Below are 56,833 nucleotides of genomic sequence, written 5' to 3' on the forward strand. Positions count from 1 at the left end.
CGATGTCATCCGTGACGTTCTGAATCTGAACGCCCAACCAGCCGCGAACGACGGTACCGTCGTCCTTCAGCTCCATGATGACATCCTGCGCGGTCGAAGCCGGAATTGCGAAGGCGATACCGACGTTGCCACCGGACGGCGAGAAGATCGCCGCATTCACACCGATGACTTCGCCATGCATGTTGAAGGCCGGACCACCGGAGTTGCCGCGGTTGACCGGGGCATCGATCTGGATGAAGTCGTCATAGGGGCCGGCGCCGATGTCGCGACCACGTGCCGAGACGATACCAGCCGTGACGGAGCCGCCGAGACCGAACGGGTTACCGATAGCGACAGTCCATTCGCCGACCTGCGGTGCTTCCTTGGCGAAATCGACATAGGTGAACGTTTCGTCGCTTTCGACTTTCAGAAGGGCCAGATCCGTCCGTTTGTCGGCGCCGATGAGCTTGGCATCATATTCCTTGCCGTCACGGTCGATCACGGTGAACTCGGTCCCGTTTTCGATCACGTGATGGTTGGTGACGAGGTAACCGTCATCAGAGATGAAGAAGCCGGAGCCCTGGGAAATGCCGTACTGGCGCGGGGCACGGCGCTGATTTTGTTGCTGGTCACCGCCACCCTTGCCACCGAACTCGCGGAAGAAGCGCTGGAACGGATGGCCATCAGGCAGGCCCTTGAAGAAGTCTTCGAAATTGTCGTTGCCACCACCGAAGTTCATCATGCGCGGTTCTGCGGCCTGCTTGACCTGAACGCTGACAACCGCCGGGCTGACGGCAGTGACGACGTGGGAGAAGTCCAGCGGAGCCGCGGTATCGACACGGACAGCATCAGCCAGAGCCAACTGGCTCGGAACAATGGTCTGTGCCGTCAGAAGTCCGGCTGCGCCGAGCGCGACGACGCCTGCCAGCAGTTTGGCGCGACGGGAGCGCAGGGGAGAAACTGAGCGACTGTTTTGCATGTTGTCTTCCTCTTTCGAGATAAGGTTTGAAAACCATTTCCTGGACTGCTTGCGGGGAAAGCGCTCCAGGTTCGAAAGTGAAAGTAGGTGAACCAGTCTTACAGGCGCCTGTCGGCGGCATTACGGTTTTGTAAGGTTGGAAGAAATGGCAGAAAACGTGAGGAAAACCGCCACGACCGGAGCACAAGTGGCAACGGTTTTTTCCGTCCCGAACATGCACAGAAGTGAAAACCGAGTGCAGGAAGCAGGAAACAGCCGGCCAGCGACCCAGGCAGAGTGTTCTCTGCTTCGCGTTACGAGGGGTTCGATTCGCCTGTCAGGGGAAGACGACCGGTGTATCGCCCGGCTGCCATCGGTTCCATTTCGGCATCACGGATTGGAACCGGGGCGACACTTCGAAGGCTTCCAGCCAGGCTTTCAGCGACGTCCACTCCTGGCTGTCGAACCAGCTGCGATCCGAGTTGGCGAACTGACGAACGAACGGCAGGATCGCAAAGTCGGCCAGCGAGGCCTTGCCGCCGAAAAGCCAGGGCGTAGCGGCGAGACGGCTGTCCAGATGCCATAGGAACTCCGCAGCACCGGCTTGCTCTGTTTCCCTGTCAGTGTCCGGATATCTCGTATCGTACTTGTAGCGATCCAGATGGCTTTTGAACGGGCCGTCGCAAACGCCGATCAATTCCAGCATGGCATCGAGATCGCCTTTTTCCGGCTCCAGCCAGTTTTCCGGGTCGGACCGGTCAAGCGCCCAGAGCATGATGTCGAGGCTTTCATCGATCACCGTTTCGCCGGTTTTCAGGCAGGGTACCGTTGCCGAGGGAGACGTTTCCAGAAATTCGGGTGCCTTGTCCCTCAGGACGATTTCCCGCAATTCGACCTGCTCGCCACTTGCGGCAATCGAGAGCCTTGCCCTGATGGCATAGGGGCAGCGGCGGAAAGAATAGAAGATCGGCATCAAGGTTGCGTTCATGCGCGTGGAATGACCCATCGGTGCCGGCAGGTCAACAGTGCCGAAATCACCTTATTGCAACAAAGCACTTGGTGGTTTTCACAGGTTATAAAGGAAATTTGGCGAAACTTATGCCGATAGGGTACGGACATGAGCGACTCGCTTCTTAAGCTTGCCAGGGACAGTTCTTCAGAGAAAAAACACGAGCTTGCCGAGCACGTGACAGGCCTGCTTGTTGCCCGCGCAGACGACCCCGGCTCCGAAGAGACGCATCTTCTGAACAACATGCTCGAGGGCGTCTACGATTCCCTTGCTCACGACGCTAAGCGCAAGATGTCCGAACGTCTTGCAGATGTGCCGTCAATGTCCTCCAAGCTTGCCGCGGCAATGGCCAGCGACGACCTGCCTGTGGCCCAGGCAGTGCTGGAACGCTCCAAGTCGCTTCGCGAAGAAGATCTGCGCAAGATCGCGGAAACCAAGGACCAGGGTTACCTTCTGGCTCTCGCCAAGCGCGACCACGTCAGCAACGATATCAGCAATATCCTGATCAAGCGCGGCAGCAGGGATGTCAAACACACGCTGGCCGCCAACCTCGGCGCCGAGATCACCATGCCGGTGTTCGAAAGCCTGGTGAAGGACATGCCCAAGCAGCTTGGTGATCGCATCCGGCACTTGCGCAAGTCGAACGAGGAGCTGCTGGAAGATCTGTTCCGCGACGACGGTGAAGTCGCTGCCGGTGCGGAACTGGTGAAAAAGCAATCCAAGATCAGCCCGAAGGCGTGGCTGATGGGCATCCGGCTCGGCAAGACGACCCTGAACAAGGCGGTCTACCAGCTGGCCCAGGAACACAATCTTCTCGATGCAGTCGCCTTGCTCTCGTTCTTCTCCGGCCTCGACATGAAATATGTCCACAATCTCATGGTCCGGTTCGATTCCACCGGCATCGCCACCGTCTGCCGGGCCACCGGCATCGGCGCGATGGAATTCCAGGCAGTGTGCAAGGAACGATGCAAGCATCTGAAGTTTCCCGAAAGCACCGGCAGCAAGTGGCTGACGAACTACCACATGCTCGATGACACCGATGCCCGCCGACTTCTGGCGCTCATGAAAATCAGGCTGAAAGCAGCCAAACACGAGAAGGCGGCCTGATCGCCACCGGCCCAAGTGCGAAAATCCGTTTCGCGACAGGCCGAAAATTGAGTTTCAAAATCCAAGTCAATTCCGGATTTTTCGCCTAGAACTTGTGCAATTGCATATTTTTCAGGCGACTTCATGCACATCGATCCCAAACCGACCTTCAGAACCGCGTTCGCCCCGGCGTTGCCTTGGCCGCAGCCAACCGAAGCGTTTCTGGCCATGGCGGGCGGCGCTGTCGGTATCGGCGCATGCGCCCTGATGGTGTGGTTGATGCATGCATATGGCGGCCTCCCACTGTTTCTGATGGCGCCTCTTGGTGCCTCTGCCGTACTGGTGTTTGCCGTACCAAACAGCCCGCTTGCACAGCCTTGGTCCGCAATTCTGGGAAACACCTTGTCGGCGGTGTGCGGCGTGGTGGCGCTTGCCTTGCTGCCGTTGGAAACCGCGCCGGTTCTGGCTGTCGCGCTTGCGTTTGCCGCGATGATGCTCGGCCGGGCTCTGCATCCGCCTGGCGGAGCTGTCGCCTTGCTGATTGGCTTGTCGCCTGAACTTCTGACAGAAACAGGCGCGCTGATGATCGTCTTCAATACAGCCGTGATGACTTGTGTACTGGTGGCGTCCGGCCTGGTGTTTCATCGTTTCTCCGGTCGGAAATATCCATTCCGGACAAGCCTTTCGCAAAGCGGGCCACCACCAATGCGGCGGCTTGGCCTGACCGAGGAAAATCTGTCGGACCTGCTGTCGAAATTTCACCAGTCGACCAACCTCGGCGCTGTTGATCTTGCCCGGCTTGTGGCCGCTGTCGAGGCAGAGTTGATACAGCCTCCCTTCGAAGGGGTAGCCTGTGCAGATGCGATCGCCCTGGAACACCTTCATGTAGCTCCAGACGCGTCTCTACAGGAAATCCTCAGTAAACTGCAGCAGTCCGAAACATCCAAAGTCGCAGTCGTGAATGCTGACGGCCATCTTGCCGGTCTCATCAACCAGCGCGACCTTCTGCGCGTCCTGAGCAAAGGCTTCGGTGACGGATCAAACTTCGCCCCTCCCCTCGCTCGCGACCTCCTGCATGCTCCGGTGACGTCTTTCGACGGCACCCTGCCGCTTGGTGATGCCCTGCATGTGATGGTTCGCGATAATCTGGATCATGTTCCGGTATGCCAGGAGGGAGTGTTCGAAGGTTTTCTGACCCGCTCACTCCTGCTTGAGGCCCTGGTCTGGCCCGCAACGGACAGAAAGGCCGCCTGACGCGGTAAAAGCACAGGGACGCGAAGGGAATTTTCCTGAATGAGCCAAGATGACGACCTGCCGGGAGACCCTGTCTGCTACGCCGACATGCTGGTGGGCGGATTTGTCGTTGATCAGGAGACCTTTCGCGATGTCAGCCGGTTCCGCAAATCTGAGCGCAGCCGCCTCTATGAAAAGCGGAAGGGACTGACAAGCACGGAGCGGGCGGTAAAGACCGCTGCGCTGATCGATCAGCTTCGCCCCGTCCTTGAAACAGTCGACTATCAGAGAATCTCGCTCTATTGGCCAATCCGCGGTGAACCCGACCTTCGCCCCCTGATGACGGAGCTTTGCAGCTCGGGCAGGACAGTTCTTCTACCCGTCGTTCTCGAAAAGCAGACACCGCTGGTCTTTTGCCCGTGGCAGCCAGGCTGCAAGATGGTGCGAGGCCTCTGGAACATTCCTGTTCCCGAAGAAGGCTCATCGCAGGTGCCCGAGGTCGTGATCGCCCCCCTGGTTGGTGTCGACGCCCACTTATACCGCCTCGGCAATGGTGGCGGCTACTACGACCGCACGCTGGCATCGCTGCCGGCCAAACCGCTGACCATCGGGATCGGGTTTGCGTTCTGCAGTCTCAACTCCATCTTTCCAATGCCCTGGGATGTGCCAATGGACAAGGTCGTTCTGGACACCGGACCTTTGGAAGTTGAACCGGGAAAATGACACTTGCTTCAACCAGTAGTTACCTAATGCAAATCCGCGCGGGGTCTCCGAGAGACTTTATCAAATAAAGTAAACACGCTTGAGGCACGCATAAGCGCGCAAAATGTCAGCCTTATCCTGTAATTAATACGGATGGCGCGATAGATTTATCCTTTTTTTATCCTGCGCTTTAGACAGTTGTAAACTGTCTCTGCGGTAGTCCTGTTGCAAGAAAAACGGACAGCTAAAAGATGCTCAACGACCTTCTCAATCTCGCTCAGGAAAGCACCCCGGAAAAACGCCACCAACTGGTGGAACACGTTACCGAGCTTTTTGTGCGTGGCGCGAACAGCTACCAGACAGAAGAAATCGCCCTGTTCAACACGGTGCTGGAAAGCATGCTTCCCACCATGGAGCCTGAACAGAAGAAAGCGATATCCGAACAGCTGGCGCCGATAGACGACACTTCCAACAAGGTCGCCTATGAGCTTGCCCGAGAAGAGATCGACATCGCCAGGCCGATGCTGACGTCCTCCAATGCGCTCAAGACCGAGGATATCCTGCGGCTGGCCAAGACCATGGGCCAGGGGCACCTGCTGGCGATCTCGAAACGCCAGCATCTTGAGGCCAATGTCACCGATGTCCTGCTGGAACGCGGCGAGAACCCGGTCAAGCAATCTGTTGCCGCCAACTCCGGAGCGGAGTTTTCCGAATGGGGCTCTCGCCTGCTGATCAAGCTGGCGGAAAAGGACGAGAAAATCCGCGACGCCATGATGGAGCGCGCGGACATTACCGAGTCCGACTATGACAAACTGATCAACCAGATGCCTGAGGCTCAGCAGGCGAAGATCCGCCAGCTGCGCAAGGAAAACGAAACCCTGATCCAGGATCTCTTCCACAAGGCCAGCAAGGTTGTTGCCAGCTCGAAGCTGGAACGCAAGGCGACCCGTATCAATGCGAAGGTAACCTTGAAGGAAATTCGGGCCGGGCAACGTTCGCTCAGCAAGGCGATCACGCAGCTGTCGCTGTCCAACAACCTGTTCGACATCTGCTTCCTGCTGGCGGAAATGGCCGGGCTGGAGCAGAAATACGTCACCAATGTCATGGTGCGTTACGATTCCACCGGTGTGGCGGTTCTTTGCCGTGCCATGGGAGTGGAAAACGCGGACTACAATGCGCTGTGCAAGGCTCGGGCGATGCACAACAAGCAGCCGCAGTCGACGGCGGAAAACTGGGCGAACGACTACCAGTCGCTGTCAGACCGTGACGCGCGCCGTCTGCTGTCCTTCATGAAGATCCGTCTGCAGACCCTGGAAGGCCAGGCGGCCTGAGGCCGCCTCCCCGCTTCCCGTCAGATCACGCCTCTGCTTTGCCGGGCGACACTTCCCGAGTCACCACCGCAGCGCCCGCTTCCAGCGTGCGATGAACAGGACATTTGTCGGCGATCTCCAGAAGCCGGGTTCGCGTTGCTTCGTCAAGGTTGCCTTCCAGCGTGATCAATCGCTCGAACCGGTCGATCTTGCCGTTCCGCGACTTCACGCTTTCCGAACACTCTTCACAATCGGCCGCGTGCACCTTGCCGTGCAGAACACGAGTGCCGATCCGTTCGATATCCAGCCCCTTGCGTTCAGCATACATGCGCAACGTCATGACCGTGCAGGCCCCGAGTGCGGCGGACAGATATCCATAGGGCGACGGGCCGCTGTCGAACCCACCGACATCCTTGGGTTCGTCGGCAATCATCCGGTGTACGCCGCTCGTGACCAGGACCTGAAACTTGCCCTGGCCGGTCTCCACCACCTCAACACCATCCTTTGCTTCGTCGCCGGCCTGTTCCGCTACCGGATCGAGATAACGCCCGACCCAACCGGCAATCACACGTGCCGCATAAGCCGCGTCCTGGCTCTTTGAAAGAAGATGGTCGGCCGTATCAAGCGACACGAAGCTCTTGGGATGCTTTGCGGCAACGAAAATGCTGGTGGCGTTGTCGATACCGACAACCTCGTCGAGCGGGGCATGCATCACGAGAAGCGCCTTGCCGAGACCCGCGACCTTGTCACGAACCGACTGGGCTTCCAGATCGTCCAGGAACTCCTTGCGAATGGTAAAGTTGCGCCCTTCGAGAGAAACCTCTCCTTCGCCCTGCTTGCGGATCGTCTCTTCCACTCCCTTGAAGCTTCGGATCACGTGATCCGCGTCGGAGGGAGCGCCGATCGTCACGACGGCCCGCACTTCGGGAATGTCGGCAGCAACGGACAGAACCGCGGCGCCGCCGAGCGAATGGCCGATCAGGAGCTGTGGAGCCTGATAGTTGCGGCGCAGATAATCTGCAGCCCGCTTCAGGTCTTCGACGTTGGAGGAAAATCCGGTTGAGGCGAAATCGCCGCCGCTGCCGCCGAGGCCGGTGAAATCGAACCGGAGCACGGCAATCCCCTCTTGTGAGAGCGCACTGGCAACGTGGCGGGCGGCAGCGATATCCTTGGAGCAGGTAAAGCAGTGCGCGAACAGGGCGAAAGCCCTGATCTTGCCAGACGGCAGATCCAGCCGGGCCGCCAGACTTGCGTCGTGCGCGCCGTCAAACTCCAGTTTCAGCGGGTGCTGTCCCATTCTTCTGCCTCCATGCGTTCACTCGGCCACAGGTAAGCACACCTGCCCGTCATGCAAGTCACGCATTGGTGTGAACACAGTGACCGCAGATCTTGAACGGTATGCAGCTGGTGAGACCGAAAACGAACGGCCGGAAGTGTCAGTCGGCCTTGTCCAGCAGCGCCTGCAGCCTACGCTCCTCTTCCGCGGTCAGCTTGGGAGCGGAGACATCATTGGCAGCAGCACGATTGCGAGCACGCTTGCGCAGGGCTGCAACAATCGCAATCAGACCCGCAATGAGGGCAACGGGGCCCGCGGCCCACAGAACGATGGTATGCCAGGCGAAGCGAGGCTTCAGCAGTACGAATTCGCCATAGCGGGACACAAGGTAATCGATCACCTGCTCGTCACTGTCGCCGGCGACCAGTCGCTCGCGTACCAGGACGCGCAGATCCTTGGCCAGCGGCGCGTCGCTGTCATCGATGGACTGGTTCTGACAGACCATGCAGCGCAGTCCAGCTGACAGTGCGCGCGCACGGCCTTCCAGTACCGGATCGTCCAGAACTTCGTCGGGCGCAACGGCAAGAGCCGGTGCGGCAAGCAGGCTCACACAGAGCAGCAGGGCAAGGAATAGACGCTGTATCATCCGGTCACTCCGCCGCTGCCACACTTTGCTGACGTTTGCGGGCCGGTTTCGGAGCCCCCACGCGCAGCCGCCTGTCAGCAATGGAAAACACCGCACCGAGGGACATGATCACACAGCCAATCCAGATCAGGGTGATCAGCGGCTTGAAATAGACGCGCACGTCGACAGCGCCATCGCCGCGCCCTTCACCGAGCGAGAGATAGACCTGCGAAAACCCTGTCGTATAGATACCGGCTTCCGTTGTTGGCATCTGGCGCGCCGTGTAAATGCGCTTGGAGGGGTCAAGCTCGGCCACCAGGGTTCCGCCCTGACGGATGGAGAAGTGACCGACTTCTTCAGTGTAGTTCGGACCGCGGCGTGGTGCGGCGCCTTCGAAGGTCATCTGGTACCCGGCGAGTTCGACAACATCGCCCGGACGCATTGTGAGGACACGTTCTTCCTGAAACGCGGAAGCCGTGACAATACCGAGGACAGTAAGGCCGATGCCGAAATGGGCAGTGGCCGTTCCCCAGGCAGATCCCGGCAGGCCAACAAGACGGGCAAACCCGCGCTTGAAGCCTATTTCGAAGAATTTGACACGGGTCACGATTTCGGAAATTGCACCCGCCATGACCCAGACCGCCAGCCCAACACCAAGCGGCGCCAGCACCTTGTCCATGCCCCAGGCCCAGTAAGTGATCAGCGTCAGCAACAGGGCGAGACCGAAAGCCGCATAAAGACGCTGGCAGGCCGCCCCAAGATCAGCCCGTTTCCAGGACAGGATCGGACCGAAAGGCACTGCGAGGAGCAGCGGCACCATCAGGGGACCGAACGTCAGGTTGAAAAACGGTGCACCGACTGAAATCTTCTCGCCAGTGACGGCATCAAGCACCAGCGGGTAGAGCGTGCCGACAAAGACGGCTGCACAGGCAGCGGTCAGGAACAGGTTGTTCAGCACCAGACCGCCTTCCCTGCTGATGGGTGCGAACAGCCCCCCCTGCTTCAACATCGGTGCACGCCAGGCGTAAAGGCTGAGCGATCCGCCGATGAAGATGCACAGAAGGCCGAGAATGAAGACGCCGCGGGCCGGGTCGGTGGCAAAGGCATGAACCGAAGTCAGGACGCCTGAACGCACCAGGAAGGTGCCGAGAAGCGACAGGGAAAAGGTGAAGATCGCCAGCAGTACCGTCCAGACCTTCAGCGCCTCGCGCTTTTCCATGACGATTGCCGAGTGCAGCAGAGCCGTGCCTGCAAGCCAGGGCATGAAGCTGGCATTTTCGACCGGATCCCAGAACCACCAGCCCCCCCAGCCAAGTTCGTAATAGGCCCAGTAGGAGCCCATCGCGATGCCGAGCGTGAGAAAGCACCAGGCAAGCAGTGTCCAGGGCCGCACCCATCGTGCCCAGGCCGCATCGATACGGCCGAGGATAAGCGCTGCCACCGCAAAGGAGAATGTGATGGAGAAGCCGACATACCCGACGTAAAGCAGAGGCGGGTGAATGGCGAGGCCGATGTCCTGCAGGATCGGGTTCAGGTCAGACCCTTCCAGCGGAGGATTTGCAATCCGGGTAAAAGGGTTGGACGTTGCCAGCAGGAACAAGACAAAACCTGCAGTAACCCAGCCCTGGACGGACAATGTCACCGCTCTCAGGTCGGCCGGCAGATTGCCCCCGAAGACGCCAACAAGAGCACCGAAGAAAACCAGAATCAGCACCCACAGAAGCATCGAGCCTTCGTGGTTTCCCCAAACGCCGGTGAACTTGTAGAGCAGGGGTTTTGCCGAATGGCTGTTCTCGACAACGTTCAGCACCGAGAAATCGGAATTGAGATAAGCACCCGTCAGCACCACAAAGGACAGAAGGACCAGGAGAAAGAGCATCACCGAAACCGGCGGTGCCACTGCCATCAGGCGTTCATCCTTCTGGAGCGCCCCCCAGATCGGCAGAACGGATTGGACAAGTGTCAGCGCGAAGGCCAGCACAAGTGCGTAGTGTCCGAATTCGACAATCATGTCCGTTCCTCTTCCTCACCGGCACTGCGAACAATCAGTTCGCGTTGCCCTCTTCACCTTGCCAGTGTCCCTGCGCCTTCAGCGCTTCGGCCACTTCCTTGGGAATGTAGTTCTCATCGTGCTTGGCCAGCACACTGTCCGCAACGAAAACTCCGTCCGAACCGACGACCCCCTCGGTCACCACGCCCTGCCCTTCCCGGAACAGATCCGGCAGGATGCCCTTGTAGGTGACGGCAACCGTATTGGCCGTGTCGGTTACACGGAAGCTGACTTCGGCATTGTCGGAGCGCACGACCGAGCCTTCCTCGACCAGGCCACCGAGCCGGATCCGCTGACCGGGCGCAACGCCGTTCTGGGTGATTTCGGTCGGGCTCTGGAAAAACACGATCTCGCTTCTCAGCGCGATCAGAATCAGCGTCAGGGCAATGGCCAGAACCGCGCCAGCCGAACCGATAAGGGTCAATCGTCTTTGTTTGCGTGTCATCAGCGAAGCGTCCGATTTTCAATTCCCCGGCGCAACTGCGCCGCCTGCGGCAGGTCTGCCGCTCAACCGTCAGTTAGACCAAGCTGGCTGGCAGCGTCCTTGATCATGGACAAGTCCTCCGGCTTGTCCGCATATGCCGACAGCGCCTCCTCAAGAGCCTTTTCCGCATCCTGTTTCTTACCCAGAACCATATAGGCACGGATCAGCCGGTTCCACTCATCCACCGACCCGCCTTCCGTGGACAGCCGCTCGGCAAGGCCGGCAACCATGCCGGCGATCATGGCCTGACGGTCATCCGCGGCCATTTCGCTGGCGGCAGCAACCTCCTCCTGGGACGGTCCCGGCAAACTGTTGCCGACCAGTGCGCCGCCTGTCAGCCGGGCCATTTCCTGACGCGCGGCCCCAACCCAGGCTTGGGTCTCATCAGCGCCCTGAAGGAGAGCCTTCCAAGCGGCAATCGCGTCTTCCTTGCGGCCTTCCTGGCCAAGCGCCAGTGCGAGAAAGAATCGTGGCTTTACGGCTGCGGGTTCCAGCGACACGGCCTGCTCGAAAGCGGCGCGGGCATCGGCTGTAACCAGACCCTGGTTTGCAATCGTCAGGGCTTCGCCCATATCGGTGAGCCAGGCCTGGTTCGGCCCAAGAATGCGGATTGCATTGGAATAGGCTTTCGCAGAAGCCTGAGGCTGACCGAGCGACAGGTAGACCGGAGCAATGACTGCCCAGCCTTGTCCATCTTCCGGATTTTCCGCCAGATGCCGTTCAACACGGGCAACCAGCAGATCGACGGATTGTTCTTCCGCCGGTGCGCTCAGACGGCTGAGCAACGGCTGGTCGGGAAGATCGGGAGAGCCAAGGAAAAGATAAAGTCCGAAAGCTGAGGCTGGCACCGCCAGCAGGGCCAGCCCCTGCGCAAGCTTGAAGCTTCCCCCCTTGGAGCCGTCCTGTTTTTTGCTGTCGCCCCTGTCGTGGGCTGCAAGCAGACGGCGCGCGATTTCCGTTCGCGCTGCCTCGGCTGCTTCGGCGTCTATCAGGCCACGTTCGAGTTCCGTCTCGATCGCCGCAAGCTGCTCGCGATAAACCGCTTCGTCCGCACGCGCCGGTGCATCCTCCTGATGGCGCCGTGTGCGCGATAGGGGAATAAGTACCGACAATGTCGCAACCCCGGTCAACAGGGCAATCAGGATCCAGAACACCATGGCCGCACTATAGACAATTCAATGCGGACAAAAGCAAGGTGGCTGGGATGTGACCGGCGGTCGCGGCGCAAACAAATCGGAGAATGAGGCCAGACCTTCAAGACCATTGCGGCAACCGGCTTTGCAATACGCCAACATTGAGGGCCTAGCGGGAACCGTCAGCGCCGGCCAAGAGCATTGGCGACCAGTTTGCGTTCCGGACTGGGGCCGGAACTGGCATCGGCCGCGTTCTTGCTCGCTTTTGCAAAGGCGGATTGCCGACTGCGGCGCAGCTGCGCGGCGTAATCCGTGCCGAAATAGATCTCCGACAGCATGATGGCGACGTCGGCTGCGGCAATCTGCGCCTCCAGCGCAGGTCCCTTGGATTTGCCAAGATCGGTGATCAGAGAACGAGTCAGGATTTCGAGCGTCTGTTCGACTGCCTGGCGTGTACTTTTGCCGATCTCGTTGACGGCGAAAGTCTCGGAGGCGTTCCGAACCATAGCGACCACGCGCAACGTACGCACAGCGTCATCAATCGCGATCTGGTCGATCTGCAGCTTGCCATCCTTGTCGAACTTCGGCACCTGCAGGGCACGCCGCACACTGCTGTGGGCGCTGTTCAATTCCCGGGTGACGACACTGGAGATGCTGCGTTTGGTTTCGGCCAGACGTTTGTGCCACCTGCCAGTGACCGAGAGATCCATGTCACGTTCAACACCGCGGACCAGCATGTGGTACTCCGACAGCGCCTGAGAAAAGGCCACCGGGTCCGGATTGTTGTTGCGATGTTCAAGTGCCAGGATCTGCAGGCGTTCGGCCTCGCTCATGACCACATCAACAAATGGTGCGAACTGGGAATGGGCAATCGCCTTGGGGTCAGGGTCACCCGCCAGACGTCCGGCGAAGGCACACAAGGCCGAAGGCATGTCCGAGCGGTCTACCAGCGCGGCGGCGATCACCGGAACATGGTCGGGAAACCGCGCGGTGCATTTGTCGACGAGGCGCAGTACATCCGTGTCCTGCTTCAGCCGGTGCTCGTTGATGCGATCCGGTATGTTCTGCAGGAACGGCACCAACCAGCGCTCTGCCGCGAAGATCTTCTGAATGTCCCTGACTTCGGAGATACCGCGTTCGCCGCCAAGTTCGATTGCCATTCGGCGCTTGTCTTTGTCGGACGTTTCCGCGCGGCGCAGCATGTCACCGATGGCGTCTACGGCACGCGAGCGCAGCGCCTGCACCAGGGCATCCACGCGCTCACCACTAACGGCAGAATTTCCGGCCTGTTCCAGCACAAGGCGAATGTCGGCAGCCATGACGTCACGACCGAGCCAGTTCCAGACACGGTCGAGAATGCCCCGCTGGATTCGGCCCTCCTGCCGCTGTGGCAGCATTTCGTTGATCAGAAAATCATCCAGCGGTGTGAAGAACATCCGCTGGATCTGATTGCGTCGCTGAGCGCCACCCGGCATGCTCGGTGCAACCGGCTGCGGTTTGCGAATGAGTGCCACGGCTGCGGCAAGAACGAGCTGGATGTGCGGATCAGCGTGTTTTTGAACCTTGGCGCGTTCCAAATTGCGGACCAGAGCCTCAACCGCCTTGGGGCTCAGACTACGCAAGTAGGTTTTGATTTTGGTTTCAAGCTGGTCCGAATATGTCATTCACAGCGTCAACATCGCGATCCTAGTTACCGCGAGTTTAACGTTAGAAGACTTAAGCAAGTGTTGAGAATAAATACCGGGAACTTAAAGGGCTTCGGACAGCATCACCAGGATACTGTCTCCCTTTGAACTCTTCCGCGCCGGCTGGTTCAGCCGATCACCTGCCAGGCACCCTGGTCGGTTTCACACGCCGTGCCGCGCGCCTGCAAGGTGCGGCCCTGGAGGACCATCTCGTGCGTAAACTCGCGGCAGCTGGTCTCGTTGACGAAATAGACCGGTCCGGGACGGACTTGACCACTGCGGCCGGTACGCTCGTTCTGCCAGGCAACCGAAACCCCAAGGCCACGCGCGCGCAGGGCCCTGGTCTGGGCATCTTCGGCTGCCTTGCGGTCAGACGGTTCAAGCGCGTCCCCGAACTCGTTGTTCACCAGCACCGAAATGGCCGTATTCGCTTCCGAGCCCGAAACATTCGCATTCGGGTCACCGAAAAAGGACCCCCAAGTGTTGCTGTCTCTCGACCCGGACGTCATGGAGCAACCTGCCAAAGCAAAGGCAAGAGCAAGACACGAGGCACCGCGAAGACGCATTCTTGAAAGCTCCAAGTTCTTCGAATTTCAACCAGAAGCAGCTGAAATCCGATTGCTGACCATTTTTCAAAGGCTAGCGCAAAATCACTGCACTAGAAGGCGTGAAACCGGCGCAAACCGGTCGATGAATCAGTGTTATTTTCAATTTGTGGCCGAACTTGGCCACAACCGTGTCTTTGTTTCCGCTATTTGCATCACATCCTATCACAGTCCCGCAAGGGCGGCCCAAGCGAACGTTTGGTAAATCCCCTATTCCTTGCTGAGCGCAGGCAGTACCAGACGTGCCTTCAGGCCTCCGAGCGAGGAACTTTCAAGATCGAAGGCACCGCCGTAAAGGGCAGCGAGATCTGCCACGATCGACAGGCCAAGACCTGTTCCCGGCACGGTTTCATCCAGACGCCGACCACGCTTGATGGCTTCGGCGCGCTGTTCAGGCGTCAGTCCGGGCCCATCATCCTCGACCGTGATCGTGAACATGTCCCGGTTCGTGGCCGGATCGTTCAAAGGGGCCACCTGCACCCGCACCTTCGAACCTGCCCATTTGCAGGCATTGTCGATCAGGTTGCCGCTCATTTCTTCCAGGTCCTGGCTTTCGCCTCGAAAGCGGATCTGACCGGACTGCGCGAAACCGACATCAACTCCTTTGTCCTGATAGATCTTGCCCATGGCCCGGATCAGACGGGCAAGAACCGGCTCGGTCTCGCATGAAACACCAATGACGCGCCGCTGCGCCGCCATGCGGGCCCGCTCCAGATGATGCTGGATCTGGGTCGACATGATCGTTGCCTGTTCGGACACCTTGTCCGCCAAGGGGCCGCCGGACGCCCTTGCCTCGTTTGAAATGACCGACAGTGGGGTTTTCAGACCGTGTGCAAGGTTGCCGACGTGGGTGCGTGCCCGCTCGACGATTTCCTTGTTCGACACGATGAGCGCGTTGAGTTCCACTGCCAGCGGCGCGATCTCACGCGGCAAGGCCTCGTCAATGCGTTCGGCTTCACCCTGTCGAACGGCCGAAAGCGACGCACGCAAGCGCGCAAGCGGCCTTAGGCCGAATTTCACCTGCAGGAAGATCGCCAGAATGAGCCCGAGCCCGACAATGCAAAGCGTGATGGCCACAAGCCGCGCGAACTCGAAGATATCCGCCCAGAACCCTGCTGTTGCAGCGCCGACGGCAATTACATAGGCCGCGTCTTCAACGGTAATTCTCTGCTGGAGTACGCGGATTTCATCACCGGTCGGCCCGACGATAAACCCGGCATTGGCGTCGTCCTGCCCGATCGGCGGCGTGTTCAGCGGATCCCCCACCAGCGACTCCGATGCATAGAGGATCGACGGGCTGTCCGCGCGTCGAACCGTCCAGTACCAGCCGGACAGTGGCAGGGAGAACCGGGGATCGCCGCGGTAGGTCGGCGCAGTCAGGGTTGCGGTTGCCTGGTCAGCACTGGCATCTGCATTGGTTGCCAGCATTTCGGCAATCAGTGCCTTGATATGAACCTCGAGCTGGGCGTCAAACGCCCGTTCGCTGGCTCTTTCATAAAGGCTCACCAGGAACACCCCGGCGATGGCAAGCGCGATGGTGGACCATACAGCCGCCACGAACACCAGACGTGCGGAAAGTGACCGCTGAGGCCGGTTCACGGGCCGGCCGTCCCCGTTGGCAGAGGTCTCAGGTGTCACTCGCCGCTCCCAGGCGGTATCCGAGCCCTCGGATGGTTTCGATCATGTCCGAGCCGATTTTCTTGCGCAGACGGCCGACGAAGACTTCCACCGTGTTGGAATCACGATCGAAATCCTGATCGTAGAGATGTTCGGTCAATTCGGTGCGGGAGATCACCTTGCCCTGGTGATGCAGCAGATAGGACAGCAGCCTGTATTCATGCGAAGTCAGCTTGACCGCGCTGCCGTCCACGGTTACCCGGCCGGATCTCAGATCCAGCCGCACCGCACCGCAAGTGAGTTCGTTGGAGGCATGCCCGGCGGCCCGGCGCACAAGCGCACGCACACGGGCAAGCACTTCCTCCATGTGGAAAGGCTTTGCGACATAATCATCGGCACCGGCGTCGATCCCCGCAACCTTGTCCGACCAGCGGTCGCGCGCAGTCAGGATGAGGACCGGCATGGTGCGCCCGTCGCGGCGCCAGTTTTCCAGAACGGACAGTCCGTCGAGCGACGGCAGGCCGAGGTCAAGCACCACGGCGTCATATGGCTCGGTGTCGCCAAGAAAATGCCCGTCCTCGCCGTCCGTCGCACTGTCGACCACATAGCCGGCCTCTTCCAGGGCGGCCACTAGCTGGCGGTTCAGATCGGTATCGTCTTCGACAACAAGAATGCGCATGAAATTCAACTTTATGACTGATGGAGTCGGAACCAGATCAACCAACCGAAAGCCGGCAGGAAGATGTCGCTTCTAGCAATTACCTGTTGGCGTTGACTGTGACAGTTGTCACCTTGCCACCCTTTAGGACCGACAACAGATAGACGTATCCTCCACCCTGCTGGCAAAGCTGGGCCTTGACGATTTCACCGCCTGCCTGCCCTGCAACCGCCCCAAGCGGGGCGGCCTTGCCACTGGCCACGGCTTCACGGGCCTGCGACTGGGACAAACAAGCGGCTTGCGCCGGCGCAATGACGGCGAATGTCAGGATCAAAAGGGCAAATATCTGTTTCACGTGTCCGATTCCGGTCTGCTCACGAGGTCATGTGCAAGGTGTAATCAATTTCACCTGAACGCAAGCTGAACCGGTTGTTTGGATTTCTTGAGCAGCCCTTCTTGCGGCGGCCTCCTTCCGCCGCCTTGTCAGCCCAGCGCCACTTCGTCCGTCTGCAGGTCGTCGTAACGGCCCTTGAACTGCTCGAACACCTGCAGCGTCCGCCGGGCGATCCCTGTCCAGCCGAACACGCGGCGTGCGAAGCGAGCGCCCTCCACCGAGAGGGTTTCGCGCATCCAGGAGTATTGCATCGGCATGTTCAGCATGGCCGCAAACTCTTCTGGTCGCTTGGGATCGGCCACCAGCGCATGTCGGCCAAATTCGATCTGGTCGAAAAGGCCGCCGTGAATCGTCACCACAGTCGGCGTTCCGCAGGCCATCGCTTCCACGGCGGTCATGCCGAAAGGCTCATAGCGGGAGGGAAGTGCGAAGATACCCGGACCACGATAGAAATCTGCCAGATCTTCATCCGCGACATACCCACGCCAGCTGATGGCATCGGACACGCCCAGGGAAGAAGCGACTTCCTTCCATTGCGCGAGCAGTGCTTTGTCGCTGTCCGAATTGGCACCGGCGGCAAGCACAAGGCGTGCGTCGGGCTGCAGTTTCAGGAGGCTCGGCAAGGCTTCGATGATCAGGTCATAGCCCTTGTTTTCCGCTGCCCTGCCAACGACGTAGATATCCGTTTCCTTGAAGTCGTGCTTCCGGCGCGCTTCCGCGACCACATCCGGTGTTGCGGGCGTAAACCGGCCTTCGTCGATGCCCGGCGGGATCATGGTGATATGCTCACGCGGTAGCTGGTATTGCTCGACGATCAGGTCCGTTTGCTGCTCGGTCGTCGCAATGATGTGGTCGCAGTTGCGGTAAAGAACGAATTCCTTCTGGATACGCTCCTTGAAGCGGTATCCGGCCATCTCTTCTTCACCTGCTCCCACCATGTCGTGTTCTTTCCACCAGCCAAGGGAGTGCGGCGTGTGGATGTGCGGAACCTGCAGCTCCTCGGCGATTTTCTGGCCGGCGACGCCTGCATCCCAGTAATGAGAGTTGATCACGTCATAATGCAACTTGCGATGACGGATCATCGCCAGCGCATTGGTGACGAAATCACCGTACCAGTCGTGCATGTCCTCCTTCCGGATGAAATCGGATCCTCCGAAAGGAACGCGCACGACGCGCAGGTTTTCATTGATGATATCCTCGGCCGGCTGGTCTTCGAACTGGCGCGTCATGACATCGACCCTGTAGCCGAGCCGCGCGAACCGTTTTGCCAGCTCCAGTACGAAGACCACCTGGCCGCCCGTATCCGGTTTACCCAGTTCCGGCGATCCGGCCACATAACCGTGCAGCGAGATCATCAGAAGGGAACCGATATTGTGCTTGTTCATGTGTCGTTACCTTGTTCGAGTGTCTTGATCTCCATCTACCCAGGCGTTCTTTTGCTCTTTTTGCTCATCGGCCCGCCGACGTTGCAGCAGGCAGCAGCCTCTCGAAAGGCCGGATCAGACTGCCGATTGCGGCAGCATGCCCATTACCGTCAGCCCTTCCAGCACGCCGGCCGCATGGTGGGCGGATGCCAGATAGGTCTTGTGCCGCGGCAGGGTTGATAGAAGTTCCTGGCGGGCATTGCCGACCGCGATTGCCTTGCCCGCTGCTTCGAACAGCGCAAGGTCATTACCGGAATCACCGGCAGCGATCGATCGCTCCATCGGAATGCCAAGATGGCTTGCCAGATGGCGCATGGCAGTGTCCTTGCCTGCGCCGGGGGCGAGAATGTCCAGGTCACTGGTCCCTGAATAGATGTACCTGAACGGGATGCCCTCGTCCCGGAGTGCGGCAAGAATCGCGTCCACGCCGTCTTTTCCCGGAACGGCGAAGCTCGCCTTTCCGTCCGTCTGGAACTTGTCGTCGTGCGCATCATACCCCAGTTTCCGGACGATTTTGCGAACTTCCTCGTCAGGCCAGTCGATAAACCGGCTTTGCCAGCTTTCCAGAAAGAAACGGTCCAGACGGATTTCGGTTCCCAAACCGGTGATAATCGCGTCCGGTTCGAAGCCTTCGGGGAAGTAATCGGCAAGGGTCTGGTCGACACTGGCGGCCGGTCGGCTGGAGTTTAGAGCCAGTTTCAGGTGCGACTTGGCGTTCTTCAGCTGATGCCAAAGTCGCTCCAGATCGGCCCGGTTACCGGTCAGGGTGTCATCGATGTCGCTGACCAGAAGCCAGGTATCACTCTTGCCCGTCTCGCCGGTCACCGGCCCTCCCCTTCCTGATCGGGCGCCCTGTGCGTGACGGAATATGCCGGTTCGACCGTGTGCTCCGTTACCGGACGGCTCAATGTTTCAACCACAAGGTCCTTCAGGCAGACGGCCGCGCTTTCGGTGTAGAAGCCGATACCGCCTTCGATGAAACTGTCGTCAACCAGCGACAGCACCACATAGCCGTCGATGGAAAACTCGAAGTAAAGGCCGTGCGCCACAACCTCGATCTGCCAGGGGCCATGATCGCTGCCCCTGAAATGTGCTTCCTGAAGCGGCTCGTAACGGAAGGCATGTTCGAATTCAGGTGTCGGGTTTGCCCCCCAAGCTCGCATCTGGGCAATGCCGTTGACGAGATCCAGAGAGAGGTAATAACCGTCACCCTCGTCGTTCATCCTCAGCACAAGACCGGTTTTGCCCAGTCCCTCCAGCATCAGCTGTGCCTTGAGGCGGAAATCCTCATGCTTGCCCGGCAGCATGAAAGCTTCGTACCCGCTCTTGCAGCTCAGATGCAGCCCGTCCGGCCGATCGATCGCCGACGCATGTGTGTTGGAATACAGTGCCTTGCACTGGTAGGACGCAGTCACGACCTGACGATGCGTCACCAGATCGTTGAAGTCCGAATTCGATTTCAGCTTGAGCCTGCCGGCACTGTCCGTCACCAGTTCCTTCGGCGGCGGCAACAGCTTCTTCACGACCTCGCGCCCGTAGACGTACTCCGTCTTGGAAAAGAAATTGAACAGAAGCAAACGGTCGTTGGTCCGGCAAATACGGCCTGCATAATTGCCCGTCGGCAGGATCACATTGTCGAAGAAGTTCTGGTATGGGCCCTCAATCGTCTCCGCATACCAGTAGTGGATCTTGGTGTCTTCGCGGATCGATCCCATCAGGTAATAGCGGCCGTCGAGACGAAACAGGTTCGGCACCTCGACGTCGTCATAAAGACCGGGCCGATAAAGAGGTGGCTCGAACGTGAATTTGTCTGGTTTGGTCTCGCGGGCGAGCCCGACGCAGCCGCGCCGTATGACCGGCCCTTCCTTGACACGGGCAGAGGCCAGCAGCAGGCGTTCGCCTGTGTCTTCATCAACATAGAAGAACGGATCGCGGAAACTGACCCACTTCCGGCCTTCGTCTACAGTGCTCTCGTAAAGCGGGCCCGGCACCTGCAGGGGATAATTGCCGTGATTGCAGCGTTCCCAGGTGTAGAGATCCTTGGACCGTGCCAGCCCGACCCGCTGCACCCTGCCATATTCCGCCCGCGCAAGTCCGGTGTAGAACATGCGCCACTCGCCCTGCCGATCCGGATCGGGCGTCACATGCATCGTCCAGAGCATGTCATCATCCCATTCGCCCGGTTCACCGACGAAAAGTGCATTCTTGACCCGGCGCCATGTCATGCCGTCCGTGCTGACGGCGTGCGCGATGAAATCGTGATTGGGCAGCACCAGATGGAACAGATGATAGATGCCATCGTGATAAACGACATCGACGTCGCCAATGTCCGACCGCAGAAATCCATGGGATGCATACATGCCCTAACCCTGCCCAGATGTTTCAGCAGGATCAAGAGCCTAAGCCAAAAAATTTGCAGTGCAACATGGCTCGGACGAACAATATCACCCCTTTGCGCATCCTGCCTGATGACTGGCGGCATTTCCGGAGCGATTTGCGGTATGGAACAGAAACAGCCGGATCCCGCCCTTTCAGTTGGCCCGCTGCGCTCGGCTCTATGCCTAGAATATGATCGTTTCTGAGCCAAAAGCGCGTCGTAAAAGCATTCCCTTGTCGCCCCTATCCTCTAGAATGGGTTCATGACGGACTGCTGTTGGATCTCACATACCGACTGCCACCGCGGACAAAGCGCGGCGCGCAAGACGTTGCGTCAGGTCATCGGTCTCTTCTCTTTTCTTTCCTTGCTGCTCCTGCCAGGTCCTGCAGCCGCGTGTTCCCTGTCGCTGGTTCTGGCGATGGACGGTTCGGCCAGCGTCGATGCGCGCGAACACACCTTGCAGCTCAACGGACTGGCGGATGCCCTGAGAGACCCGGACGTCGTTCAGGCAATCGAGGCCGTTGGCGGGATCTGGGTTACAAGTTTCGAATGGAGCGGCCGGTACCAGCAATTGCTCCAGCTTGGGTGGAGCCATCTTTCCGATGCGCAAAGCGCTGCGAATGCGGCCGAAACCCTGCGACGCTCACCACGAGGCTACACCGAATTTCCAACCGCCCTCGGTTATGCACTCGGCCATGCGGCAACGCTGATGCGCAAGGCACCCGCGCCTTGTGTTCGTAAGGTCATAGATGTTGCCGGTGATGGCATCAACAACGACGGTTTCGGCCCGGAAAGCGCCTACAGGGCCTTCGATTTCCAGGACGTTACGGTCAACGGTCTGGTGATTTCAGGCGCCGATGAAGCTCCGGTGCGCTACTACCGGACCCATGTGATCAGGGGTCCGGGTGCCTTTGTCGAGGTTGCAGCCAGTTATGACGACTACGCAGAGGCAATGAAGCGCAAACTGCTGCGGGAAATCTTCGGCAGCGGCTACGCTTCCCTGCGCTGAAATCAGCTTCAGGCTTGCCGGCGCTCCGCCCGGGCCAAAAGAGCCGCTTCGAAATCCGCTGCCGGCATTCTGTCCTGCAGGGCCCTTAGGAAAAGCTGCTTCTGTGTCTCGGGCGCCAGCCCGCCTACAGGCGGATCCCGGTCCAGATTGGTCGGGAAGGAATATCCTTCCGCACACGCGGAAACAGCCGCCTCCAGTCTGGCACCTGACATTGTTGCCTGTCCGGTTTTCGCCAGGAGCACGGGATAGAGCGCCCGGCACATGGCATCCCTGTCCACACTTTCCATGGCGCGTCCGAAGGCCGAGGACACCTGAAGCAGGTTTGCCATGCGCTGGATATCTGCACTGGAGTTGTCACCGGCGGCGTGGAACAGTGCCGGGTTGAAGAACACCGCATCGCCCTTGCGCAATGGCATCTGCACGTAATTCTGTTCAAAAAACTCCTTGAATGCCTCCAGCCGGTAGGCAGCGTAGCCCGGACGATAAAGCTGTGAAAACGGCAAGAGCTTCGTGGGACCGCTTTCAATCGGCATGTCTGTATGCGCGACCGCCCCTTGCAGGGTCATGACCTGCGACAGGTCGTGCACATGGGCCGGATAACGTGCGCAGTCTTCTGCTGACTGGAAACCAAGGTGGTAATCCCGATGTGCCTGCTGCGCCTTGCCGCCCGGACGTACAAGATTGACCTGGGCCGTCATCTGGTAGTTCGGCCCGAGCCAGGCTTCACAGACGGCATCGATGGCAGGATTGGCAAAATAGTCCGCGAAGACATCGGGGGCTTCCAGGCAGAGTTTCTGCAGTGAGTTCCAGATCCGGTCGTTTGCGCCGGCAGCTGCAAAATGATCCGCACCGCCGCCTGAAGCAGCTTTCTCCTCGGCGATGATCCGGTTGTAGACCTGCGTTGCCCGGTCTATCGGAGTGACATCCTTATATGCCTCTTCCAGCACCAGCACACCGGAGTGCAGCCGCATAACCTGCGCCCACTCTGCCATCAACCGGCTACGGCTTTCGCTACCTGCGAGTACGGTCTCCAGATCGGCAACCCGGTAGACGGGAATACCGGCAACCACCTTGTAGGCGTGCGGCACGATGCCGGCGTCCAGTTTTTGCGACACAAGTTGCCTGAAGTCCTCGACATCGCAGCTGGAGGCGTTGAAATACGCCAGATGATCGACCCGTTTGTCCATGATCCCCTCCCAGGTTTTGTTGGCTGCAATGCTAGCAGGATCGGTCTTGATCGGATCGGCATTTTCCATCAAGAATCCATCAAATGACCCATCGCTTCCCGATCAAGGAAATCGCCCTTCAGGCAGGCCTCAGCACTGCCACGGTTGACCGCGTGATGAACGGGCGAGCACATGTCAGCCCGCAAACCCGTCGCAGGGTTGAGGATGCGATTGCAGAACTGGAACAACAGGAAGGTCAGCTGGCTGCCAGGGGGCGGCGGCTTTTCTTCGATGTGGTTATGGAAGCGCCGAACAGGTTCAGCAGAGAAGTGCGTCTCGCCTGTGAAAGCGTGCTGACAGATCTGCATCCGATCGCGATCCGCCCCAGGTTCACTTTCACCGAAACCATGTCGGCAGCCGAATGCAGCGCGATTCTGCAGCGGATCGCAAAGCGAGGCAGCCAGGGCGTCTGCCTCAAGGTGCGCGATACAGAGGAAGTCCGGCATATGATCGCAGGACTGGCAGACCGCAGAATCCCTGTCGTCACCGTCTTTACCGACCTTCCCGCTTCCCGGCGGCTTGCCTATGTTGGCCTGGATAATCGCAGCGCCGGCAAAACCGCAGCCTATCTCATGCACAAGCTCCTGCCGGCAAACGGAACGGTGCTGACGACGCTCAGCCAGCACACCTTTCAGGGCGAGGAGGAACGCTACGAGGGGTTCAGGCAGGAGCTGGATCGTCTACGCCCGGAATGCAGATTGGTGGATGCCAGTGGCGGCGGCGGTCTCAATCCCGAAACACGGCGGGAGGTCGCCGAGAAGCTGGCCTCCTCTCCGCCGATTTCCGGCGTCTATTCCATGGGAGGCGGCAACAGGGCCATTTTGCAGGCCTTGTCCGAAGCGGGCCAGATGCCAGGGGTCTATGTCGCGCACGATCTGGACAAGGACAATCTCGAGCTTCTCCGGCAGGAGCAGCTGACGCTGGTGCTTCATCACGACCTGCAGTCAGACATGAACTCGGCGTTTCGTCATCTCCTGGCATACCACGGCATCGGCACGTCTCCCTCTGGCGAAACGAGCGATATCCAGGTGGTCACCCCCTTGAACATTCCTTCCAGGTTCAATGAACCAGCCTGACCTGGCGGCGCCGACCTCCACAGACGAAGCCTGCTGTTCAGCAGAAAATGCGTCAACGGCTCACTGCCGGCAGTTGATCAACCGTGTTTCAGCTCTGTGCCAACTGCGCGTTCGACAAAAGCCAACATGGATTGCCTGAGCTGTTTTCTGGTCGAAACATCTCTGGAAACGGCATTCTGGCCACTGCGTTCGATCAAACCAAGAACCAGTTCGGCCGACGTGGCAGGGTTTTCCTCAAACGTTGGCAGGCAGTTGGCAACCGCTTGAACGAGCCGGGCCCGGGTTTGCTCGAACAGGCCGCCGATCTCGGGATTTCTGAAGGCCTCGGCAACGATTTCCGCGCTCAAAGCGGCATGTGCCGGCGACGAACAGAGATCGAAATACGCCGCTGCAAACTGCAGCAGTCTTTCCATCCGATTTCGTGACGTGTCTTCAAGCCGCCTCAGCAAGGGATCAAGTTCCACAGTTTCCAGTTCCGAAATAGCTGCGATGATCTCGTTCTTGCCCTTGAAGTGATTATAGAGATTGCTGAGGCTGATCCCCGCCTTTCCGGCGATGTCGCGCATGCCGGTCTGGTGAAACCCCTTTTCGATGAAAAGACCCGCAGCCGTTTCGACGATCATCTGTCGACGCTTGGCGGATTTTTCCAGACGGCTGGTGGATTGAGGCCTGGTTTCGGCCATCGGGAATCTCCTGTGGGACGCTACGAAGAAAGACCGTAGCCCGACTTCTTCTTCTGCGCTGTTCATTTCAGGTTCGTTGCCGTCTTGCAATCCTGGGCCGTGCACCCAATTAAAGAACGAACGTTCGTTCTTTGTGAGGTGTCATGTATTCTGATCTGGAACTTCGCCTTCAGGAGGCGGCTGGACTCTTCAACGGTATTGAAATTCTGGCGCTGGTCTTTCTTCTTGTTTTGGCTTCCGAAACCGTGTGGGACCGGTTTGCCGGCTACCGTCAATCGCTATCGGAAACCGGCGCAAATCTGATTATCGGTCTTGTCTACGGTCTGTTGGAACGAACCGCATACGGACTGATCGTCGTGATTGCCGTTTTCCTTGCAGAACCGTTCGCGCTTTGGGACCTGCCCATGAACGGCTTGACATGGGTGCTTGCGATCGTGGTCGCTGATCTGACGTACTACTGGATGCATCGCTGCGAGCACCGGGTACGGCTATTCTGGACCTATCACAGCGTTCATCATTCCTCGCCTGAGTTCAACTTCACGACGGCTCTGCGTCTGGCCTGGACTGAAGCGCTGTTCGAATGGATGTTTTTCATTCCCATGGTGATTGTCGGCTTCGACCCTGTGCAGGTGATCGCAGGCCTTGCCGTCGTGGTGGCCTATCAATCGTGGATCCATACCGAAAAGGTCAGACGGCTCGGGTGGCTTGAAGGCATTCTGAACACACCGTCGCATCATCGTGTGCATCACGGCAGCAATCCGGAGTATCTCGACAAGAACTATGGCGGCATCCTGATCGTCTGGGACCGGCTCTTTGGAACCTACACTCCCGAGCGTGCCAAGGTTGTCTATGGGATCACCGATCCGCTCAACACATCCAATCCGATCACAATCAACTTTCGAGACTTCGTTCGTCTTGGCTCAGATGCGCTGAATGCCCCTTCCTTTGCCCAGGCTCTGAAGATGCTCATGAAACCTCCCGGCTGGACACCGACGCGCGATACAGCTCTTCCCGTGGACCAATCCGACACTCCAATGCAGTCGCCTGCAGGTTCCAGCCAAGGGGAACACCACGATGAACATTGATCTGCTTCTGGCGACTTTTGCCGGCTATCTGGCGGTCTTCGGACTGAGCGACCGTCCACAGGACCCGAAGGTCCGCGACTACCCCATTGAAACCGTCCGCATCAGAACTGCGTCCGGCACCGCCGTACTGGATGCCGAGCTGACCTTACCCAAAGGGAGGGGGCGCGTTCCCGCGGTGGTGCTCATCACCGGTTCCGGTCCACAGGACAAGAATGAAGAAATTGCGGGCCACAAACCATTTCTCGTGCTTTCGGATTACCTGACGAAATCCGGCTATGCCGTGCTGCGTTACGACGATCGCGGCGTGGGTCGGAGCACGGGAGACTTTGCGACCGCAACCCCGCAGGATCTCGCGAGCGACGCAGCCGCCGCGCTTGCCTATGTGAAATCTCATCCGCGTGTTCTTTCCGAAAAAACCGGATACATCGGCCACTCGGAAGGCGGCTATCTCGCGCCGATCGCGCAGCAGATCGAACCGGCCGCCTTTCATGTTTATCTTGCAGGCCCTGCCCTGCCGCTTGTTCCCGATGTCATGCGCACTCAGGTTCAGGATATCGGGCGTGCGGAAGGCCTGTCCGATGAAGTCATTGCCGGACAGAGCCGCGCGGTGAATGAGATCAGCTCCGCTCTTTTGAAATCCGGAACACCGGCAGAATTACGCGAGGACATCACGAAGGCCTTGAAGAACTCGGGGGCGAGCGGTTCCCAGATCAGGCAAAACCTGGCTGTCTGGGCGACGCCCTGGGCTTCCGCCTACGCGCGGCACGATCCGGTTGCGCAGCTGGCAGGCCTGACCATTCCGGTGCTGGCACTTTTCGGTGAGCACGACTTGCAGGTCTCCGCCAGGGAGAATTCACCTGTCATGCGAAGGGCCCTCACCCACCCGCTCTCGGATGTCAGAACGCTGCCTGGCCTCAATCACCTGTTCCAACCAACGCGAACCGGACGTATCAACGAGTATATCCGGATAGCAACGACCATCGATTCTACCGCATTGCAGGCGATTGCGACATGGCTCGATATGATCGTGCAGGTGCCATAAGCCCGCGGGAACGGTACCCTGCTCCAGCGACCAGGCCGTCACCCCCCGGTGTTGCCGTAGTTTTCCGCCTCCATGCCCCGATAGAAATCCTTCAGCGTCTTGCCGGGTTCCGGATCAAACCGGTCTCCCGTCTCCCGCATCTCGGAAATCCGGTCCAGACGGAACATACGGAAGTCCTGGCGCAATTCGCACCAGGCAACCAGTGTCCAGACCTTGCCCCAGAACCACAGACCGAGAGGGCGGATCGTACGATCGGTCGGCTCCCCCTTGCTGTCGCAATACGCCACGAACAAGCGCCTGCGGCCATCGGCAGCCGCTTCCAGAAAATCGATATGAGCCCGGATTTGCGGTGTCATCTCTGGCGCGAACGCGTGGATCTCGACTTCGTTCTGACGCACCCGCATCTTTTCCGGCAGGACGGCGTCGATCTTGATCATCGCCTCTTCGGCGGCCCGGGCCATGGCAGCCCCGCCCCAGGCACGGATCAGACGCGCACCGGCGAGTAGAGCGACAATTTCATCCCGAGTGAACATGAGTGGTGGCAGTTCATAGCCATCCCGCATGATGTAGCCGACACCAGCTGCACCTTCGATCGGCACGCCGGATGCCTGCAAGTCGGCAACATCGCGATAGATGGTGCGTTCGGATACTTCCAGCCATTCGGACAGCTGACGTGCCCGCACGAGCCGGCCGCCGCGCAGATATTGCACGATCTGGAAAAGGCGGTCGGCGCGTCTCATGATGCCGGCTCCTTGCGAAGCCGACATCCTGTCAGTCTCAAATCAGCGTGCGAACATGCCGATGGAATTTCCGTCCGGGTCGATGCCATAGGCAAAGCGCCCCGCCGGAATGGCAGCCGGATCGGAAATGATCTCTCCCCCCTTGGCAGCGAACCGTTCCATCGTTTCTTCCAGGGTGTCCGGGCAGGCGAGATGAATGGTTGGTCCGGTTCCGTTCTGCGCGGGTTTTCCCGGGTAAAGGTGACCTGCAATCCCACCCTGCTCCTTGGTCGGAAAGATTGCGATCTCATTTGGTCCCATGTCGATGACACGTCTAAGCTCCGTTTTGAAAACGTCGTTATAAAAGCTGACCGCCTTGTCCAGATCGGAGACGGGTATCTCCATCCAGACGTTGAAGTGATCGGGTGCAAAAGTCATGGAAAGTCTCCTCAGGCGCTGTGATGAGGATCACCTTATCAAACCTCTCCTGACAGCATTCTGTCAGGAGAGAGTGACAAACATATATGACGCAAGGGCAAGTAAACACCTGCAAATTTCGTCTCACAGATGAATTCGGAAAAGAGGCTGATGACAATTTGCCGGTACCGCGCCGTCACAGCTAAACTGCATGGGCCGGGACGCAGACCAAGGCGGTGCGACAACCGGAAGGAGAGATCATGAAACGCTGGCAGATGATCCTTTTCAGCCTCTTGCTTCTGCTGACAAACTTCACGCCTGCCTTCGCGCATTTTTCGGAAGGTACCAAGGTGCGCTCGCTTCTGGTCTCCCGTGAAGGTGACACGCTGACTGTTTATGTGCGGGTGCCCGCTCCGCTTGTCTTCTCGGATCTCGTCGGTCGCTCGCAGGTCGAACAGGTACCACTGGTCTCGCCGTTTCTTCGCCTGGAACAAACCCCTGACAGTGAGCGCTACCGGGTTGATCTCGGCGCGATCGACAGCAATCGATCTGCCTTTGAAGACCGGTTGCGCAACGCCCTCGTCTTTTCGCAGGCGGGCCTTGCCCTGCCGGTGGAGATCATCGGGTTTACGATTCACGCCAGTCGACCTGATCAGGACATCGACACAGCTGTTGCCGCCCAATCCGCATTGAGCGAAGCTTTCCCGAATGAAGACCCGCTCTTTGGTACGGCAGTCATCGACTACGCGCTCAGGCTGGAAAGCAGCGATCCGACCGGTGTCCTTCAAGTGCAGTCGGGGTACGCCCCCCTGATCCCGGGGCCCGGCATAGCCATCGACAATCATCTGGTCGATGCCCGCATCACCCCTCCGGTTTCGACCACCGCTCCCGGGCAACTGGAAGAACCTGCGCGGTTCGACGGATCCCGGCTCAGCACGTTTATGCATTTCATCCACCAGGGCACCCTGCATATTCTGGAAGGCCTTGATCACGTCTTTCTGGTGATTGCGCTGGCTCTGGGCGTCGGGGCAACGCGGAGACTGATTTACCTCGTCACCGCCTTCACGATCGGGCACTCAGTCACGCTGATTGCCACCTTCCTCGGGGCAACACCTTCCTGGCCATGGTTCATCCCGTTGGTGGAGACGGCCATTGCCGCTTCCGTTCTTTATGCGGCCATCGCGGCAATGGTCCGGAAGTCGGGCTCGGTGATCGTCTTCGCCGCGATCGGCCTGTTGCACGGCCTCGGCTTTTCCTTCGTTCTTGCGGACATACTCGGCCGGGGCGCACCGGATCTCATACCCGCGCTGCTGGCATTCAACATCGGCATCGAATTTGGCCAGCTGATCATTCTCGCCGTAACGCTCTCCATCGTCCTGCTTCTGCGAAAGACAGCTGAACCCGCCCTGCAACCCTTGCGGCTCGGCGCGCTGTCGGGGATTGCGATCCTGTCGGCCTGGTGGGTCATCGAGCGCCTGCCCGGATTGCTGATTTCGGCCTGACTTGAGGGCGCCTCATGGCCATTTCAGGCAAAAAACACCCTAAAAAGACATAAAAAGCCGATTAATCTGCCGGGTTAAGCGCCGTTAATTCTAACAATTGACTTGTTCTTAATCCCGACTGTGCAACTTGGGCGGAATAATAATTGGCAATGAAATGGCTCGTCACGGTACCTCGCCCAATACCCGACCACTATTAAAAGGCTCTCTTGCAGGCCTCGCGACGGTTGCCGTCATGTTGCTTATAGCCTGGGTCGGTGTCGCCTATGACGGGCAAAGCGAACTGCAGAAACAGACGGCAGACCTTCTTGGCATCTGGCAGTCCAACATAGACCGTGGAAACAAGCTCTACGGAGCGCTGGAAAGACTTCCCGAAGACGATTGCAGCGACGCGCATTTGAAAACGCTGAACACGCTCGTCTACAACGACAATCACATTACCAATATCTGGTTTTTTCCGGACGGCGACACGAACGCCGCCTGCTCTTCGAGCTTCGGGCGTTTCGAACCTGCCCACAATTTCGGCCCGCCTGAAAAGGCTCAACTGTTCCGCGATGGCAGGGAGACCTGGTACAGGGTGCCCTTCGACAAGGCCGAGGGTGTCGACAGCGTTACAGTGATCAAGAAGGGCCGCTACGGCGTTTCATTCTACCAGACCGGCAACCTGGCAACGGCTGCCGACGACATGTTCTATGTGTCGAGTGTTGAAGACCCTTACACGGTTCTGTTCCACGCCAATGGAAACGCGGGTCTTTTGAAGCAATACCGCGACAACTACGGCCCGATGTTCGGCAACGTCTATGCACAGGCCTGCGGCGAAGGCGATGTCAGGCTGTGTTACCTGACCATGATCCCTGCCAGCCGGATCGTTCAGCAAAATATCGGCCTGCTCGCGATTTTTGCGGTCTTCGGCATCGTCACCGGCGGGCTCGTTTTCCTGAGGGTGAAACGGATCGTGCGTGACCGCCACAGCCCGGCCGGGCGGATCCGTCACGCGATCGCCAACGGCGGCAAAGGTTTCGAGCCGCACTACCAGCCCATCCTGTCGCTCGACACGATGAAATGCGAAGGCTGTGAGGTTCTGGCCCGGTTCGAAGATGCCCAGGGCAAGCTTTTCCCGGATGAATTCGTGAACATAATCCAGCAGGAGAACCTGACCTGGGAGTTTACCGAGATCATCATCGCCAAGGCGCTGCGCGATCTGAAACCGCTGCTTGCAGGACGGCCGGGTTTCAAGGTGTCCGTCAATTTCTTCCAGGCGGACCTGGAAGACGAACAGATCCAGTCCGTTATTCAGTCGCCGGTTTTTGCAATGGCGACAGAAGCCGGTCTTTCCCTGTGCTGCGAGATCCTGGAAACCGGGATCCGGTCCGGTACCAGCATTGCAAAATCGCTGGAATACCTGCGCAGCATCGGCTGCCTGATCGCAATTGACGACTTCGGCACCGGCTATTCCAACCTTGCCCAGATCAAGGCGCTCAAGCCCGATCTGGTGAAGATCGACAAGATGTTCGTCGATGATCTCGGCAGCACCACCGATACGGCCCGCGGCGCCTTTGTTCAGGCGATCCTCGGCATTGCTTCGGCACATGGCATGAAAGTCTGTGCGGAGGGTGTCGAGACGATGGACCAGCTCGCGTCCCTCAGGAACCGAGATGTGGACTACGCCCAGGGCTATTTCTTTGCCAAACCGATGCCCATCCGGGACTTCTCCCTCTACCTTCTGGAACAGACCTTGAAGGAAAAGATGCCGACGAGCGGACGCTTGGCAAAGCTCAAGCCTGTCAGCGGCTGACACCCGTTCCAGCGCCGATCGCCTGCTTTTCCAGGCTTCCAGCCTCGCGCGTGCGCGCAAACCGGCGCCACCACAAAAACTCCGATGCAATTTCGAACACGATTGATCTGTCTCAAGGTGAATTGAACAGGTTGGCGGCACCTTGTGGTTCTTACAAGGAGGCAAGAATGAGCCACGTGCCACACGAGTTACATGAAGAATTTCCGGAAGCCGCAGACACTTTGCATGCGTTGAAAACAAGTGATGCCCATTTCGCCCGGCTGGCGGATGAATATCACACCGTCAATCGCGAAGTGCACCGCATCGAGACAGATGTGGAACCGGCATCCGACGATGTCCTGGAAGACCTGAAAAAGAAGAGACTAAATCTGAAAGACCAGATTGCTGCCATCCTGGCGGCAACGGCTAACACCGTGTCCTGAGCCCCTCCTTTTCAGGCCGGTGTTAAAGCCCGCGCCGTCCCCGTCCGACGGCGCGGGCCACCACATGCAGCTCTCCAGGACAAGGTCCTGGCCCACCAGGAGCGCAGTGGAGCACATTTCCGGTTTTGGCGACCTTGTCGCCCACACGGTCAGCATACCGACAAAGAGTTGAAAAAAGAAGGCGCCGCAGCTTTTCGTAAAAGCCCGGCGCCAGTCTGGGGAGGAACGCCCCTCATCGTTCACCCTACGATGTGGGTCTTCCCGCAAATAGTTGCAAGGCAAGCCTGTGTGAGGCTTGCGTGATCCAGGACCAGCGCTCCCCGACACAGCTTGACCCACACGCGGGGCTGTTATCTTCTGGGGCGAGTTCATTTCGGATCAGACCATGACCCTTGTTCGCCTCTGCCTGCTTCTGCCCCTCTTGTTCTCGTCCACAGCATTTGCCGCCGATCATTGCATCGATGTTCAGGCAAAACGCGGCTGGCAGCAACTGTCCCTGCCCGGCGGCAAGATCACCGGCGTGCAGTATTCCGGCGGCTGGAGCGTGATTGCCGGCATGTACAAGGCCGTCGGCCCGCGTGGCTACACGGGCGAAGACGCGCGACGGCTAGGCCCGCTCTACGGCTACAAGTTTGACCAATCCTACGCTTTCGGCGAGATGCTTGTGCGAGATCAGGCGGGCCGCATTGTGCCGTTCGCGGAGTTTGCCGCGCTCGCCGTCAACTCGCGCGATCCGGCCGGTGTCTATGCCTTCCGCATCAACGACAAGGATGTCGCGCTGCCGGACAATGCCGGTTCCATTCGCGTCTGTATTTCAATGCGCTGACCTTCTCAACAGGCACGCCTCCCCTTCCCCTGCCCTGAACGGATCTCCCCCCCATGACCCAGAAAACCATCCTCATCACCGGTGCTGCCCGGGGCATCGGCCTTGCGACGGCAAAGCTCATGCTGAGCCGCGGCTGGCAAGTTGCCATGCTTGACCGGGATGTCGACGAACTCGCGATTGCGTCCGAAGGTCTGGCAGGTGCCGTTCCGTTTATCTGTGACGTTTCCATCGCAGAGCAGGTCGAGGCAACCATCCCTGCCATCTTGCAGAAATTCGGTCAGCTGGATGCCGTCGTGAACAATGCCGGCGTTGCCGAATTCGGCCCGATAGAGGAGACGGATTTTGCCATGTGGCGGCGGGTCATGGAGACCAATCTCGACGGCGTGTTTCTGGTTTCTCAAGCTGTCGTTCCCGCCTTGAAGAAAACCCGTGGCGCCATCGTCAACATCGCCTCCATTTCCGGCCTGCGCGCGTCAACGTTGCGGGTTGCCTACGGAACCTCCAAGGCCGCCGTCATCCAGCTCACCAAGCAACAGGCAGCTGAACTTGGCGAATACGGCATTCGCGCCAACTGTGTCTGCCCGGGTCCCGTGCGCACCAAGCTGGCGATGGCGGTGCACAGCCAGGACATCATCGATGCCTATCACGACGCGATCCCGCTCAACCGCTATGGCTCGGAAACGGAAATTGGCGAAGTAATCGCCTTTCTATGCTCCGAGCAGGCGAGTTACGTCACCGGGCAGGTAATTGCTTCCGATGGTGGTTTTGAAAGCACCGGGGTTGGGCTTCCGGCACTTCGCAAGTAAGTGAGCGTCACTCGATTTTCAGAAAGACACAACGCTGCATAACGGGCCGGTTTGCGGACTTGCGGGAACAATCTTCTTTCCTGAATGCGCCCTCAGGCCGGTATTTGTCCATGACCGCGTCCAGGCGATCATTGGTGATGGCAGCGTTGGCCCTTTGCAGGCACGGCAGCAACAGCGCCTTGTTCGCCCGTTGCTGGGCACCGCTGGGATATTTGCCCGGCTCCGGATTGACGGGTTTGAAACACTCGATGAAGACCGCCTCCTCGATACCGAGGTCTGCCGCGATCCTGTCGGTCGGGCGGTTCGGGTCGTTATCGGCAAGAGCGGGATCAGCCAGGAACAGTGCCGCAAGGAAAAGGGTGGTGCGCATCTGACTATCTCCCTGAAACTCAACCGGCTTCCGGTTTTCTGAGACGGATTTCCGGATCATGCAACCACTCTACCGGCTTCAATTTTTCAGGATGTGATAGTCGTCACAAATTTTCCGAAAGCGCCTTTTTTCTCAATCACGGTCATCGAACGCGCAGACAAAACATCCGATTAGCTGTCAGGCAGAAAATGAGCGGCGATCTGACGCTGATGGGCTCGGGTCCGATGTTCGAACAGATAAATTCCCTGCCAGGTTCCAAGCGCCATGCGCCCTGCCGAGACGGGAATGGAAAGCGAAACCGGCATCATCGCCGCCTTGATGTGGGCAGGCATATCGTCCGGTCCCTCCAGGGTATGCACCAGATAATTCATGGAAGGATGATCTGCGGGCGGAACCAGGCGTTCGAAAAACGCCTTCAGATCGCGCTGCACATCCGGATCCGCATTCTCCTGGATCAGCAGCGAACAGGATGTGTGGCGAACGAACAGTGTGAGCAAGCCGTCTTCCGCACCCGTTTCTGCAAGCCATTCAGCCACCGACGAGGTGAATTCGTAAAGGCCCTGCCCGCGGGTGCCAATTGCGAATCTGGTTTGCATCGATTCCTCCGAGGACCATTTGCCACTTCGCACTGGCTTAGGCGATCCACGCTACGGTTGCAATTACTGCTGCGGGCCGCCATCTGAGGGAAGCCTACCGAAGCCCCGCCAGATTTTCCGAACCGAGGCCCTGATGCCAACTCCCCGAAAGAAGATCCTCATTGCCTCTCTGGGCACGCGCGGAGACGTTCAGCCCTATGTTGCCCTAGCACACGACCTGGCAAAGATGGGCGCCGACGTCGTGGTGACGACGGGAGAAGGTTTCGATGACATGATCACCGCCGCCGGTGCCCGGTCACGGCCGGTTCCACTCGATTATCAAGCCCTTCTGCAAAATGAGGACATTCAGGCTGCGCTGTTTACGTTGAAGGGCAAATTCCGTGCAGCCCGCAAGAATATCGATCTGCAGAAGGAGGCCGCCCGGCGCCTCTGGCAGATCGGCATCCAGGAAAAACCGGACCTTATCCTGTTCAATCTTAAGGCAACTGTCCTGACACTTGTAGCGCGTCATCTCGACGTACCCGCCCTGCCGACAGCGCTTCAGCCGGTGAGCGCGGCAACGGGTTCCTTCCCGCTACCGCTTTTCGGGTTGCCCGACCTCGGTCCTTTCCTGAATCGGCGAAGTTTTGCCATCGGTCGCTCCCTGATGCGGCTGGGTATCGCGCCGCTCGCAAAGGCCGTCCGCGCGGAAGCGGGGACGAAGGATGCGCCTGCCCATTCGGGCGATCTGATGGACGGCCATATGCCCGGCGGAGGATCGCCGCTGTCCCTTCAGGCTTTTTCCCGGGGTCTCGTGCCAACACCACCAGACTGGCCGGAGAACAACTGGGCCTGCGGCTATTGGCTGACCGAACCTGATCCGAACTACGTTCCGCCGGAAGACCTGGCTTCGTTTCTGGAAAACGGCCCGGAGCCGATCTATCTGGGCTTTGGCTCCATGCCGAGCAGGAACCCGGCAAAGCTGACAGAAACCGTGCTTGCAGCCCTGGAACAAACCGGCCAACGTGCGATCCTGGCGACGGGCTGGGGAGGATTGTCCGGGCAAAGCCTGCCGCAGACACTTTCAGGCCGCGTCTTCCTGCTGGATAAAGCACCTCACAGCTGGCTTTTCCCGCGTTGCGCGGCAATCGTCCACCACGGTGGTGCCGGCACCACCCACGAAGCCCTGCGCTGGGGCAAACCTTCGCTGGTCTGTCCCGTCTTCGGCGATCAGCCCTTCTGGGGTGCGCAGGTACACAAGATCGGAGCCGGGCCTGCACCGATCCGGCAAAAGTCGCTCACTCCGTCGAAACTCGCCCGGTCGCTAATGCAGCTCGAAGACCCTGTGTATCGTGTCGGCGCCAAACGGGTGGCAGACATCATGGCAAGCGAACCGGGTGCGCGAGGTACGGCAGAACGGCTCCTGTCGATGATCGGCGCTGACAGGATCTGATTAGACTATGTCGTCTAAAACCAAGCTACGTATCTGAAAAGGCGGCTTCGGCCCCGAAGGCTGTTGCCAGAAACCGCGTCATGCAGGCGACCCGTTCGACAGAGCGAAGGTCGGGATGGGTCAGTACCCAGAGCTCGTTTGCTGGTACGTCATTGGTGAAGGCCAATTTCTGCAAGCCGCCTTGTGCGACATCCACCGGAACGAGGCATGTCCCCAACCCCTTGCGCGCCAATGCAGCCATGGTCATCAGATCATCACTTCGGACCACGATCCTGTCGCGATGCGATCTGTCCATCTGTTGGAAACCGGGCCGCTGGGACAGCAGTCCGCTTGCACCAATCAGGTCATGAGTTGTGAGATCGGCCGAATTCGACGGCACGCCTTTGCGCTCCAGATAGGTCTGGCTTGCGAAATAGGCCCAGGGAATATCTGCGACCTTGCGTCCGATCAGATGTTCGGGTGGAGATGACGTGACCCGCAGGGCAATCTCCGCAGCCCTGCTGGACATGTTGATCTCCTCGTTGGAGGTCAGCAGCTCAACGGTGATGTCGGGAAACCGGGCCTTGAAGTCACGCAGATACCCGGGAAGGAAATGGGCTGCGAAACTTGCAGGGGCCGTCAATCGAATTCGCCCCTTCAAAGCCAGATCCGCCCCGGATATCCGCCGGTCGATGTCCTCCATGGCAACGACAACAGACTGCGCCAGATCCAGAATTTCGGCACCAGCCTCGGTGGGTCGGTAACGGCCCTTCACTTTTTCGAACAACCTGGAGCCAAGCTGCTCTTCCAGAGAACGGATGTGCCTGAACGCCGTGGCATGGCTGATTGCGAGCTTTTCCGCAGCCTTGCCGAGACTGCTGGTCTCGGCGACCGCGTGAAACGTTCGAAGGTAGTTCCAATCCATCATGCTCTTTCAAATTTGAAAACTTCCACCTTAAATCTGCCTATTCCAAACATTTTTGCAAACACCTAAATCCATCACGCCGGCACCGCACACACCAATTTTCAGGAGAAACTCATGATCGGATATACGTCTTTGGGAACCAACGACCTGAAGCGGTCAGCGGCGTTTTACGACGCATTGCTGGCGGAACTCGGCGCACAGCGGCTGATGGAGTTCGATGACTTCATCGTCTGGGCGAACCAGCCGACCACGTCAGCCTTTTCCGTGCATATTCCTTATGACGGCAAACAGGCGACCGTCGGCAATGGCGTCATGGTCGCCTTGTCCGCCCAGAACCGGGCACAGGTCGACGCGGTCTACCGTAAAGCCATAGAGCTTGGCGCGACGGACGAAGGCAAGCCCGGCCAGCGCGCCGACAACGGCTTTTATGCCGCCTATTTCCGGGACCTGGACGGCAACAAGCTGAACGTGCACCACATGGTCTGAGCTCAAACCGGTTCCATGCAAGAGCGATCAACAGTGTTGATCGCTCTTTCCTTTTTGGCCGCAGCCTGACACAACTAGACAGCCCGCCGAATAGGAGTCACCCGTCCGTGTTTCCCGCCCGCTATACCGTTTTCATTCTTTGTATCGTACTTGCCCTGGTTGCACTTGTCCTGACGTTTGCCCTCAGCGGCTACTTCGTCTGGCCATTTCTGGTTTTTGCAGTGCTCTCGGCGATCGGTTATCTCGATATCCGCCAGACCCGACATGCGATCCTGCGCAACTATCCTGTTTCCGGTCATTTCCGTTTCCTGTTCGAAGCGATCCGGCCGGAACTGCGCCAGTATTTTTTTGAAAGCAACCAGGACGGCAGACCGTTTTCGCGGGAGCGGCGCTCCATGGTTTATGACCGGGCGAAGGATATCGAGGATGTTCTGCCGTTCGGTACAGAACTTGACGTCTACGACACTTCCTATGGCTGGGTGAACCATTCGATCTGTCCCAAACCGCACAACCATGAAGACATGCGCGTGACGATTGGCGGACCGGACTGCAAACAGCCTTATTCGGCTTCCCTCTACAACATTTCGGCCATGAGCTTCGGCTCACTCTCCGGCAATGCCATTCTGGCTTTGAACAAGGGCGCCAAGGCAGGCGGTTTCTATCACGACACCGGGGAAGGCAGCGTTTCGCGCTATCACCGGCAAGGCGGTGGCGATCTGGTCTGGGAACTTGGCAGCGGCTATTTCGGCTGCCGCGCCGACGATGGCACTTTCGATGCCGAAAAGTTCGCCAAGCAGGCTGTCGAACCGCAGATCAAGATGATCGAAATCAAGATGAGCCAGGGGGCCAAACCTGGTCACGGCGGTGTGCTGCCCGGACCGAAAGTGACGGAAGAAATCGCCGAAGCTCGCGGCGTTCCGATCGGCACCGACTGCATATCACCTGCCTCTCATTCCGCTTTCTCGACCCCGGTTGAACTGCTGCATTTCATCGTTCAGTTGCGAGAGCTCTCAGGTGGCAAGCCGGTCGGCTTCAAGCTGTGCATCGGTCATCGCTGGGAATTCATGGCCATCGTCAAGGCCATGCTGAAGACCGGCATCAAGCCGGATTTCATCGTGGTCGACGGTGCCGAAGGCGGGACAGGCGCCGCACCGGTGGAATTTGCCAACAGGTTGGGAACACCTCTGCGCCAGGGTCTGACCTTCGTACACAATTGCCTTGTCGGCACGGGCCTTCGCGAAGATATCCGGATCGGTGCCGCCGGCAAGCTGATCAGCGCATTCGACATTGCAGGGGCGCTGGCTCTGGGCGCCGACTGGGTCAACTCTGCGCGCGGCTTCATGTTCGCAGTCGGCTGCATCCAGTCCCAGAGCTGCCACACCAACCGTTGCCCCACCGGCGTCGCCACGCAGGACCCCAAGCGCCAGCAGGCCCTGGTTGTTCCCGACAAGGCACAGCGCGTCGCGAATTTTCATCGCAACACGCTGAAGTCGCTTCGGGATTTTTCTGCTGCTGCCGGGCTTAGCCATCCGCGCGAATTCAAGCCGGAACATTTCTACCTGCACGAAGGTCTTCGCGAAATCATGCCGGCCAGCGTCGCGCTGTCCTGGTTGAAGAAGGGGGCCCTCCTGGAAAAGTCGCACAACATTCCGGGCTACTCGACCTATTGGGAAATGGCGGAAGCAGAAAGCTTTCACCCGGCCAAGTCGGTGGAAGCCGCAAAGTCCGCCCACGCCTAGGACCAAAGCGTCAGCGGGGGCCTTGCGTCGTCCTTCAAGGTGAAGGTTTCCAGAAACAGGCTTTCTCGAGGCGCACCCCTGCTGCTGATCGACCCAACCTGGCTGTGCCTGCGGCTCACAAGATATCCATGGCTGCAAGGTGACCATTTCTTGCAGCTAAAAACGAACAGACGTCAGTCGAGCTGGCGCGCCAGTTGAACGGCAAAATCACCGGCCTCATGCGAGCGGATGACCGCGTGGCGAACGAGGTCGTCAAAGTGGCTGGAGAAGAGCTGGACGTGGCGCGTGTTGGAAAACGCCAGGTAGCGCTGCCCGAGGTAGAGTGCCGCCCATTTCTGCCCGAAGACCGTGAAAGGTGCGGAGAACCGGTCGGTCGCGCCGAAGAGATGCAGACGTAGCGAGGGGTAAAGCTCGCTCAAGGTAAGCCCCATGACCTCCAGCTGTTCGCGACGCAGGTCAACCGGAAGCCCCTGCCATAGCCCCTCTCCGCGGGCAAAGCCTTCCAGCGCCTCTTTCGACAGGGCGATTTCCATGTCGGATTCCGCCCGGCTGAGGAGTGCCCTCTGATCCCTGGTGCCGGTTATGGCCTGGTCGGCGGTGCGCAACGTTTCGCCGGAGTACTCGAAAGCCAGAACAGCTTCGGTCTTGAGGACATCCGGCAGGTTGGCGGGCACATGCCGGATCTTCGCCCCGACCGCATCGCGATACCAGGCGAGCAGATGTTCATCGACCGGGTGCCGCTCGGTCTCTGCCACCTGAACTGCCTGATCCAGGATTTCGGCCGCGGCCCCGCGGTGGGTGGAAAGACCAAGCAACCAGTCGGAAGAAACGCTGAGCGCGGTCGCAATGGCAGCCAGCGCCTGCCCGTTTGGCAGGCGGGGTGCATCTTCCGACAACAACTGGGAAACGGTTGACCGGTCGAGCCCGGCACCGCGTGCCAGATCCGATCGGTTCATATCCCGGCTGCGCAAGGCATCCGACAGGCGTTCGCGAAAAAGTACGGCGCGGTCTCTCTTGTCCATGAGAGGAGTATTGTCAGCCGGATTTCGGAAAATCAACACAAGCTGACATTTTCCCGAAGCACCGGCCAGTGGGAAGCTCACGCAAGCAAGGTGCTTTTCACCAGACCCTATTCAGCAGCGCTGAGCGCCAGGAAACCACCTGATTGACGTTCCCAGAGCGCAGCGTAAAGACCACCGGAGGCAAGCAGCTCGCGGTGTGTACCTTCTTCCGCAATCCGGCCTTGATCCATCACCACGAGCCGGTCCATTGCGGCAATGGTCGACAGACGGTGGGCAACGGCCAGCGTGGTGCGCCCTTCCATCATGCGGGTTAGGTTCTGCTGAATGGCAAGCTCGGCTTCACTATCGAGGGCAGAGGTTGCCTCGTCGAGGATCAGGATCGGCGCATCTTTCAAAAGCACCCTGGCGATCGTGATGCGTTGGCGCTGACCGCCGGAGAGTTTGACACCGCGATCGCCCACATGGGCATCCAGCCCCGTCCGGCCCTTGCTGTCCTTCTGCTCCTCAATGAAATCGAGCGCTTCGGCAGCACGGGCAACCGCACGGATCTCGTCGTCGGTGGCTTCCGGCCTGCCATAGCGAATGTTGTCGCGAATCGACCGGTTCAAAAGGGAGATGTCCTGGGTGACAACGCCGATCCGGCTGCGCAGAGATGCCTGAGTGACATCGCGCACGTCCTGCCCGTCGATCGAAATCCGACCTTCGGTCACGTCCCGCAAGCGCATCAGCAAAGACACAGCGGTCGATTTGCCGGCGCCGGACAGGCCAACCAGACCGACCCGCTCACCCGGCTTGATCGTCAGGTTGAACTTGTCCAGGACCGGCTTGCGGTCACTCTGATAGGCAAAGGACACGTTGTCGAAGCGGATTTCCCCGGCGCTGACATTCAGCTCGCCGGCATCCGGCTGGTCGATGATTGCCGGCCGGCTCGTCATGATCGGCATGGCATCGCGGATCGTACCGAGCGTGCTGGTGATCGACTGTCCGATCCCTATGAAGCTGGATGAAGCGTGCGACAGCGAGCGTGTGACGGTCAGCCCGGCGACAAAGTCGCCGATTGAGACCCACCCCTTCATCATGCCCCAGAAGCCAATGACCACCACAGCCAGGATCAGCAGCACGTTCAGAAAATAGACGCCGCTGTCGGTCAGGATATAGGACCGGTTCTCGCTGTGCCTGGTGTCGATTGTTTCGCCGATGACCTTGCGAATGGCACCGGCTTCCGAATCTTCCGCCGCAAACAGTTTGACCATCGCGATGTTGGAATAGACGTCTGTCATCGCGCCGGTGGCCTTGGAATTTGCCGCTGCCACCTTGGCAGAACGCTGCAGATAGGCCGGGATCGCCAACCAGGCGACGAGGATATTCGCGCATATCCAGAACAATACCGGAATGGCCAGCGGCCAGGCCATGGCCAGAAGCAGCAGGAACGATCCGCCAAACTGAATGACCAGGAACGGAACCGTCTCGATAGAAAGCATCATCTGACGGTGGACCGACATGGTGACCTGGGCAATGCGGGAGGCAACCTGACCGGCGAATGTGTCCTCAAAGAAAGCCAGGTCCTGTGCTTCCACGGCCTTGTGCGCCTGCCAACGCATTGCCGCCGGCAGAAGAATACGCACGGTCTGGAAGGCAAAGGTCTGGCGCAGGAGAAATGCGATTGGATCAATAATCACGAAGAGGAGGAAGAAACCGGCCAGGATGGTGAGGTTGTCTTTCAGAAACGCCTGCGCCCCTGCCTCGGTCACACCGTCGACCACGAAAGCTATCGCCCAGATGCCCGCAAGACCCAGCCCGGAGGAGATCATCGCCAGGCAGGAAACGATTACCAGTTGCCAGCGGAACATCATCGCGAAATGCCAGACCAGCTTCAGCGGCCCTTCATCCGGAAGAGGCGTGACAGGCAGTTCCAGCGGTTTGATGTGGGTTTCGAACGGATGGAAATACCGGTCGATGAGCCGCGCAAGCAGCGGCTTGGCGATTGACACGCAAAACACTCCTCGACTGAGACCAGCGCCTGATCAGGCCGCCGGCTCAATCCTGTAAACACAGCGACGACCGCCTGAGAGCTGATGTTCGGTACGTTCGACCGAGACACCTGGCCCAAGTACATCCTTGAAAAGATTGAGTTCCGACCGGCAGAACCCCTGGCAGGCCGTTGCCGCGGCACAGATCGAACAGTGATTTTCGATCAGCAGGTAGCCTGCCCCTTCCGGAACAAGATCGGCCATGTAGCCTTCCCGGTTGCGCAGATCGGCAAGCACTTCCAGCTTGCCGCGCAGATCCGGCGCCTTGCCAACCGCTTCGGTATAGGATTTCCGGCTTTGCGCTTCACGGTGGGCGATCAGCTTGTCGACACCTTTTTCGCCGAAAATATCGTTCAGGCCGGAAATCAACCCGAGCACCAGGTTGGAATGATTGTCGGGAAACTGCTTGTGCCCGTCCGGTGTCAGGTCCCAGACCCGCTTGGGCCGGCCGACCGAACCTTTCTGATCATCGAAGTCCACCAGCCCGTCCTGCAACAGGCCGTCCAGATGCTGGCGAACAGCCACTGACGTCACCTTCAACCCGCTGGCAAGATCTGCCGCAGTCTGTGGGCCGGAGGATTTCAGCGCGTTCAAAAGCCGGGTTCGAGTACGATCTGCCATAGCCGTCTATATAGCGTATTTCAAAGATAAAAAAATAGTCTGCTTATCTTATTGTGAAGCGACCAGAGCCGGGCGTGTGCCTTCGAGGGGAGATCAGCGCGCTTCCATATACCGTTTGCTCGACCACCCGGCGAAACTATCGTCGGACCAGAAGACCTTACACCATCCTCCGTCGCATTCGGTGATGTAAAAATCGGATTGTCCCGGTGCGAGCGACCCGACTTTGTTGCATTTCGACGACTCGCACGAACGTATCCAGAGCACGTCGTTTGATGCCACGCCGACGATGCGTTGCCAGTTGCGACTGTCGGGTTTCGAAGCCTTCGCAGAGACCGCCCGCTCGCCGGGCTTGCACAGGTCGGATTCAGCGCAGTCTCGGAAACCAAGCGCCGCAAGCATCCGGGGAAGATCAGGCGATGCCACGATCCTTGCCCGAGTTTTCCGCGCAAGATCCGGTAGATCCCTGAGGGTGGTTTCCAGAGGGTAAATTGCGAAAGCCGGCAACTTGCCCATGAGGAGCGCCAAGACCTCGGCGTCGTTGCTACCTGTCATGTCGAACGTGTCGGGAGCAAATGGTCCTGAAATCAGGCAGAAGTCGTTGCCGGGAAAATTATCTGCACCGGACCAGGAACCGCCGCAGCCCGACATCTGCGGTCCTTCCCCGAGGTCGACAACACCGATCCGGCAACCGGACTTAACCATATCCCAATAAGCCGCATGAACCTCGTAGTGAAAGCCACTGTAACCGTCGTTTGCGGAATGCGCGTGAAAGGTTGTCACTCCGTCCATCAGCTGATCCTGGGTATAGGTTTCGTAGTCGTAGACCAGATCTTTTCCGGTGGACGTGCTGACAGTGAACATGTTGTGGCATGCCCGCGCGGCCGCCACGGCGTCGACCAGCGTGGTCTTCTCATATCCGAAAAGGTCGATCTGCCAGCGCAGCGCCTTCCCCACGGTATCGACATAGAAAAAATCCTGCCCCTTGTGCTGGAGCATGTTCTGCATCAGATCCGGCTGCACGAATATGCCGTCCGTTAGGCCCAGTGGCGTGTTGGCCAAGGCCATGAAACGGTAGATCGCCTCGTTGGCCAGGTCGAAGGCCTTTGACAGCTGTTCGCCGGAAAAGCCGGCTCCGTCCGGGGCGTCGACCGACGGGCGATGCAGACCGAGTGTGGCATTGACATGCAGCTTGCGGTTCAAGCCCTTGCCCAGATCGCCATCCGTGCTGCCCATCAAAAAGATGATCGAACAGGCCGACAGGCAACTGTCGCCATCGTCGACCACCGTGCCAATCCACTTCTCAAGCAGGAATGCTGCAATCCGCGTTGCTTCTGACAACGAACCGCCCGGCGAATTGAGACAGACCGAAAATGGCGACAGAACCAACGGATCATCCATTTGATATTGATCGACGCGGTCCAGTGCCGTTTGCAAATAGCCGATTATCCGTTCGCTGTCGCCGCGGCCGATCTGGCCGTCGATGCGATGAGCACAATGCTCCGAGCGGGCCGGTTGAATGCCGGCGGCCTGAACCGGGCCAGCCGCCGTGACAAGTGCGACGACGATGGCTGCGACGAAAAATAGGGCAGCCCCTGTGATTGTGTGAGATCTTCTGGTCAATTTATTCTGCCCGAACAAGAAATGAAAAATCGATTTGCCTTAACTCTTGAAACTACCGAGCCGGTACCTCGTAACACCGGATGCCGTTCCTTTTCCCTCCCCTTTCTCCACGCCGCTCGTCCCGCACATTTGCCAGACAGCGCTTATGTTTGAGGTCAATGATCGCCAGTTCAAGAGCAACGGCCCGCGGGAAAACAATATGCGTAGCTACGATTACATGGATCTGAGCGGTAGTCACGTTGCGTTCACACCAAATTGGATACATGATCCACTATAAAGTCCCTGAAATAATCTGAGAGTGCCGACTGTACCCCTGTAAATTGACGATTTCCGGCAGCAAAATTCAAGTGTAAGACTGCAACGCCCCCATGCCTGTACAATCGGCATGTTTTGTCGGCTACCCGGGTTTGCAATCTGAATATTAGCAAAACGTACCTCTAAAATTCCGACCTGAACATTTAACACTCTCGAAATCTAAAAACGACCTAAGGTCAGTAAAGCTGCCCCAATAACAATTCTTTATCTCATTTTGATTAGAAGAAATATCAATGGAGAAAATGATGGAAAAAATCAGGGCTTTCCTGAGATGGATGATGATCGATCCTCGCCATCCGGAAATTGCACAAGCTCAGTACAATGAGCTCAAGACCCAGATTCCGTCGCTCTATGCCCTCCTCATGGTCAATGCGGTTGCCGTTGCCTATACCCATTTCGATATCGCGCCGACTTATCTGACCGTCGGAATTCTTGCGCCGATCCTGTTGATCACGACCTTTCGCATGGTGGCCTGGATACGCGCCCGCAAAGTTGACCCGACACCGCAAGAAGCGATCAGCAAGATGCGGCAGACCGTCATTCTCGGCAGTCTGGTGTCCGTCATCTACATTGCCTGGTCGCTGAGCCTGGACGGCTATGGCGGACCTGCCGAGCGCGGTCATGTGGCGCTTTTCATCGCCATCACCGTCATCGGCTGCATCTTCTGTCTGATGCATCTGCCGCAGGCTGCCCTGATGGTCATGGTGATCGTGACGATCCCTTATCTGGTGCACTATCTCGGCCAGAATCAGGACGTCTACATTGCCATAGGGCTCAATATCTTCCTGGTGTGCCTGGTCGTCCTGCAGGTTCTTCTGAACGGCTATCGAGGGTTCTGTAAACTGATTGAATCGCAATCGGACCTGGCCGCCAAACAGAAAGAAACGGAGCGTCTCAACGCAGAAAACTCCAAGCTTGCCCAAACCGACGCGCTTACCGACCTGCCGAACCGACGCTATTTCTTCAACCGGCTTGAAGCCCTGATCAGCGAAGTGGAAGGCACGGACCGGCAGTTTGCGGTCGGCGTCGTCGACCTGGACCGGTTCAAGCCCATCAACGACACCTACGGCCACCAGTTGGGCGACCAATTGCTGATGGAAGTCGGCTCGCGCCTGAAAAGCCTTGGACTGCCGAATGTCGAGATCTGCCGTCTCGGCGGCGACGAGTTCGGTTTCCTTTATCTCGGAGACATCTACGAGGCAGCCTCGACGGGGCAGTCTATTTGCGAACTGATCAGCCGCCCCTATCGGATCGGTGAACTGCAGGTTTCCGTTGGCGCGTCCTGCGGCATTGCGTTCTATCCTGATGCCGGCACTTCTGCCCATGTTCTGTTCGACCGGTCCGACTACGCCCTTTACAATTCCAAGACCAGCCTGCGCGGCCGCACGACGGTCTATTCGGCTGAACATGAAGCCCGCATCCGCTCGGAACGGGCCATCGAGGCCGCGCTTCAAAGCGCCGATCTTGCCAGCGAATTCCAGGTCTATTTCCAGCCTGTCGTCCAGTTGCCGGAACGGTTCGTTGTCGGCTTCGAAGCGTTGGCGCGGTGGGACAACCCGCAGCTTGGCAGGATTGCCCCCGACAAGTTCATTCCCATTGCCGAGCGCGCCGGCCTCATCCACAGGCTGACCCTGTCGCTGTTCGAAAAGGCGGTCGAGCAGATCAAGACCCTACCCGGAACGCTCTCGCTATCCTTCAATCTGTCCGCACATGACGTCACCTCCGCCGAGACAGTGGCTGCGCTGCTCGAGATCATCCGCCGCGCGGCGATAGACCCGCGGCGGATCACGTTCGAAATTACCGAGACTTCCGTGATCGGCAGTTATGAAGCGGCTGAAACCTGTCTGCAGGTTCTTCGAAATGCCGGTGTCAAACTCGCGCTGGATGACTTCGGCACCGGTTATTCCAGCCTTGGCTACCTGCACCGGCTGCCTATCGACTGCGTCAAGATCGACCGCAGTTTCGTTGCCGGTATCAAGGACCCGATCGCGAGCGGCGTCGTGACCTCCATCGTCAACCTGTGCCGGTCCATGAAGATGCAGTGCGTGGTGGAAGGCGTTGAAGAAAGCAACCAGTTGGAACTTCTGGAAGCGATGCATTGCCGTTTGGTCCAGGGATACCATTTCAGCGCTCCCCTGCCTTTCGAGGACCTTCTTGCCGATGCCAGGGAAAATGGAAGGGTTGCAGGGCTTCCCCTGTCCGGTACTGCCGGGGCCAGCAGCTTTCAGTTCTTTCGCGCCTGACCGGCAATCCGGACCAATTCCACCAGACCTCTTCTAATCCGTCCGGGATTTGTTTACCTCTCCGGTCTCAACCACGAAAATCCGGGACCTGTTCATGACCGGCGGCACCAAGCGGCAAAAAGACATGCGCAAGGCCTTGCGGGTCCTGCTGCCGCGCGTTCCCTTTTCAGATGCTGAAGCCATTCTCGAAGTTGCCCTCGCCGGACACCTGCGCCATCTGCCGCCCGGCATTGCCCTTTGGCAGGCCACCACCAGTCATGTCCGGCACGCCCTGACCGACTACGATACGTTGCTGGACGAAGGTTATGACCGTGACGCTGCCCGGTTCTTCGTACTGGACGAAATGAATGACGTTTTGAGCTCCTGGGGATGTGCGAAACGCCTGGAAGCTGACGATACCTCCCCAACCGAGGACTGACACCGGTGCTTAAAGCGGATCCGTACCCGTCACACACAACCCCGGATGGGATTTGCGGGCGGCCGGCCGTTACGGCCGCCGGGCGATCAGATCGATCTCGACCAGTGCATCGACGGCAAGGCCCGACACGCCAATACAGGTACGACCCGGCAATTTTCCGGGTTCGAAAAATGACCGATAGGTGTCGTTCATAGCCTGATAATCACGCTTGAATTCAGTCAGATAGACACGAATGAAAGTCGTGTTTTCAAGGCCGAGCCCGACGCCGCCCAGAACGAGCTTCAGGTTTTCCATCACCCGCACAGTCTGCGCCTCTATGCCCTCCGGCAGCGGGGCTTCCGGATCGTCCGGCAGTGTCGGCATCTGGCCGGTTACAAACACCCAGCCGTCAATTTCGACGGCATGGGAGAATGGCGCGACCGGCTGTGGCGCCTGGTCGATCATGTGGTGGATCGGCAGCATGGAGGCTCCTGTTGGAAGGTTATGACAGAGCATCCAGACTAGAGAATATCGGGCCCCTCGGGAAACAGGTTTCCATCGCTGCGAGCCTTAAAATCAGATGCGCTCGTAGATCCACTGTTCGGGAACATGGGCGGTGACCGCCTCGCCCGCCGCAACCTTCCCCGGGATTTCGACATAGCCAACAAGGCCTCGCAGGCGCTTTGCCTTTTGCGGGAACAACAGGTCCAATCCTTCCCGGCCGGGATTGGCTTCGGCGATCGCCTCGCCTGCGAAACGGCAGGGTTTGTTGTCACCGTCCACACGAATAACCACACCGCCCTCGAACACCAGCCGGGTGCGCGGTGGCACCATCGTAAGGTTGGGAATGCCGGACAAGGTAATGTTGCCGCCGATCCATTCGGCTTTCAGTTCGGCAATCTCCATGCGAGTGGCAATCAACGAAAGTTCCTCGGCGGACAGGATGGATATCTGGCGCTCGTTGCACATTTCGGTGCCACGTGGATACCAGGGTTCGCGGCCACCGGACCTCCGGGTGTATCCGCCGTGCCGGTCTCCCGAAATGCCTTCGAACGTCATCTCCAAAGCAACCGTTGCAGTGGTCCTGAAGTCTTCCGCAGAGACTGTCCTGAAAACACCCTCCACCTTGCCGCTTGTCCTGAATGCAGGCGTAATCCGAAAGTCGTCGGCAAGAAGCTGGAGCTGGTCTGTCATGCGGGGTCTCCTGTCGCAGTCGAGAGGCGATGCTAGGGCGCTGGCACCTTCCTGACCAACAAATCTCATTGATGTTTTCATAAGCGCGGCAGATCGATCCGCTGCGCCCAGGATTTGCAGTGGTGACAGCTGTCTTCAGGCTGGGCCGGAGAGGAATTTCTCCTCGCGCAAGCCGTCCAGGCATCGGACGATTTTCCGCGCATGATAGAGCATCGCAACCCAACCGGTTTCCAGCGCAAGATTGCCTGTTGCCCCCTCGGGCATGGCTGTCATCCAGTCATCCTCCAGGCCCGGGACGGTCTGCCTCGGGCGTCCATCCAGGACAGCCGAGAACTCATCTTCCAGACGCTTGTCCATGCGAACGACAAGCGCCTCTATCCCCGACCTGGCCTGAGCTTCCACCGTTTCCCGCGTGACGTCCGAACGGGCTTCGCGGTAAAGCACCACGTATTGGGCCAGCACGATTACCAGCACGTTGAGGTCGCTGGCGGAGCGTGTGAACGACGACCAGGGAGCTTGCTCGATCCGATAGGACCTGGCGGTGGCGATCAGCGTGCTCGCTGCCGTTCGAAGCCGGGCGAGATCCTGAAGGTCCGTATCCGCCTTGCCGCCTTCCGCACGCAGGCAACTTCGGCAGGCGTTGAGGTAATCGGACGCCAGCCCCTTGAAGCTTGCGCCGGTGCGGTTGGGAAACAGCAGCCATGCCGCAGCAAGCCCCACACCTGCGCCAATCATCGTGTCGTAGAGACGCGACCAGAGTTCGTCGATGAGCAGACCTTCAAGCGTCTGGAGCCCCATGACCACCAGGAAACTTATGATACCGGAGGCGATGGCGTAATTGCGGTCGAGAAAAACGATGACCCCGGGTATGGCAATGACAACCAGTACGAGCCTGACGGATGGAAACTCCGCCAGCGCCGGATCGACCAGCATGGCCAGAACAACGCCGCCCGCCGTCCCGCCTATCCGCTGTGCGGTTCGGAGCAGTGTCGCCCCGAGGCTGTTCGACAGCACGATGATGATGGTGAGCGTGACCCAATAGGCGTGATTGAGATCGAACGCGAGCCCCAGGGAAAAGCTGATCCCGGCTGCGACACCTGCCTGAAGTGACAGGCGCCAGGAAAGCTTCCGCAACCAGCCGCCCTCGCCGCTGTCATCATCCGTACCGAGGCTCAGGCGAACCGACTGGTCTTTTGCCGCCAGCAGCCACAGACGCTTGAAAGCCTGGGCAATGCGCAATTCCTGAAACCGGTCATGTGCCGTTACTGCCATATCGGCCTGCAGCCAGCTTGCGGCAGGTGCGCTTTCGCCGGTTTTGCCTTCCCCGATATCGCTCTCTTCCGGAACGCCCTCATCGGTTTCCAGGCGATGGACAAGCCGGTCGACCGCACGGCCAAAGTCCTCATCTTGCGCCAGACGGGTGCGTGCGTCCCGGGACAGCTGGTCGCGCGCATCGCCCACCACTTCCAGGGCAAGTTCCACCATGATAGCCGCTTCCGGCGACATGCCCTGCAACTCACCTTCCGGTCTGAGCAGATCGGCGCAGACCTGAAGTTCCATGCGCAGCTTCGCCAGATCCCTGATCCGAACGGCCGCATCGCCGGACGAACCGGTCGCCCAGCCTGACAGCTGCCTCAGATAGGTTGCCATCGCCTGACGATTTGCAGCTTCGACCCGCAGGTAGGTTCGGTATGTCGAAGGCCGCCAGGGCCCTGTGCGAACCACGAGCGCTGTCACCATTCCAAGCACCGCCATGACCGGAAGCCAGAGGCCGGGCGATCCTCCGACGTTGCCGAGGACCACGAAAAGCCAGCAAATCGCCATGCTGCGCCCAGCGCGTTGCCAGAAGGGACCAAGCCCCTGCATGGCAAAACCGAGCATGATCGCGGCGATCCAGAGCCCTTGCAGAACGGTTGCGGCGCTTTTCCCCGACAGCTCGGCGACAACAGCCCCAAGAGCAAACAGGGTCGTCAGCAGAACGCCAAGCTTCAGGATACCGAGGACCTCGGCCTTTCTGGTGGAGACCGGCGTGAACATCAGGCAGTGGCCGCCGCTAGCGGCTGCCAGAACGGCCAGTTTGAAGGCCGACTGACCGGGCACGAAGCTTGCCACGACATTTGCCAGGAAGACCGCTCCGAGCACGGTCAGCATCAGATGAACGCCGCGCATCAGCCGCAGGCCGCCGGGGTCCGTGCGCAGGAGACTTGTCTTTATGTCCGAAGCGGCTTGCAGCATCTGTCTGACTTGAACCCGGCTCTTCAGGGCAAAATCCCCGACGTTCTGAATGGAAATCTTTTATGCGGACTGCATTGTCTCGTGTCCATGGCGCTTTGACCGGGTGGACGCAGGCTTGCCGCCGAAGATCAGTCGGACGACTTGCCGTCGACAACAGTAAATTCGGCAAAGACCGGCCAGTGATCGGAACCGTTGAAGTGTCCGAGTTCGCAGTTTTTGACCGCAAGCCCGCTCCTGACGAAAAAATGGTCGAGTTCGAGTCCGATGCCCGGAACAGGAGCAAGCCATGTCGGGGTCCAACGGCTGCCGCAGACTGCCTTGCGAACCCCTGCCGTTTCCTGAAACCGTTTCAGCAGCGGTGCCCAGGAGGCGGCATTCATGTCGCCGGCAACAAGAACAGGTCCCGGCGTCCTCGACACTTCGGATGCAAGCTTCTGAAGGATGTCCGCCTGGTGCAGATAGAAGTCACGCCTGAAAGGCGGCAGTGTGTGAACTGCAAAGACACTCACACAGGGCTCCGCCTGCATACCGCAGTAAATCGCTTTCGTAATCGCGTATGGGTTCCCGCCTACAGGGATCAGTTCGACGCTGCGAGGCGCAGTGCGCGAGAGGATAACCGCGGCGGGACGTCCACCAAGCGCCTGATCGGGCGTTCCGGCCACATGCAGCATGCCTTCAAACCGGTCGAGCAGCCCTTGGTCGGCAGGTACCGGCAGCTCCGTGAGGATCATGAGATCGAAGCCGCGGGCGCTGTTTTCCTCAACCAGATTGCCGAGCGCTGCGGCGCTGCCGAAGAGATTTGCGGTGACGACGCTGATCGCCGGTTCTGCCGCATCGGCGGTTGGGGCAAAGCGTCCGTTGTCGAAGATGCCCATGCGCATGAGAGCGACCACCGACAGGCAGATAGCCAGTGCCGCCATGTTCCAGTTCCGGAAGAAGACGAACCCTGCAGCAAACAGCAATCCGGCAAGAACGTATTGGGTCTGAAAATGAGCCAGCAGATCGACGGGCCAGCCGACTGCCGCCAGAAACGAGGCGAGAACAGCGATGGCGAAGGCCACAAACAGACAGACGAGAGTTCTGTGGAACATGCCTTTTGCCGCTCGCAAGGACAAAAATTGCCGGCGGCCGGTGAATACCGCCGGGCAAAAAAGATGCCGGCCCGTTTCCGGGGCCGGCACATTCGGGAAACAGGGGGCACGCCCCCCATTTCAGCTTCCAGGCAGTTCGCTTAGCGCGTAAGCGGCTTGTACTTGATCCGGCGCGGGTCGGCGGCATGTGCGCCAAGGCGGCGGACCTTGTCCTTTTCGTAGTCTTCGAAGTTGCCTTCGAACCATTCCACATGGCTGTCGCCTTCAAAGGCGAGCATGTGTGTGGCCAGACGGTCGAGGAACATACGATCGTGGCTGATGATAACGGCGCAGCCGGCGTAGTTTTCCAGCGCGTCTTCCAGAGCTGCCAGCGTCTCGGTGTCGAGGTCATTGGTCGGCTCATCGAGCAGCAGAACGTTGGCGCCCTTCTTCAAGACCTTGGCCAGATGCACGCGGTTGCGCTGACCGCCGGAAAGGTCACCGACCTTGGCCTGCTGGGCAGCACCCTTGAAGTTGAAGGACGAGCAATAGGCGCGAGAGTTGATTTCCTTGTCGTCGAGGTAGATGACCTCGGCGCCGCCGGAAATTTCTTCCCAGACCGTGTTGTTCGGGTTGAGCGCATCGCGCGACTGGTCAACGTAGCCAAGGTGCACACTGTCGCCCACGACGACCTTGCCCTTGTCCGGCGTTTCCTGACCGGTGAGCATCTTGAACAGGGTCGTCTTGCCGGCGCCGTTCGGGCCGATCACGCCGACGATGCCACCGCGCGGCAGCTTGAACGACAGGTTGTCGATCAAGAGACGGTCTTCAAAGCCCTTGGAAACACCATCGACTTCAATGACGTTTGCGCCGAGACGCTCGCCAACCGGAATGAGGATCTGTTCGATGGACGGCTGACGCTCTTCCTGGGCGGTCAAAAGGTCTTCAAAGGCCCGGATACGGGCTTTCGACTTGGTCTGACGGCCTTTCGGGCTCATGCCCATCCACTCGCGCTCACGGGCGATCGCCTTGGAGCGGGCCATGTTCTCGCGGCCTTCCTGCTCCATGCGCTTGGTCTTCTTTTCCAGATAGACCGAGTAGTTGCCTTCGTAAGGGATGCCCTGACCGCGGTCGAGCTCCAGAATCCAGCCCGTGACATTGTCGAGGAAGTAGCGGTCGTGGGTGATGATCAGGACGGAGCCCTTGAACTCACGTAGGTGACGCTCCAGCCAATGAACGGTTTCAGCGTCCAGGTGGTTGGTCGGCTCATCCAGCAGCAGCAGGTCCGGCTCGGACAGCAGCAGCTTGCAGAGCGCGACGCGGCGGCGCTCACCACCGGAAAGATTGTCGACCGCTGCATCTGATGGCGGGCAGCGCAGGGCTTCCATCGCCATTTCCACCTGGCTTTCCAGGTTCCACAGATCCTGCGCGTCAATCTCGTCCTGAAGCTGTGCGGCTTCCTCGGCGGTTTCGTCCGAGTAGTCCATCATCAACTCGTTGTAGCGGTCGATTTTCGCCTGCTTGTGGGCAACACCTTCCATGACGTTTTCCATCACGGACTTGGTGTTGTCGAGCTGCGGTTCCTGCGGCAGATAGCCGACCTTCGCGCCTTCGGCCGCCCAGGCCTCACCGGTATATTCCTTGTCGATACCGGCCATGATCTTCAGAAGGGTCGACTTACCCGCACCGTTCGGGCCCAGGATACCGATCTTGGCGTCCGGGTAGAACGAGAGATGGATGTTGTCGAGAACCTTCTTGTCGTTATAGGCCTTGGACAGGCCATGCATGTGATAGATGAACTGGCGCGCCATGGGGCTCCGCTTCTCCGCTTTCAAAATCTGATGGGATTCTCAGGAATTCTGCGGCGTCTTTTAGGGGAAATGGCGCCCGGGGGCAATGGGGGGATTTGCCTGAGAACGCCTGTAGAGTTCGTCTCGCAATCAGGCATTACCTGTGCAATCGCAATTAGACCTCTTCCTTGGCCAACTTCCAGCCACCCTCGCTTTGGGATAAGTGTCCTTTTCATTGGACAGTTTACGGACCGACTCCGATTACCAAAGTTTCCAGAAAGCACGCCGCCCCACTCGCGTTAAACGCCGGCCGCTATATTCAGAATTGCAGTTACGCCCAAGAACCTGCCCACCCTGTCATTCCGGACAAGTGCAGCTACGCTGCATGCCGATCCGGAACCCAGCGTGTCAGCGTGAGCAAAGCGAACACTCAATTTGCCGCGCATGGCGCGAAATATCTCTGGATTCCGGATCGGCGCTCGACACCTGTCTCACTTGTCCGGAATGACGGCGGAATACGCCGTTTCACAGATGAAGTGAGCCAAAAGCGCTTCGAGGGTGACGAAATTTGCGTACCAACTCTGCCCATTCGGCTCTTTTCTCCCCCAACCGAAGACCTTAAGGTCACCTCACCTTTCTTCATCACCCCACCGGACCTGCCATGACCTCCATCGATATTCTGATGCCCCGCCCGATGCTGCCGATCGTTCAGGAGCAGCTTGATGCCGCCTTTACCGTGCACCGGCTCTACGAGGCCGACAATCCGGAAGCGCTGCTGGCGGAAATCGGCGAGAAAATCCGCGGGGTTGCGATGGCATTCGGGCCGGTCAACGCCGAGTTGCTTGCCAAAATCCCGAACGCGGAAATCGTTTCCAGCTTTGGCGTCGGCTATGACCACGTCAACACGGACGATTGCCTGGCGGCGAAGGTGATGGTGACCCATACGCCAGACGTGTTGACGGAAGAAGTTGCCGATACGGCGGTCGGGCTGATGATCATGACCATCCGCGAATTCGGCCAGGCCGAACAGTGGCTTCGCCAGGGCAATTGGGAAAGCAAAGGGCCCTACAGGCTGACCGGGGCGACCATGCAGGGGCGCACGCTCGGCATCTTTGGTCTGGGGCGCATCGGCAAGGCGATTGCCAAGCGGGCCGAAGCCTTCAGCATGAAGATCCATTACCATGGACGCAGCAAACAGGACGACGTCTCCTACCCCTATCACGCGACGCCGAAGGCGCTGGCTGCCGCTTGCGACACGCTGATGGTGGTGGCGCCTGGTGGCGCGGAAACGAAACATGCGGTCAATGCGGAGGTGCTGGAAGCACTGGGGCCGGATGGCATCGTCATCAATATCGGCCGGGGCACCGTCATCGACGAGGCCGCATTGATTGCGGCCCTTGAAAACGGCACGATCTACGGTGCCGGTCTCGACGTCTTCGAGAACGAGCCGCATGTGCCCGAAGCCCTTCTGAAACTGCCAAGGGTCACCGTACTGCCGCATGTCGGTTCCGCCTCGCAGGCGACCCGCAATGCCATGGGTCAGCTCGTGGTCGACAACCTGAAAAGCTGGTTCGAAACCGGCAAGGCCATAACGCCAGTGCCGGAAATGCGCTGAGATCGAGGGCGTGCCAGGGCTGCTCGGCAGCCCGATCCGTTTCTTTTCCCGGCTCAGTATTTGACACGCCCGACTTGTGCCTTAGGTTTATGGATCAAGCGCATCCTTTCTGCTTGTGATGCGCTTACCCGATAGGCGTGGATCCATCAGACCACATAAACCACGCCGGGATGCCGACTGGGGCGGCTGGTGAACCAAAAGACGAATGCGTTCAGAAGCCTACTCAACACCGGCTGTTCGCCCGGATCCGTCAGCGGGTCCAGTTTGCCTGCGGAAGTGGCCCGTTTGCTCGGGGTGCCTCGCAACGGCAGAAGACGACATCCCAGGTCGCAGAGGGTGGCTGGCGACGTAACCTCCGCCAGCACCCTGGGCCGGCCCCTTCCGGGCCGGTCCGCACCGAAACACCTGTTGCTGAGGCAAGGCGCAAAACTGAACCTTCTCATTCCTCTGCTCTGGCCGGGCACCTGAACGGTGTAAAGGTGCTGCCCATGTTTGCGCTGACGGTCATCATCGTCAGAATGTCGGCAAAGGCGAATTCGGCGGGTTTTTTAGGGCAAACGGCTTTCGCCGCGAAACACCCCCCTTCGATAAAGGCATCATGTTCGGCAACGAAACCGGGCCGCATTTGCGAACGACTGACATTTTCGAACGCCACGCGGACGATTTCCTGATAGTAGGCGCATCTTCTGGCGCGCTTTTGTTCGCGTGTTTCCTCGGCAGATGCCTGGGAGAAAACGACTGCTACCGCGACAAGCGCCCACGGCAAGGCAAACATGGTTCTTGGAACGGACAAGGTTGTCTCCGTCGGAAGCGGCAGGACATTTCCAGAAGCAGGGACGCCCGGGCGAATGAAGAGATCCGCCCGGACAAGAACACTCAGTCGTGGAGACTTTCGGCAAGAGCGGCTGCGATATCGGCAATCGCCTTGTTGCGGTCGTCAAAGGAGGCGTCGGTCTGCGTGATGTAGACCGCGATCACGACGGGCTCCCTGTCGTCAGGCCAGATCACGCCAATGTTGTTGCGCGAGCCATTGGCCCCAGCCCCGGTCTTGTCGGCGACCGGCCATTCTTCCGGCAGCCCGGCACGCAGGGTCGCGTTGCCCACCTTGTTGTCCAGCAGCCAGCCTGTCAGCTGGACTCTGGCGGTGGACGAAAGGGCATCGCCCAGAACCAGTTTCTGCAAAGTGGCAACCGCTGCCGCCGGGGTGGTGGTGTCACGGGCATCGCCCGGCCGGCCTTCATTGAGACCCGGCTCCGTCCGGTCCAGCCGGGTGATGGTGTCGCCAATACCCCGAAGGTAATCCGTGAGTCCTGCCGGTCCACCGACAGCCTCCAGCACGAGATTGGCGGCAGCATTGTCGCTGATCGCAACGGCCGCTTCACACAGTTCCAGATAGGTCATTCCTCCGGAGCCGACCTTTTTCTCGGTAACCGGCGAATAGGAGACGAGGTCTTGCGAGCGGATCTTCACGCGGCGTTCCGGCTGAACCTCGCCCTGCTCGCCCTTTTCCAGAAGGGCGGCACACAGAAAGGCCTTGAAGGTGCTGTTGAGTGGAAAACGCTCGTCGGCGCGGTGGGTCCAGGTCTTGCCGGTTTCCGTATCCAGCACCGCAACCCCGATCCGGGCAGACAGTCGGCTCTCGGCACCGGTGACGGTTTTCTCAAGTGGTGCGGGATCGAACCCGGCGGCGTGTGCCAATCCGGAAATTGCCGGAAACCCGGCAAAAAAGGCAAGGGAAAGCGTCAACGCGTTACGGCGTGTCCAGAGTTTCATCTTCAACTCCAATGATGAATACAAACAGCCCGAACCGGTGTGGTGTGTCGCCCCCCGCACCATTCGTCTTCGGGACACCGCGACAGTGCCGCTGCCTCAGATATAACGCAAATGATGAATACTGAGGTTAGGCATGAGTAAAACTTGGCCTAAGTTGGATCCGAATGGACG

53 protein-coding genes (2 of these 53 only partly in view) are annotated in these 56,833 nt (G+C 59.0%); 20 read left to right on the forward strand and 33 right to left on the reverse strand.

All coding sequences use genetic code 11. The features are described from left to right. Both HEP89_RS26740 and HEP89_RS26745 read right to left on the reverse strand, forming a co-directional pair. Positions 1-958, reverse strand: partial view of a Do family serine endopeptidase gene (locus HEP89_RS26740; RefSeq protein WP_022997820.1) — the 5' portion only. Its footprint begins 578 nt before the window's first position; only the first 958 of its 1,536 coding nucleotides appear in the window; it begins with the start codon at positions 956-958; its stop codon lies off the left edge, out of view. A 316-nt stretch (positions 959-1,274) separates the two neighbouring features. After that, positions 1,275-1,925 (reverse strand): glutathione S-transferase, encoded by a 651-nt coding sequence (locus HEP89_RS26745; RefSeq protein WP_209014832.1) that lies wholly within the window; start codon positions 1,923-1,925, stop codon positions 1,275-1,277. A gap of 129 nt (positions 1,926-2,054) precedes the next feature. Here HEP89_RS26745 and HEP89_RS26750 point away from each other — a divergent pair, with 129 nt between their 5' ends. The 4 genes from HEP89_RS26750 to HEP89_RS26765 all read left to right on the forward strand — a co-directional run bounded on the left by HEP89_RS26750 (position 2,055) and on the right by HEP89_RS26765 (position 6,298). After that, positions 2,055-3,053 carry a DUF2336 domain-containing protein gene (locus HEP89_RS26750; RefSeq protein WP_022997823.1) on the forward strand — a complete coding sequence of 333 codons (999 nt, stop codon included), beginning with the start codon at positions 2,055-2,057 and terminating at the stop codon, positions 3,051-3,053. A 123-nt stretch (positions 3,054-3,176) separates the two neighbouring features. Next, a complete protein-coding gene (locus HEP89_RS26755; protein WP_168687976.1) occupies positions 3,177-4,286 on the forward strand; it encodes an HPP family protein in 1,110 nt (369 codons plus the stop codon). A 39-nt stretch (positions 4,287-4,325) separates the two neighbouring features. Continuing rightward, entirely contained in the window at positions 4,326-4,988 is a 663-nt protein-coding gene (locus HEP89_RS26760; protein ID WP_168693451.1) for a 5-formyltetrahydrofolate cyclo-ligase, read from the forward strand. 230 nt (positions 4,989-5,218) lie between these two features. Beyond that, positions 5,219-6,298 (forward strand): DUF2336 domain-containing protein, encoded by a 1,080-nt coding sequence (locus HEP89_RS26765; RefSeq protein WP_022997826.1) that lies wholly within the window; start codon positions 5,219-5,221, stop codon positions 6,296-6,298. 25 nt (positions 6,299-6,323) lie between these two features. On the opposite strand, the gene HEP89_RS26770 is transcribed toward HEP89_RS26765, so the two are convergent. From HEP89_RS26770 to HEP89_RS26830, 13 genes are all read right to left on the reverse strand, one after another. Further along, a complete protein-coding gene (locus HEP89_RS26770) occupies positions 6,324-7,574 on the reverse strand; it encodes a bifunctional alpha/beta hydrolase/OsmC family protein (RefSeq protein WP_168693452.1) in 1,251 nt (416 codons plus the stop codon). Between the two features lie 139 nt (positions 7,575-7,713). Then, positions 7,714-8,199, reverse strand: coding sequence for a cytochrome c-type biogenesis protein (locus HEP89_RS26775; protein ID WP_077290392.1), 486 nt, complete (start codon positions 8,197-8,199; stop codon positions 7,714-7,716). A 4-nt stretch (positions 8,200-8,203) separates the two neighbouring features. Beyond that, positions 8,204-10,189: a heme lyase CcmF/NrfE family subunit gene (locus HEP89_RS26780; RefSeq protein WP_168693453.1), complete on the reverse strand. Its 1,986-nt coding sequence runs from the start codon at positions 10,187-10,189 to the stop codon at positions 8,204-8,206. 34 nt (positions 10,190-10,223) lie between these two features. After that, entirely contained in the window at positions 10,224-10,673 is a 450-nt protein-coding gene (ccmE, locus tag HEP89_RS26785; RefSeq protein ID WP_055658701.1) for a cytochrome c maturation protein CcmE, read from the reverse strand. A gap of 62 nt (positions 10,674-10,735) precedes the next feature. Then, positions 10,736-11,869, reverse strand: a complete 1,134-nt coding sequence (gene ccmI, locus HEP89_RS26790) for a c-type cytochrome biogenesis protein CcmI (protein WP_168693454.1) — start codon at positions 11,867-11,869, stop codon at positions 10,736-10,738. 158 nt (positions 11,870-12,027) lie between these two features. Then, positions 12,028-13,509: a hypothetical protein gene (locus HEP89_RS26795; protein WP_168693455.1), complete on the reverse strand. Its 1,482-nt coding sequence runs from the start codon at positions 13,507-13,509 to the stop codon at positions 12,028-12,030. Positions 13,510-13,658: 149 nt separating this feature from the next. Then, complete coding sequence (locus tag HEP89_RS26800; protein WP_022997833.1) at positions 13,659-14,096, reverse strand: RT0821/Lpp0805 family surface protein; 438 nt, start codon at positions 14,094-14,096, stop codon at positions 13,659-13,661. Between the two features lie 249 nt (positions 14,097-14,345). Beyond that, the gene (locus tag HEP89_RS26805) at positions 14,346-15,698 is read right to left on the reverse strand and encodes an ATP-binding protein (protein WP_197923314.1); all 1,353 of its coding nucleotides are present in this window, start codon (positions 15,696-15,698) and stop codon (positions 14,346-14,348) included. Between the two features lie 64 nt (positions 15,699-15,762). Beyond that, complete coding sequence (locus HEP89_RS26810) at positions 15,763-16,431, reverse strand: response regulator transcription factor (protein WP_022997835.1); 669 nt, start codon at positions 16,429-16,431, stop codon at positions 15,763-15,765. Between the two features lie 79 nt (positions 16,432-16,510). Continuing rightward, positions 16,511-16,765: a PepSY domain-containing protein gene (locus HEP89_RS26815; RefSeq protein WP_022997836.1), complete on the reverse strand. Its 255-nt coding sequence runs from the start codon at positions 16,763-16,765 to the stop codon at positions 16,511-16,513. A gap of 128 nt (positions 16,766-16,893) precedes the next feature. Continuing rightward, positions 16,894-18,189, reverse strand: coding sequence for a glycosyltransferase (locus HEP89_RS26820; protein ID WP_055658693.1), 1,296 nt, complete (start codon positions 18,187-18,189; stop codon positions 16,894-16,896). 114 nt (positions 18,190-18,303) lie between these two features. Next, the gene (locus HEP89_RS26825; protein ID WP_168693456.1) at positions 18,304-19,053 is read right to left on the reverse strand and encodes an HAD-IIB family hydrolase; all 750 of its coding nucleotides are present in this window, start codon (positions 19,051-19,053) and stop codon (positions 18,304-18,306) included. Next, positions 19,050-20,588, reverse strand: a complete 1,539-nt coding sequence (locus HEP89_RS26830; protein WP_152507148.1) for a glycosyl hydrolase — start codon at positions 20,586-20,588, stop codon at positions 19,050-19,052. The genes HEP89_RS26825 and HEP89_RS26830 overlap by 4 nt, the downstream gene beginning before the upstream one ends. A gap of 279 nt (positions 20,589-20,867) precedes the next feature. Here HEP89_RS26830 and HEP89_RS26835 point away from each other — a divergent pair, with 279 nt between their 5' ends. Further along, the gene (locus HEP89_RS26835) at positions 20,868-21,614 is read left to right on the forward strand and encodes a DUF1194 domain-containing protein (RefSeq protein ID WP_209014833.1); all 747 of its coding nucleotides are present in this window, start codon (positions 20,868-20,870) and stop codon (positions 21,612-21,614) included. Between the two features lie 8 nt (positions 21,615-21,622). On the opposite strand, the gene HEP89_RS26840 is transcribed toward HEP89_RS26835, so the two are convergent. Next, positions 21,623-22,801 (reverse strand): phytanoyl-CoA dioxygenase family protein, encoded by a 1,179-nt coding sequence (locus HEP89_RS26840; RefSeq protein WP_168693457.1) that lies wholly within the window; start codon positions 22,799-22,801, stop codon positions 21,623-21,625. An 83-nt stretch (positions 22,802-22,884) separates the two neighbouring features. Here HEP89_RS26840 and HEP89_RS26845 point away from each other — a divergent pair, with 83 nt between their 5' ends. Then, positions 22,885-23,916 (forward strand): LacI family DNA-binding transcriptional regulator, encoded by a 1,032-nt coding sequence (locus HEP89_RS26845; protein WP_168693458.1) that lies wholly within the window; start codon positions 22,885-22,887, stop codon positions 23,914-23,916. Positions 23,917-23,993: 77 nt separating this feature from the next. Here the strand turns inward: HEP89_RS26845 and HEP89_RS26850 are convergent, their stop codons facing one another. Next, entirely contained in the window at positions 23,994-24,599 is a 606-nt protein-coding gene (locus HEP89_RS26850; RefSeq protein ID WP_168693459.1) for a TetR/AcrR family transcriptional regulator, read from the reverse strand. A 143-nt stretch (positions 24,600-24,742) separates the two neighbouring features. On the opposite strand from HEP89_RS26850, the gene HEP89_RS26855 reads away from it, so the two are divergent. Both HEP89_RS26855 and HEP89_RS26860 read left to right on the forward strand, forming a co-directional pair. Beyond that, positions 24,743-25,684, forward strand: coding sequence for a sterol desaturase family protein (locus HEP89_RS26855; RefSeq protein ID WP_168693460.1), 942 nt, complete (start codon positions 24,743-24,745; stop codon positions 25,682-25,684). After that, entirely contained in the window at positions 25,674-26,726 is a 1,053-nt protein-coding gene (locus tag HEP89_RS26860; RefSeq protein ID WP_168693461.1) for an alpha/beta fold hydrolase, read from the forward strand. Before HEP89_RS26855 ends, HEP89_RS26860 begins: the two co-directional genes overlap by 11 nt. Before the next feature lie 38 nt (positions 26,727-26,764). On the opposite strand, the gene HEP89_RS26865 is transcribed toward HEP89_RS26860, so the two are convergent. Continuing rightward, positions 26,765-27,466, reverse strand: coding sequence for a YafY family protein (locus tag HEP89_RS26865; protein ID WP_031268126.1), 702 nt, complete (start codon positions 27,464-27,466; stop codon positions 26,765-26,767). 42 nt (positions 27,467-27,508) lie between these two features. Beyond that, on the reverse strand, positions 27,509-27,883 hold the full coding sequence (locus tag HEP89_RS26870; RefSeq protein WP_022997847.1) for a VOC family protein: 375 nt from the start codon (positions 27,881-27,883) through the stop codon (positions 27,509-27,511). Between the two features lie 239 nt (positions 27,884-28,122). Between HEP89_RS26870 and HEP89_RS26875 the strand changes: the two genes are divergently transcribed. The 5 genes from HEP89_RS26875 to HEP89_RS26895 all read left to right on the forward strand — a co-directional run bounded on the left by HEP89_RS26875 (position 28,123) and on the right by HEP89_RS26895 (position 33,210). Continuing rightward, positions 28,123-29,364: a HupE/UreJ family protein gene (locus tag HEP89_RS26875; protein ID WP_168693462.1), complete on the forward strand. Its 1,242-nt coding sequence runs from the start codon at positions 28,123-28,125 to the stop codon at positions 29,362-29,364. Between the two features lie 232 nt (positions 29,365-29,596). Beyond that, on the forward strand, positions 29,597-31,156 hold the full coding sequence (locus HEP89_RS26880; protein WP_167579484.1) for an EAL domain-containing protein: 1,560 nt from the start codon (positions 29,597-29,599) through the stop codon (positions 31,154-31,156). Positions 31,157-31,323: 167 nt separating this feature from the next. After that, on the forward strand, positions 31,324-31,578 hold the full coding sequence (locus tag HEP89_RS26885) for a YdcH family protein (RefSeq protein WP_031268132.1): 255 nt from the start codon (positions 31,324-31,326) through the stop codon (positions 31,576-31,578). A gap of 385 nt (positions 31,579-31,963) precedes the next feature. Then, positions 31,964-32,404, forward strand: coding sequence for a hypothetical protein (locus tag HEP89_RS26890; protein WP_168693463.1), 441 nt, complete (start codon positions 31,964-31,966; stop codon positions 32,402-32,404). A 53-nt stretch (positions 32,405-32,457) separates the two neighbouring features. Then, a complete protein-coding gene (locus tag HEP89_RS26895) occupies positions 32,458-33,210 on the forward strand; it encodes an SDR family oxidoreductase (RefSeq protein ID WP_062489479.1) in 753 nt (250 codons plus the stop codon). Between the two features lie 7 nt (positions 33,211-33,217). Here the strand turns inward: HEP89_RS26895 and HEP89_RS26900 are convergent, their stop codons facing one another. Beyond that, positions 33,218-33,580 (reverse strand): hypothetical protein, encoded by a 363-nt coding sequence (locus HEP89_RS26900; protein ID WP_168693464.1) that lies wholly within the window; start codon positions 33,578-33,580, stop codon positions 33,218-33,220. A gap of 170 nt (positions 33,581-33,750) precedes the next feature. Beyond that, on the reverse strand, positions 33,751-34,176 hold the full coding sequence (locus HEP89_RS26905) for a secondary thiamine-phosphate synthase enzyme YjbQ (protein ID WP_168687992.1): 426 nt from the start codon (positions 34,174-34,176) through the stop codon (positions 33,751-33,753). Between the two features lie 133 nt (positions 34,177-34,309). On the opposite strand from HEP89_RS26905, the gene HEP89_RS26910 reads away from it, so the two are divergent. Further along, positions 34,310-35,608 (forward strand): glycosyltransferase, encoded by a 1,299-nt coding sequence (locus HEP89_RS26910; protein WP_168693465.1) that lies wholly within the window; start codon positions 34,310-34,312, stop codon positions 35,606-35,608. Positions 35,609-35,633: 25 nt separating this feature from the next. Here HEP89_RS26910 and HEP89_RS26915 read toward each other — a convergent pair whose 3' ends face one another. After that, positions 35,634-36,515, reverse strand: coding sequence for a LysR family transcriptional regulator (locus HEP89_RS26915; protein WP_168693466.1), 882 nt, complete (start codon positions 36,513-36,515; stop codon positions 35,634-35,636). Positions 36,516-36,626: 111 nt separating this feature from the next. Between HEP89_RS26915 and HEP89_RS26920 the strand changes: the two genes are divergently transcribed. Both HEP89_RS26920 and HEP89_RS26925 read left to right on the forward strand, forming a co-directional pair. Next, on the forward strand, positions 36,627-36,998 hold the full coding sequence (locus HEP89_RS26920; protein ID WP_168693467.1) for a VOC family protein: 372 nt from the start codon (positions 36,627-36,629) through the stop codon (positions 36,996-36,998). A 107-nt stretch (positions 36,999-37,105) separates the two neighbouring features. Continuing rightward, positions 37,106-38,737, forward strand: coding sequence for an FMN-binding glutamate synthase family protein (locus tag HEP89_RS26925; protein ID WP_168687995.1), 1,632 nt, complete (start codon positions 37,106-37,108; stop codon positions 38,735-38,737). 173 nt (positions 38,738-38,910) lie between these two features. Here the strand turns inward: HEP89_RS26925 and HEP89_RS26930 are convergent, their stop codons facing one another. From HEP89_RS26930 to HEP89_RS26945, 4 genes are all read right to left on the reverse strand, one after another. Further along, positions 38,911-39,759 (reverse strand): helix-turn-helix transcriptional regulator, encoded by an 849-nt coding sequence (locus tag HEP89_RS26930; RefSeq protein WP_022997860.1) that lies wholly within the window; start codon positions 39,757-39,759, stop codon positions 38,911-38,913. A 107-nt stretch (positions 39,760-39,866) separates the two neighbouring features. Then, positions 39,867-41,750, reverse strand: a complete 1,884-nt coding sequence (locus tag HEP89_RS26935) for an ABC transporter ATP-binding protein (protein WP_168693468.1) — start codon at positions 41,748-41,750, stop codon at positions 39,867-39,869. A 33-nt stretch (positions 41,751-41,783) separates the two neighbouring features. After that, on the reverse strand, positions 41,784-42,410 hold the full coding sequence (locus HEP89_RS26940) for a metalloregulator ArsR/SmtB family transcription factor (protein ID WP_168693469.1): 627 nt from the start codon (positions 42,408-42,410) through the stop codon (positions 41,784-41,786). Positions 42,411-42,503: 93 nt separating this feature from the next. Beyond that, positions 42,504-44,030, reverse strand: a complete 1,527-nt coding sequence (locus HEP89_RS26945; RefSeq protein ID WP_168693470.1) for a hypothetical protein — start codon at positions 44,028-44,030, stop codon at positions 42,504-42,506. A gap of 557 nt (positions 44,031-44,587) precedes the next feature. On the opposite strand from HEP89_RS26945, the gene HEP89_RS26950 reads away from it, so the two are divergent. Both HEP89_RS26950 and HEP89_RS26955 read left to right on the forward strand, forming a co-directional pair. Continuing rightward, the gene (locus HEP89_RS26950; protein WP_209014834.1) at positions 44,588-46,588 is read left to right on the forward strand and encodes an EAL domain-containing protein; all 2,001 of its coding nucleotides are present in this window, start codon (positions 44,588-44,590) and stop codon (positions 46,586-46,588) included. 94 nt (positions 46,589-46,682) lie between these two features. Then, positions 46,683-47,006 (forward strand): DUF2293 domain-containing protein, encoded by a 324-nt coding sequence (locus HEP89_RS26955; protein WP_055659520.1) that lies wholly within the window; start codon positions 46,683-46,685, stop codon positions 47,004-47,006. 69 nt (positions 47,007-47,075) lie between these two features. On the opposite strand, the gene HEP89_RS26960 is transcribed toward HEP89_RS26955, so the two are convergent. From HEP89_RS26960 to ettA, 5 genes are all read right to left on the reverse strand, one after another. Beyond that, positions 47,076-47,468 carry a RidA family protein gene (locus tag HEP89_RS26960; RefSeq protein WP_168693472.1) on the reverse strand — a complete coding sequence of 131 codons (393 nt, stop codon included), beginning with the start codon at positions 47,466-47,468 and terminating at the stop codon, positions 47,076-47,078. Between the two features lie 93 nt (positions 47,469-47,561). After that, entirely contained in the window at positions 47,562-48,179 is a 618-nt protein-coding gene (locus tag HEP89_RS26965; RefSeq protein ID WP_168693473.1) for a molybdenum cofactor sulfurase, read from the reverse strand. Positions 48,180-48,314: 135 nt separating this feature from the next. After that, a complete protein-coding gene (locus tag HEP89_RS26970) occupies positions 48,315-50,414 on the reverse strand; it encodes an FUSC family protein (RefSeq protein ID WP_168693474.1) in 2,100 nt (699 codons plus the stop codon). Positions 50,415-50,542: 128 nt separating this feature from the next. After that, complete coding sequence (locus HEP89_RS26975) at positions 50,543-51,505, reverse strand: endonuclease/exonuclease/phosphatase family protein (protein WP_168693475.1); 963 nt, start codon at positions 51,503-51,505, stop codon at positions 50,543-50,545. Between the two features lie 140 nt (positions 51,506-51,645). Further along, the gene (ettA, locus tag HEP89_RS26980; RefSeq protein WP_168693476.1) at positions 51,646-53,295 is read right to left on the reverse strand and encodes an energy-dependent translational throttle protein EttA; all 1,650 of its coding nucleotides are present in this window, start codon (positions 53,293-53,295) and stop codon (positions 51,646-51,648) included. 640 nt (positions 53,296-53,935) lie between these two features. On the opposite strand from ettA, the gene HEP89_RS26985 reads away from it, so the two are divergent. Beyond that, positions 53,936-54,889 (forward strand): 2-hydroxyacid dehydrogenase, encoded by a 954-nt coding sequence (locus HEP89_RS26985; RefSeq protein WP_168693477.1) that lies wholly within the window; start codon positions 53,936-53,938, stop codon positions 54,887-54,889. A gap of 439 nt (positions 54,890-55,328) precedes the next feature. On the opposite strand, the gene HEP89_RS26990 is transcribed toward HEP89_RS26985, so the two are convergent. Both HEP89_RS26990 and bla read right to left on the reverse strand, forming a co-directional pair. Continuing rightward, positions 55,329-55,682 (reverse strand): hypothetical protein, encoded by a 354-nt coding sequence (locus HEP89_RS26990; RefSeq protein WP_145915807.1) that lies wholly within the window; start codon positions 55,680-55,682, stop codon positions 55,329-55,331. Positions 55,683-55,765: 83 nt separating this feature from the next. Next, positions 55,766-56,662, reverse strand: a complete 897-nt coding sequence (gene bla, locus HEP89_RS26995; RefSeq protein WP_168693478.1) for a class A beta-lactamase — start codon at positions 56,660-56,662, stop codon at positions 55,766-55,768. A gap of 164 nt (positions 56,663-56,826) precedes the next feature. Between bla and HEP89_RS27000 the strand changes: the two genes are divergently transcribed. Beyond that, positions 56,827-56,833, forward strand: the 5' portion of a protein-coding gene (locus HEP89_RS27000) for a LysR family transcriptional regulator (protein WP_168693479.1). Its footprint extends 863 nt past the window's final position; only the first 7 of its 870 coding nucleotides appear in the window; its start codon is at positions 56,827-56,829; the stop codon falls past the right edge of the window.

Origin of the sequence: Labrenzia sp. 5N, assembly GCF_012395805.1 — a bacterium.
GTDB lineage: Bacteria > Pseudomonadota > Alphaproteobacteria > Rhizobiales > Stappiaceae > Roseibium > Roseibium algicola.

What these genes read in the sequence shown, in the direction of transcription:
- HEP89_RS26745 (WP_209014832.1), bottom strand. Translation starts at nt 1,925, where the DNA reads ATGAACGCAACCTTGATGCCGATCTTCTATTCTTTCCGCCGCTGCCCC.
- HEP89_RS26750 (WP_022997823.1), top strand. Translation starts at nt 2,055, where the DNA reads ATGAGCGACTCGCTTCTTAAGCTTGCCAGGGACAGTTCTTCAGAGAAA.
- HEP89_RS26755 (WP_168687976.1), top strand. Translation starts at nt 3,177, where the DNA reads ATGCACATCGATCCCAAACCGACCTTCAGAACCGCGTTCGCCCCGGCG.
- HEP89_RS26760 (WP_168693451.1), top strand. Translation starts at nt 4,326, where the DNA reads ATGAGCCAAGATGACGACCTGCCGGGAGACCCTGTCTGCTACGCCGAC.
- HEP89_RS26765 (WP_022997826.1), top strand. Translation starts at nt 5,219, where the DNA reads ATGCTCAACGACCTTCTCAATCTCGCTCAGGAAAGCACCCCGGAAAAA.
- HEP89_RS26770 (WP_168693452.1), bottom strand. Translation starts at nt 7,574, where the DNA reads ATGGGACAGCACCCGCTGAAACTGGAGTTTGACGGCGCGCACGACGCA.
- HEP89_RS26775 (WP_077290392.1), bottom strand. Translation starts at nt 8,199, where the DNA reads ATGATACAGCGTCTATTCCTTGCCCTGCTGCTCTGTGTGAGCCTGCTT.
- HEP89_RS26780 (WP_168693453.1), bottom strand. Translation starts at nt 10,189, where the DNA reads ATGATTGTCGAATTCGGACACTACGCACTTGTGCTGGCCTTCGCGCTG.
- ccmE (WP_055658701.1), bottom strand. Translation starts at nt 10,673, where the DNA reads ATGACACGCAAACAAAGACGATTGACCCTTATCGGTTCGGCTGGCGCG.
- ccmI (WP_168693454.1), bottom strand. Translation starts at nt 11,869, where the DNA reads ATGGTGTTCTGGATCCTGATTGCCCTGTTGACCGGGGTTGCGACATTG.
- HEP89_RS26795 (WP_168693455.1), bottom strand. Translation starts at nt 13,509, where the DNA reads ATGACATATTCGGACCAGCTTGAAACCAAAATCAAAACCTACTTGCGT.
- HEP89_RS26800 (WP_022997833.1), bottom strand. Translation starts at nt 14,096, where the DNA reads ATGCGTCTTCGCGGTGCCTCGTGTCTTGCTCTTGCCTTTGCTTTGGCA.
- HEP89_RS26810 (WP_022997835.1), bottom strand. Translation starts at nt 16,431, where the DNA reads ATGCGCATTCTTGTTGTCGAAGACGATACCGATCTGAACCGCCAGCTA.
- HEP89_RS26820 (WP_055658693.1), bottom strand. Translation starts at nt 18,189, where the DNA reads ATGAACAAGCACAATATCGGTTCCCTTCTGATGATCTCGCTGCACGGT.
- HEP89_RS26830 (WP_152507148.1), bottom strand. Translation starts at nt 20,588, where the DNA reads ATGTATGCATCCCATGGATTTCTGCGGTCGGACATTGGCGACGTCGAT.
- HEP89_RS26835 (WP_209014833.1), top strand. Translation starts at nt 20,868, where the DNA reads ATGACGGACTGCTGTTGGATCTCACATACCGACTGCCACCGCGGACAA.
- HEP89_RS26840 (WP_168693457.1), bottom strand. Translation starts at nt 22,801, where the DNA reads ATGGACAAACGGGTCGATCATCTGGCGTATTTCAACGCCTCCAGCTGC.
- HEP89_RS26845 (WP_168693458.1), top strand. Translation starts at nt 22,885, where the DNA reads ATGACCCATCGCTTCCCGATCAAGGAAATCGCCCTTCAGGCAGGCCTC.
- HEP89_RS26850 (WP_168693459.1), bottom strand. Translation starts at nt 24,599, where the DNA reads ATGGCCGAAACCAGGCCTCAATCCACCAGCCGTCTGGAAAAATCCGCC.
- HEP89_RS26855 (WP_168693460.1), top strand. Translation starts at nt 24,743, where the DNA reads ATGTATTCTGATCTGGAACTTCGCCTTCAGGAGGCGGCTGGACTCTTC.
- HEP89_RS26860 (WP_168693461.1), top strand. Translation starts at nt 25,674, where the DNA reads ATGAACATTGATCTGCTTCTGGCGACTTTTGCCGGCTATCTGGCGGTC.
- HEP89_RS26865 (WP_031268126.1), bottom strand. Translation starts at nt 27,466, where the DNA reads ATGAGACGCGCCGACCGCCTTTTCCAGATCGTGCAATATCTGCGCGGC.
- HEP89_RS26870 (WP_022997847.1), bottom strand. Translation starts at nt 27,883, where the DNA reads ATGACTTTTGCACCCGATCACTTCAACGTCTGGATGGAGATACCCGTC.
- HEP89_RS26875 (WP_168693462.1), top strand. Translation starts at nt 28,123, where the DNA reads ATGAAACGCTGGCAGATGATCCTTTTCAGCCTCTTGCTTCTGCTGACA.
- HEP89_RS26880 (WP_167579484.1), top strand. Translation starts at nt 29,597, where the DNA reads ATGTTGCTTATAGCCTGGGTCGGTGTCGCCTATGACGGGCAAAGCGAA.
- HEP89_RS26885 (WP_031268132.1), top strand. Translation starts at nt 31,324, where the DNA reads ATGAGCCACGTGCCACACGAGTTACATGAAGAATTTCCGGAAGCCGCA.
- HEP89_RS26890 (WP_168693463.1), top strand. Translation starts at nt 31,964, where the DNA reads ATGACCCTTGTTCGCCTCTGCCTGCTTCTGCCCCTCTTGTTCTCGTCC.
- HEP89_RS26895 (WP_062489479.1), top strand. Translation starts at nt 32,458, where the DNA reads ATGACCCAGAAAACCATCCTCATCACCGGTGCTGCCCGGGGCATCGGC.
- HEP89_RS26900 (WP_168693464.1), bottom strand. Translation starts at nt 33,580, where the DNA reads ATGCGCACCACCCTTTTCCTTGCGGCACTGTTCCTGGCTGATCCCGCT.
- HEP89_RS26905 (WP_168687992.1), bottom strand. Translation starts at nt 34,176, where the DNA reads ATGCAAACCAGATTCGCAATTGGCACCCGCGGGCAGGGCCTTTACGAA.
- HEP89_RS26910 (WP_168693465.1), top strand. Translation starts at nt 34,310, where the DNA reads ATGCCAACTCCCCGAAAGAAGATCCTCATTGCCTCTCTGGGCACGCGC.
- HEP89_RS26915 (WP_168693466.1), bottom strand. Translation starts at nt 36,515, where the DNA reads ATGATGGATTGGAACTACCTTCGAACGTTTCACGCGGTCGCCGAGACC.
- HEP89_RS26920 (WP_168693467.1), top strand. Translation starts at nt 36,627, where the DNA reads ATGATCGGATATACGTCTTTGGGAACCAACGACCTGAAGCGGTCAGCG.
- HEP89_RS26930 (WP_022997860.1), bottom strand. Translation starts at nt 39,759, where the DNA reads ATGGACAAGAGAGACCGCGCCGTACTTTTTCGCGAACGCCTGTCGGAT.
- HEP89_RS26940 (WP_168693469.1), bottom strand. Translation starts at nt 42,410, where the DNA reads ATGGCAGATCGTACTCGAACCCGGCTTTTGAACGCGCTGAAATCCTCC.
- HEP89_RS26950 (WP_209014834.1), top strand. Translation starts at nt 44,588, where the DNA reads ATGATGGAAAAAATCAGGGCTTTCCTGAGATGGATGATGATCGATCCT.
- HEP89_RS26955 (WP_055659520.1), top strand. Translation starts at nt 46,683, where the DNA reads ATGACCGGCGGCACCAAGCGGCAAAAAGACATGCGCAAGGCCTTGCGG.
- HEP89_RS26960 (WP_168693472.1), bottom strand. Translation starts at nt 47,468, where the DNA reads ATGCTGCCGATCCACCACATGATCGACCAGGCGCCACAGCCGGTCGCG.
- HEP89_RS26965 (WP_168693473.1), bottom strand. Translation starts at nt 48,179, where the DNA reads ATGACAGACCAGCTCCAGCTTCTTGCCGACGACTTTCGGATTACGCCT.
- HEP89_RS26970 (WP_168693474.1), bottom strand. Translation starts at nt 50,414, where the DNA reads ATGCTGCAAGCCGCTTCGGACATAAAGACAAGTCTCCTGCGCACGGAC.
- HEP89_RS26975 (WP_168693475.1), bottom strand. Translation starts at nt 51,505, where the DNA reads ATGTTCCACAGAACTCTCGTCTGTCTGTTTGTGGCCTTCGCCATCGCT.
- ettA (WP_168693476.1), bottom strand. Translation starts at nt 53,295, where the DNA reads ATGGCGCGCCAGTTCATCTATCACATGCATGGCCTGTCCAAGGCCTAT.
- HEP89_RS26985 (WP_168693477.1), top strand. Translation starts at nt 53,936, where the DNA reads ATGACCTCCATCGATATTCTGATGCCCCGCCCGATGCTGCCGATCGTT.
- bla (WP_168693478.1), bottom strand. Translation starts at nt 56,662, where the DNA reads ATGAAACTCTGGACACGCCGTAACGCGTTGACGCTTTCCCTTGCCTTT.